Here is a 54,921-nt window from a genome sequence, read left to right as displayed (position 1 = left end):
AAACAAATAGGACCCTAGAGCTACGATCGGTGCGACAACAAAAGCCCCTGGTGTGACATAGCTCTTCCATCCATAATCTCCTTTCAGATTTTTCCTCTTCTTATAAATCACATAAATATATCCAGCTACCAAAACCGCTGTGATGATCAGCATGAAAAATTCCAGCATATAATCCCCCGTCATTCATGTTTTTTCAAGTATGGTTGTAGATATTCATGGTATTCCTTTGTTAAGCCTACGGGCATCTGGTTCATGGGAAAGAAGGTGGCTTCCCGTGATTCTTCTCCATCCACCTCTATCACCCCTTCATATTCATCCGTTTTGTAGACAGCAGTCACAGAGTACAGTTCATCCCCATTGGAAACCTTAAAGAAATAGTCCTTACCTGAGAAGATATCCAAAAGTTCAAGCTCACCGATTTTGAGGCCTGTTTCCTCTTTCACTTCCCTGCGTGCGGTTTCCTCCAAGCTTTCTCCAAGCTCCATTAAACCACCCGGAAGCCCCCACCCACCGTCCTTGCGGTGTTGCAGAAGAATTTCCTGTCGATCATTCTCGATGATGACGACAGCCCCAGGTAGAATCAACGGCCTTGTTCCGACTTCTTTTCGAAGCTCTTTGACGTAATCCATCTACAAATCCTCTCCTTAAGGAATAGATACAAACCCTTTACTCTATTAAAAAAGTCTTGATATCGATCTATGTAAGGTGATGCCCTTTCCTATGTAACCTGGGTGAATGTTGTTCCCCCATCATTCAAGTGTCGAAGTGTAGAGATATTCCTGAACTTCACTGGACCACTTTGAATATCCCCATGATCCCCTCTCCCTTTTCATTCATGGGATCAATAATGCCCCGAGCACGAAGACACCGGCAATGTAAAAGCCGATCAGAGACCCCCATGACAGTGGTTTTCTCATGAACACGACGACTTTCCGCAGCCAGCGGAACAAAGCATACATCACTAGAAACAGGATGCTGTAACCAATGAAGCTCCATCCCTCACCAACGAGGATGACCATCGTGTTATGAAAAAGAGTGAACAACAGCATAAACAAAAGAAACCATAGTTCTTTGAACTTTGCAAAATCACTTTTTCTCTGTTGTTTTTCCTGATGCATTCGTAATCTCCTTCCTTGTTAAAACGCTATCATCAAAAGTAACTTTACCACTCCCCAATCAAACTAGTCAAAGTGGGCACGGATGACTTGGTTAAACTTCTGCTCCTCTTCCAGGTGTGGGTAGTGATTGCTTTGATGGAACCGGAGATGAATAGCACCTGGTACACTCTCCACGATTTCCTCAGAATAAGAGGGCGGGCATTGAACATCGTGCTTTCCGGATATGACCAGCGTTTTTACAGTGATGAGACCTAACTTCCTTGTCACATCAAACGTATGAAGCTCCCGGGCAAAGAAGTTCATTCGGACCGCTGACATCTTCTTTAAAATCGGTCGGTTAAAATAGTGCTCATAATGTTGTGGTTTCCACAAAGAAAGTTTTGTCCGTTCGACCGTTAGTTCTCTTCTTCTTTCCTCAGAGAGATCCTGATTTTTCAACTGCTCGATCAGCGATTGCATATGATCAAATTCCGGGTGAGCTTCATTGTAGATACAATCCTCTGAAAAAGTCATATACTCTCGCGCGGCGGCATTGGCAATAACTAGAGTTTCCAGGCTTTCTGAAAAATAGATCCCGTAAACGACCGCTAACATCCCGCCAGTAGAATGACCCGCAAAACTCCAACACTCAAAACCCAATGCTTTTCGGATCGCTTCAAGATCTAAGACACTCTCAAGCATCGTCAATTCATGAGGCGATGATGCCTTGTCTGTCCGACCACACTCTTTCAAGTTGATTAAATAGACCGTCTGACTCTCCACAAAAGCTTCTGCAAAATAGTCCCCGGTTTCGTTGAACTCTGAATACAAATGGGTGACAGCAAGCGGAGATCCTTGTCCTTTTTCAAAAACTTCAAAGGTTCCACGGGCTGTTTCCACCATTGTCTGTTTCCACGACATCTTTCTATCCCTCCCCGATCTTACAAGTACCTTTACGATCGCACACTTGAGAGCGTTTCATTTTTTCACCGTTTTTTGGTACCTGGTACCGACTTCCGAGCGACCATAAATGGTATCTCAACATAAGGAGTGTGTACCTGGAACAAAGCCGAATCGTTCGGGTGCCCGGTTTGCCGCTCAGTCATGAACAAGAACAGGGAAGGCATAACGTTTGATAGAAAAGACGTGCTCTGAAATAATAAGAAGAAAATAAAAACGGGGGTTTACTTATGGAACGATTTATCCGCTCTGATCAATATCATTTTATAAAGAATCAGGCGCACAGCCTGTTGAATGGTCATATGACAACAAATGACGCCTCTGTCACCCAGGCCCTGCAATCGATCACGAACGAAAAAGTGTTGGATTTGTTTACAGAGCTTTCACCAGAGCAGGAACAACTGATTGCCCAAGCGAGTGATGTCAAAGATGAAACCGATGCGATCCTTTACTTCTCCCGCTTAAAGCAGTATGTTGTGCCTTTTCCAAAGCTCTCTGAATCCGATATCAAAACGTTGTTCCCTAAAGTGAAAAAACTGAGAGTGCCTACAATCCCTGACGAAGAATGGGCAGAGCTCTCCTATATTGGATGGAACGGTGCGTCAGCAAACAGAAAATACATCATTACGACAGTGGATGGTGAGTTAACAGGGGTGTACGGCCACTACAAACCGTTTCAACAAAAGAGTATTTGTTCAATTTGCCACGAGCATGAAAAGGTGGGCATGTTCACGGCTACCTTTAAAGGGAAAAATGATGAAGAAACGATCAGCCGCGGCAATTATATCTGTCATAACAGTAAAAAATGCAATGAAAACATCCAGTCTCGTGAGCCGCTCGAATCCTTTATCAAACGCATGAAAGCATAAAAAAGCAGGACCTTTTCCAGCGGAAAGGTCCTGCTTCTCTATGATTGCTGTTCTGGTGAATAATCCGGAGCCACGGCTTTTCTAATGAACAAAGCAACGACGAATGTGAGAATCGCAAGACCTAAAGCAAACCAATAGGCGTGATGAACTCCAACAGTCATGGCACGATCCATGACTTCGCCTGTCACGTCACCTGAGACATTATTCAAATAGCTTCTCTCGCCCTGACTCATAATGCTTACGAAAATGGAAACGCCAAGCGCTCCTCCAATCGGCTGCAGCGTATTGGCAATCGCCGTCCCGTGTGGATACAAATGCTTAGGCAGCTCATTCAACGCATTGGTCTGTGACGGCATAAGAACCGCTGACACCGCAAGCATCAGTAACACATAAGCAAGAATAAAGGACCAAACCGGAATGGAAGGATTGATATTGCTGAAGAAAATCATAACACCGACAAGGACCAATGTACCTGGAATGATCAACTTCCTTGGACCGAACTTATCAAAAAGTGTACCCATGACCGGCGACATCAAGCCATTGAGTAAAGCACCAGGAAGCAGCAATAACCCCGCGGTCTTGGCTGAGAATCCTAGTGGCCCCTGCAAATACATCGGCATGACGATTTCCGACGCGAACATCGCCATGATGACGATGACGAAAATCGTAATTCCTCTCGCATAGCTTGTATACGTAAACACTCGAACGTCCAATAACGGTTCTTCTAATTTCAATTGTCTAAGGACAAATAAAATTAAACTGAGAAAAGCGATGCTTAAAATGATGATGATATTGATCGAAGAGAATCCTTCTCCACTTTCCCCAGCGCTGCTGAACCCGTAGACGATCCCGCCGATTCCAACGGATGATAGTACGATTGAAATGATGTCCGCTTTCGGACGAGTCACTTCTCCTACATTCTCCAAAAACTTAACAGCAAATAATATGGAAAACACAGCAAACGGAATGACGGTGATGAACAACCATCTCCAGCCCAGGAAGTCTACGATGACACCGGAAAGCGTAGGGCCGATGGCTGGGGCGAACATGATGACAAGACCAAACGTCCCCATGACCCGGCCACGGACTGCCGGTTCATAAAGCAGTAATAATGCGTTCATAATGACTGGAATCAATAAACCGGTTCCCACCGCTTGAATCATCCGTCCTGTCAAAAGCATCGGGAAATTCATAGCCGATGCTGCGATGATCGTTCCTGCTAAGAACACCGTCATGACCCCGATGAACATTTGTCTCGTCGTGAACCATTGAATCAGTAACGCAGAAACCGGCATCAACACCCCCATCACCAGCATGAACCCGGTCGCCATCCATTGGACCGTAGGCGCATCCAGCCCGAACACTTCCATCAGTTCTGTGAGTGCAATATTAAGCAGCGTCTCATTCAGAACGGCAAAAAATGCGCCGATCATGAATGTAACGAGTATGATTTTTCTATTGTAGTGCTTTTCCATCTCTATCCCTCTACTTCTCTTTATTTAAAATCCGAATATTCTACTTCTGCCATTCATCCGCTAAGATTCCGTAAATCGTGTGATCGACATAATGGTCATACAACCATTCTGCACACCTGATTCTTCCTTCCTCCTTGAACCCAAGACGCTTAGGAATGGCCGCGCTCTTTTCATTGCCTTCGGCCACACCGATCTCCACTCGGTTCATGTTCATTTCCAATAAGGCATAATCCGTCAAAGCTTTCGCCACCCGGGTCATGATTCCTTTCCCCTGGAATTCCTGCCCGAGCCAGTAACCGATTTTGACGATTTTATTGGTGTGGTCGATTTCATTAAACCCTGCGGTACCAACAATGACGCTATTATAGATTACCATAGTCGTCATGCTTTTGTTTTCTGAAAATCCTCGCCTCCCAGATTGAATGAATGATTTCGTATCTTCCACTGTTTTCGTAGAATCAAGCCATGGAAGCCACTCACGCAAATATATTCGTGAACCGTCTGTCAGTTGAAATAGTGCTTCCGCATCCTCTGGACCTGCAAGTTTAAGTGATAGCTCATGATCAATCTTATGTACAAACATACTTTCTCCCCCTTTTTTCATCATTTTACCATGAACCTTTGACAACGGAACAAAGATAAGGTAAATTACAAATGTACGAACAATAAAATTAACTAACCTTAAAATATTCGGTTTTTAGGAGTGAAATCCATGGAAAACGTATTTGATTATGAAGATATTCAACTGATTCCCGCAAAATGTGTCGTAAACAGCCGTTCGGCCTGTGATCCGTCCGTAAAGCTCGGCAACCATACATTCAAACTTCCTGTCGTCCCTGCCAACATGCAGACGATCATCGATGAAACGATCGCAACTCAATTAGCACAAGAAGGTTATTTCTATGTCATGCACCGCTTTGAGCCGGAAACTCGTTTGTCTTTTGTCGAAAAGATGCACGCACAAGGATTGATCGCTTCCATCAGTGTTGGTGTGAAGCCGGAGGAATATGAGTTTGTTCAGATGTTAGCGACGAAGGAACTGGTCCCTGAATACATCACGATCGATATCGCCCACGGCCATTCCACAGCTGTCATTGAAATGATTCAACACATCAAACAACATTTGCCGGAAACGTTTGTGATCGCTGGAAATGTCGGAACACCTGAAGCCGTCCGTGAACTGGAAAACGCAGGAGCGGACGCAACCAAGGTAGGAATCGGACCAGGAAAAGTGTGCATCACGAAAATCAAAACCGGATTCGGTACAGGAGGCTGGCAGTTGGCCGCACTGCGCTGGTGTGCGAAAGCGGCAAGCAAACCTGTCATCGCTGATGGCGGTATCCGCACTCATGGCGACATCGCCAAATCCATCCGTTTTGGCGCGACGATGGTCATGATTGGCTCTCTTTTCGCCGGTCACGAAGAGTCTCCTGGTGACACAGTTGAAAGAGACGGCAAGCTTTACAAGGAATACTTCGGCTCTGCTTCTGAGTTCCAAAAAGGAGAAAAGAAGAACGTAGAAGGCAAGAAAATGTTTGTCGAACATAAAGGTGCCCTTCAAGATACACTGACAGAAATGGAACAGGACCTGCAGTCCGCAATCAGTTACGCTGGTGGCACAGACCTTGACAGTATCCGGCACGTCGACTATGTCATCGTTAAAAATTCCATCTTCAATGGAGATAAAGTCTATTAAAAAAGAGCCCCGAGCGGGCTCTTTTTATTTTACGCTTGTATAGGAATGTAAATATCAAAATGAGGATCATCAAAATCCCGGTCGACGGGATACTTTTCGAATTTTAATGGCAGCCCATCATAATAGTTCGTTGCCGGCTCAAGGTAGGGCTTCGCATTTCCATCTCTGAACCATTGGTAGATCGATGCATAGGTTTCACCAATATCTCTGCCTTTCGGATGATGAACGTTCATATATGTATGGAACTGTACGTTCATTTCCTCATAATCTTCTTGAGTGTTCGCATCTTCCACCTCGAAGCCGCTGAAATGGACAAAGCCATTTTCAATCGTATGAACCGATAACCCCCATTGATAATCCGGGTCCATAGGATTTATTTCTTCTTTTTCATTTTCCACCTTTTTAATCACTTCTTTTAATCCAGGGACTTGTTGATAAGTTCCTTCCCATTTTCGCCCTCTTACCTTGAAAGCGGGTAAAGTAACAATATTCACTTCCATGACATGACCTCCTTTCGTGTATAGATTCTCCATACCAGAAGTCATTTCCTCTAGGAACCTGTGCACTTATTCTAGATTTGAAGATTCCAAGAGAAACTAATATTCCTGCGATAGACCTTTTCTATTCATATTCCCCCACGAGCTTTTCCTTTTTGTGAGAAACAGGAACAACCCTTCACATCTCCACCAAACCAAAAGAGGCCGGTACCAGAAACTTTCCGAGAGAGCCCATAGATACAAGAGAATGACGCTCTTAGGATCAGGGTTTTTATGATAGGTCCACTCTTCTAATAAGACGGCGAGAGAGGAAATCATCGAACCATAAAAGACCGTCAACAAACCGACGACAATGGTGATTTCGATCGATACAAAAGAAAAGAAAACACCTGAAATGATGATGAAGTATCCGATCACTTCAAAAATCGCACTCAGTAATTCAACAAATAGATAATAAGGAAGTGAAAACATGCCGATCCCCTTGTACCGGGGGTTAAAGATCATTTCTTTGTGTTTCCACAGAGTTTCCGCAAGTCCTTTCTGCCATCTCTTCCTCTGCGCTCTCAGAGAAGAAAAGGTCGAAGGAGCTTCTGTCCAACAGACCGGATCCTGGATATACTCGATCCTCTGGCGTGACTTTTCATCTTTGAGCGACCGGTGGATCCGCACAATGAGCTCCATATCCTCACCGACCGTATTCGGATCATAGCCTCCCGCTTTAATGACGCGATTTTTCTCAAAAACACCGAAGGCTCCTGAGATGATTAAAAGAATGTTCAATTTGGAAAGACCCAGTCTTCCAATTAAGAAAGCTCGGAAATATTCTACGATTTGCATGAGAAGCATCGGCTGCTTCGGTAAACCGATTCGCTTGACGACCCCTTTAATGATTTTGGAACCATTTGCGATTCTCACCGTCCCGCCAGTCGCTGTAACGGTCCCATTGGAATCGATGATCGGTTTCATCGTCTTCAACAGTGCATCACGGTCCAGAATGGAATCGCCATCGATCGCTGCGAAATAAGGATACTTGGAAAAATTGATTCCTGCATTGAGAGCATCCGCTTTTCCTCCATTCTCTTTTCTCAGTAGATAGAGGTTCGGGTGGGTCGTCGACTGATACCCTTCTAGAATGTCCTGGGTTTTGAAGTGACGACGGACGGCGAGTTCCATTGGTTCCATGGCGAACGTATCGATCATGCGCGCAGCCGTTTCATCCTTCGAACCATCGTCAATGACGATGACCTCGGACTGAGGGTAATTCAAGGCCAGCATCGACCGGGCTGTGCTCACGACACCGACCTCTTCATTATAGGCGGGGACGAGGACGGAAACTGGAAATGTATCTGTATTGACAGCCGTATCTTCAATAAGTTCTTCTCTATGAAGGCCCTTCTCTTTCCGGATATGGGGACTTGCGATTAAAAATAACGTAAGATAGACAACGGCTACGACAATCATGTAAATAATGACGAGATACCCCATCATTTCTAACGTGTTATACAAAAAATCCACACTCATATGGCTTCACCCACTTTCACTGTCAAATGCTGCCTTGCCATCGATCGGGCAAATTTATCCTCATGATGGTTGTATGTATATTCAAGCAAACGATGCCCATCAGGCAGGTTCTTCATCGCTTCACAAGCCGCATACCTTACCCACCAGTGAGAGTCTCCAGCAAGTTTGAGCAGAGGATCCTGGGCAGATTCCCACTTCAGACGACCCGCTATTTTTGCCACATACATCCGCTCTTCCCAAATATCTGACAGGTAGAACCTAGTCAGCTTTTCCGGATCGGTACAGGCTTTCAATTCCATTAAGCTCCGAAGGGCTTTAAGACGGATTTCTTTGGATGGAAATTGGAGCATACGCTCAATGAAAGGTAGGTCATCCAACGACCCTCTTTCCCCACAGTAAGCAACAACAGCCAGATGCACCTGACTGGGAACTCGCCCTGGTTCATCCTCGATCACCATCACCATCTGTTGGAAAAGGTCGTCTTGGAACCGGCGCAGGACTTGTTTGACAAGACGCTGCGGAATCATTTCCGAATTCAGCAGCAAACGAATGACTCGTTCGTCCTGAAAGGAAGCAAGCACCCTCACCGCCTGTCTGTATTCTTCGTCCAGTACAGAGAGCCGGCTGAAATACTGCCAAACCTCTTGTTTTAAATCAACCATATCAAAATCCTCTATATAATAGAGGGTGTTCACCCGCTGGGCCCAACTCCCATTTTTCAAAAAAAGACGGTATGAACGAGAGAGGTATGTATGGGCCGTTTCTTGAAGTCTCGTATATTCGATCTCCACTCTAGTCTGATCCACGAAACGATTCAACAACTGCTCAACAATCAGCACACGATCACGGATGTCGCGGGGGAGATCCGGACATTCTTCTGTCTCCCTTTCCAAATAATGAAAAAACGGCTCTTCGTATTCTTCCACGTATCTCGAAATGAGCTTTTCTTCTTTCAAACTTTGTATCTTTGAAACGACCAGCGCACCTACAAGACATAATTGCACGATGAATAAAAAAATCACCGTCCAGATGACAATTGATACCAATACCAATCCCTCCTCCAACGTTCACGGGCGATTATAATGAACACTTTGCCCGTAAATCCCCTGAAAATATTCGTTATCCTTAGTATGACAGGGGCGCACATTTTTTTCTATCTATAAACGTGGAGAATTACAAGGAGTTGCACAATACAGGCGGTTGGATGTGAAACGGGACGTAAAAACAGATCAGCAAATTTGGACCTTAAAAGTCTCTGCGTGAACAGGAAACAGCCACACTACCCATTCCACGCCGTGAGGAAAAAGCAGACCGCTGCAATGAAAGATAAAGGTGTCATGACAAACGTTTCCTTCCTACTTTTAGAAAAAGCATTCAGGACTGTATTCAGAAATAAATAGAGCGCGAAGAAATAACACACTTCTTTTGCCATGGGGGCTAGGAAAACGATGGATAAGACATTTCCCATTTGCAAAAGAAACAGGATGGCAGCCAATTGAATCAATAGGGATAGCACACAGGCGAGGCGCATCTTTTTCGGTAAGGTTTGATATTTTCCACCCATAGCAAACTCTCCATAGGGCGAACCTAAAGCTAACAACCCGTATAAAATGGCCACGCCCAATAACGTGATACTTCCTATCCATGCTGTGACCATGTAAGCACCCCCGTAACTAACATCTTATCCCTTTTATGAACACGACCTTTTCAAAATCAAATAATAACGATCCTTTTATTCATCAAGATTCGTTAAGCTCATCCCGTTTCCTCCCCATAATCATGAGTGCATTTATAAAAAAAAGACCAAATTCTCTACAATTTGGTCTCCAGGTCATGTGTGAACACATAGGTGACTCGCTCGACTACAACACCATGCCCTGCAACGTGCTTATGATTCCTCAGCAGCCATTGCATCTGCTTTCGTTTTGTGAACGGTTCCGAAAGGGTGCTCTGGCGGTGCATAGATGGAATACAGTTTTAAAGGCTGCTGACCTGTATTAGTCAGGTTGTGCCATTTCCCTGCAGGCACCATGATGGCAAAGTCATCCGATACTTGCTGCTGGAAGGTCAACTGATCTTTCGTATCCCCCATTTGGACGAGGCCCTGCCCTTGCTCAATTCTTAAAAACTGATCCACATCAGGGTGGACTTCCAAACCGATATCATCCCCTACCGCTATACTCATCAAAGTCACTTGGAGATGGTCTCCCGTCCATAAAGCTGTCCGGAAGGTACGGTTTTGCGTCGTCGCTTCTTCAATATTGAGAACGAACGGCTGCCCGCCATAATCTTTGATGACAATCCGGCCTTCCCCCCGGGAGAAAGCGACGATTCGGTTGGTCGTGACAGCCTTATCGTGACAGGCTCTGTAGAATACGTCCCCCAGCTGATTTCCCTGGTTTTTTAAGTACGCTTTTTGGTACATTTCAAATTCTTCCACGCCATGATCATAGCCCGCTCTTAATCCTTCTTCAAACGTCCGGAAGTCCGTGTCTTCTTTTTCATATTCAGGCTGCTCACCTGTCCATGATGTATATAAATTCTTGAAATGATTCAAATGCCTCTGCTCATTCTCTAATGCTTGTTGGATTTCGATCTGATAGGACTCATCTGGAGCAACTTCAGCCAACTGACGAAAAATTTGAACGGCCACATCCTTCTTTTTGATTCCTTCCAAAATGTCCTCGGTGTTTTGCTCAGCACTTCTAATCGCCCTTGCTTGCGGGTATCCATAGCCATATGGAATCTGACTCATACACCTCATCCCCTTCTCCAAACTATAACCATTTCTATGCAGGATCAGAGAAAATCATACGTGTCCACATTTCCATATAGTGGAGGAGACAAAACAAAACCCGTCGTTCGACGGGTACGTTTATACGTTCGTATGCGTGGCTTCTTTTTCAACACGATCCAGGAATTCTTCGACGACACGCTCATTTCCTTTTTTGTTGGCCAGTTTCATCATAGCCTTACCGACGAAGTTCACCCCTTTGTTCTGTCCAGAATACGTAAGCCTTGTGTGTTCGTCATCCACTTTCTCCAATAAAAAGGAAGCCGTCACTTCAAACGCTTTCCCTATGACGAAAGCGATTTTTTTATGCTTGCGTTCCGGTGTTTCTTCATAAACGAGCGTCTCCACCGTGTAAGTTTCCAGACGCTTCCCTTCCCGGTACGTTTGGCGGTGTTTGGCCCCTACTTCCTTTTCCGTTTTCTCAATCAGTTCATGCTCTTCGACTTTAGGCATGATCCGCTTAATGTTGTAATCTCTGAAAAGCTCCCAGACTTCGTCAATTGGTGCGGCAATCACTCTGTCATTTTCCCATTGGATCATTGGTCTTCCTCCCTGCCAGATTCTAAAAATGCATCAATGTCCGCCAGCCTTTCTTGCAGCACCTGCATTTCATCATGAATCTTTTTCCGTTTTTCAAGTAGCAATGCTTCCAGTTGTAAGAAGGATTCATCCTTCATCACTTTTTTCATTTCCTGAATGGTGAAACCAAGCCCCCGTAGTTTGCCCAGCAGGAGCGCCAAAAAATAACTGCCATCATCATAATACCTGTAGTGGTTATCCGGATGGATGTAGGCAGGCTCAAGCAGGCCGACTTCTGCATAGTACCGGAGTGTTTCTTTACTGAGCCCGGTCAGTTGTGAAAATTCGCTGATTTTATACATGATGTTTCCTCCCACTTCTTACAGTAAACCGTGGGGTGCACCACAGAGTCAAGTCCGTACCGTTTCCTAACGTTCCAAAGGAAGTTGAACCTGACCCTTCCACAAATGGTAGGCTTCCTGAAATGTCACGACTCCAAGTCCCTTCCATAGGTAAACATCTTCTAAGAAGCCTTTGACATAAACCGGAGAAATGATACCTTTTCATGTTATGGTAGAAATATAAAGTTATAGGAGGGAACGATTTGAAAAGTCCCATTGTGAACCGCCTTCATACGACTTTCATTCCTGTCACTGATCTCAAACGCTCCGCTCGATGGTACAGTGAGCTGATTGGGGAACCTTTTTCTGAAGAAAATGTCCAACCTCCTGTTTACAATCTGCCAATGACGACTCCTACGGGCGTCACTCTTGATGCTGGCTTGGAACACGTTGCACCATCGTCTCATCCCTTATTCAATTTTCATACGGAGGATATCGATGCCTCCTACCGCTTCGTGGAGCAGCTTGGATACACCATCAAGAGTGATATTCAGAGATTTGACGATGTTTCTTTTTTTAATATCCAGGACCCTGACGGAAATATCGTGATGATTTGCACAGGGTGAAACGCCCGTGCCCAAATGAAAGCAAACCGGGAAACAAGAGTCAGAACGTAGCCAAGGGAAAAACGAGATCCGTTCTCCCATTGGCACTCCTGATACAGCTTATGACAGGTGTACGGAGAAGCAGTCAGATGACCATGAGCACCAGCTGCACCTGCCTTAACCTTCCGTGAAGGCCTTTTTGAAAACATAACTGACCCGCTCATAATCCATTTTATCTTCATAAAAACGGTGGGCCATCAGACGACTGATTCCAGAAGAGAGAGCGACACTTCCCAGCCCGCGTTCTTGTGCCCAATCTTCAACAAAAGACAGCAGCTCCTCGCCATACCCTTGCGAGCGATGACGAGAAGATGTCACCAAATCACAAACCCAGACGAAACGGCCATAATACAGGGTCGTCATTTCTTTGAACCCTGTAACGGCAACCATCTCTTCACCCGCATATAGAGCAAAAAGATGATAGCGGTCCACATCCATGGCCTCTTCGACCAATTCCACAAACTGTTCTTCACTTAAATGAGACCTCAATTCCTTCATAACAGGATACGCTGCGTGAATTTCCTCTGTGGTCTGCAATTCAATCATTCGGTTACTTGTCATGCCTTTTCCCTCCTCAATAATCGACGACGGCGATTACCCATGGAGATGCTAAAAGCACCGCCGCCCCCGCCAAAATGACTCTAGTCACCCTTCCGGAAAGTTTCTTTTTTCTTTTTCCCTTGTACCAGCCGGAAAACTGCCAGCGATTTCTATACATGACGAATAGGAATCCAAACACGCCGATTGCGCCGAGCCATTGGTACCCTCCAGATGAAGGATGAACGTTGTAGATCGGACCAAGGATCACCCAGACCAGCGCACCTCCGAAGATGAATAGGAATACGATCCGTAACAATTCTAATAAGATTCTCATTAGTAAAAACCTTTCTATTAACCTTAAAGACTCATGCCGATATAAATGACCGTGGCCGCTACGAAGAAGCTCGCCAGGAATAAACCTTTTTGAATGCGCGTCCAACTTTTCATCCATCCCCAACGCTTACGATCATAATCGAACCAAAAATAATCCAGCAGAACGGCGATAGCGATCACGATTACGATGGCTGCTGTTTCCACATGGCCCCCTCCTTTATTCCTTCACTTCTACAAGGATCGTCCCAAACGGTTCCCCATTCATACTCGTTTGCAACTTCCAGTCCCCACTCTTAGGTAAAGACATATTTGATGGAAGAGACGCATCTGCGCCATTCACCGGGCCAGCAATCTCTGCGGCCTCAAAAACGGTTACTGTTTCACCCGTGTTAATATGAGTACCTGTGACTTTGAACGGTCCTGTCAGTTCATCTTCGCTTCCCCAAAAATGCCACATGAACTTCTGCACCGCCCCTTCCATCCATGGGGCATCGATAAACGCAACTTTGTCAGGGATTCCTCTCATTGTGTAGGAACCAACTTCAAACTCCTCGGTTTTCGTAGGGACAGCGGGCTCCTCATTTTCTGTCGCCTGACACCCTGCACAAATGATGAAGAAAACAATCCAAACCACTTTTTTCATAACATCCTCCTATCCAGCTTTCCTAAGTATGCAAACGAATAACCTTTAAAATTCCTTCCATCCCTATCCTTAATAACCCATTTGGAGCATCTCATCTCCCGAAGACGGATCGTACACAAAGCGACCACCTCCATGTTCAATCTGCAGTTTTTCTTTCATAAACACGAAGAGATCTTCCATCGTTTCTTGATCATCCGCCTTCGCCCCTCGTTCCAAATCTATAATGATATTGGGAACAAGATTCAAGTCATTGAGTTCCGGCAGCACATCCGTCCCCTGATACTTTCCCGGAACATCTGAGATATGAACCATATGAGAAACCACACCTTCTATATTCTTGACAAATGGCTCTAGACCACCCTCTATTTGACTTTCATAATAACTGCTCGCATACGTATCTTTCAAAACACGGGAATCCGCCGTTTCATAGATTAAAAAATCTACCCCGGATAACTTGTGCGTTACTTTTGCAGCGTAATCGAACTCAAAGTTCCCCATATTGTCATAGAGCACATCATAAACTTCCGCCTGCCCATCAAAATGTTTTTGTATGTAATCCTCCCCTATGTCTTTCGCCTTCGTTTCCATACTTGCATTTGGAGTCATTTCATAAATGAAAAGTAAAATCATGGCTACAACGATTGTCCCTATACTTCCAATGATCCAAAGAACTGCTTTCACCTTGTCACCACCTCCCACTACATTATACCAAAATATGGGTATTCATTCTCTAAATAACCTATACAGCTCTAGGCCTTACCCCTGAAGACGGATCAACCCCTCTACCTAACCCATTCGATCCCACACGTGTGAATCCTCAAATGAAATGTTCCTCATCGGATCAACACATCCAGATTAGTGGATGGTTGAAAAAATCATTACTTTTGCCTAGAAAAGGGTATGGGAATGTATGGACGATAAAAAAAAAGAAAAGGGAGTGTCATTTTATGAGCTTTAAATTAAATCAACATGCGCCTGACTTTAAACTGTCTTCTGTACAGGGAGAAGAGTTTCATTTTTCCGAAGACCTCAAAGGAAATAACCACTGGTACTTATTCGTGTACTTCCGCGGTTCGTGGTGCCCTGTCTGCATGAGTGAGCTGGATGAATTCCAAAACACGTTGAGTTACTTTGAGGAACACGACATCAAATTCGCCGCGATTACTCACGAAAGCAAGGACAGTTTAGAAAAAATGGTGAGTGAGCATGACTTCACTTTCCCGGTCTTGATGGATGAGAACCTGGAGTTCCTTTCCAACTACCATGTTCATTATCATGATGAGCATGCTCCTTATGAGGACCACGGAACGCACGGGGAACCTGCTTACTTTTTGACCGACGAACAAGGGCGCGTCCTTTATCAGCAGCGACAAACAAGTCCATTCGGCCGACCACACCCTGATGAAATCAGAAAAATCATTAAGTATATCAGAGAGAATATAAAATAATGGAAAGCGAGCTTCTATCTTGGAAGCTCGTTTTTTATGCGAAAAGAGCTTCTTCTGAATGAAGCAGCCGCTTCATATAAAAAAAGTAGGATGAATGAAAAGAAGGTGAATCATTGTGAACGAAAGGGTTAATGAAGCCATAGCCCAACTGACAGCTGAGATTCACGCACACCAGACTGTTGACGGGCGTTTTCATTTTTGTTTTGAAAACAGTTTGATCACCGATACTAGGATGATTCTTTTGCTTCAAGCTTTTACAAAGGAAAAAGAGCTGACCAACCAGTTGTGTGAGCGGCTCTCTTCTCTTCAAAACGAACAGGGGTACTGGAAACTCTACGCCGACGATGAAGGAGACCTTTCTGCAACGATCGAAGCGGTGTTTGCCCTTCTTTATGCTGGATACTATTCAAATGACGACCTCCCGATCCAGAAAGCCAAAACATTCATAAGAAAGCACGGCGGGCTGAATCGTGCACATTCTCTAACCAAGATCACATTGGCTATCCACGGACAGTATCCATGGCCGAATCTTTTCCACTTGCCTGTTCACGTCATATTGCTGCCCCCTTCCTCTCCCATATCTTTTTTTGATTTCAGTAGTTACGCCCGTGTGCACATGGCACCGCTCCTTCTCTTATCCGATCAACCTTTCGTAATGAAAAACAAAAGCATTTCCGATATGAGTGACTGTTTCATTCGAGAAGATCAAGAGCTGATCCCTGAGGAAAGCCGGTCCTTATTGACAAGTGTCCAGGAAGCGGTCAAATCCCTGACCGGCCTCCCTCACAAACTCTATCTGCTCTCAAGGCAGCGTCTGCTTACCTACATGCTGCAGCGGATCGAGAAGGATGGAACCTTATACAGCTATTTCACTTCCACTTTTTATATGATTTATGCCCTAGTGAGCTGTGGGTATCAAAAACACGATCCCATCATCAAAAAAGCCATCCAGGGGCTGATCCGGCATGCCTGTTCTACAGGACGTGGCCTCCATATCCAAAACTCACCTTCCGATCTATGGGATACGGCACTGTTGAGTCATGCCCTTCAAGTGCGTCCCGCATCGGATGTCCCTCTACATGAAGCCGAACAATTTCTCTTGAAACACCAACAGACCAAATTCGGAGACTGGATGGTAACGACCAGCCATACAGAACCAGGGGGATGGGGATTTTCCAAAAGCAACAGTATTCACCCCGACGTCGATGATACGACCGCTGCTTTACGGGCCCTGCGAAAAGACCCCTCTCTCCAAAGCCATTACACAAGGGGCTTGAAGTGGGTGCTCGCGATGCAGAATGTAGACGGAGGGTGGCCTGCCTTCGAGAGAGGGAAAACGAACCCTCTCATGACGTTTGTTCCCATGGATGGGGCGGAATCGGCAAGCATCGACCCTTCCACAGCGGACTTGACGGGCCGGACCCTCGAATTCCTCGGTACCGATGCACGTTTCCCTTTGACGGATCCTCGTATTCAAAAAGCTTTGAGCTGGCTGCGCTCTCATCAGAAAACCGATGGATCCTGGTATGGACGCTGGGGCATCACCTACATTTACGGAACCTGGGCCGCCCTCACGGGTATGCGGGCCGTAGGAGTAAGCAAGGATGACCGTTTCATCAAAAAAGGCGTCCGATTTATTGAGAGCATTCAGAATGAAGACGGTGGATGGGGAGAATCGTGTAAAAGTGATCAAGAGAAGACCTACATTCCTTTAGGAGAGAGCACCCTTTCGCAAACCTCCTGGGCGCTGGATGCCTTGATGATGGTGCATGAAAAACGGACGCCGAGCATTGAAAAAGGCATCGCCTGTTTGCTTCGAAAACTGGAGACGAAAGATTGGACAAACGAATACCCGACAGGTGCAGGGCTTCCAGGAAACTTTTACATCTACTATCACAGCTACAACTACATTTGGCCTCTCCTTGTGCTGAAGAAATACTTATCGCTGAGCTCATAGAAGATCATCACCATATCGCCCAGTTGCTAATATAATCAGTGAAGTCGCTAATAAAAGTGGGAAAGCTGCTAATAAAAATCAAGAACCTGCTAATAAAACCTGGAAACTCGCTAATATATCAAAAGCCAAAGGGTGAAAACACAAACCTCCGCCTCTTTTTTCCAGCCCAGGATGCCTAAAAAGGAGGTTTGTACATATACATCATTAAGTGAGACTACCTGTGAAGGGAGCAGAACGAATGAATTCTCAAAACGTGTCCATGAATTCCGCTATCGATCCCTATGTGTACCAGACGCTTTTGTCCATTCAAGGCGCACCTGTCGTCGTCCAGACGACACAAGGGTCTGTACGCGGCGGGTTGAAGACAGTCATGCCGGATCATATCGTCGTCGAGGTGAGTGGGACGCCATTTTTCGTACGGACCCAGCAGATCGTCTGGGTGTTTCCTGATCAACGATACAAGTAAAAGGAGGATGTCATGTTTAAGCGACTCGACCGGATGCAGATTGCTCTGACGATTCCTGAACACGGCGACGCGAATGCCGCTGCTGCCGTTCAAGAACTTTTAGGTGGAAAGTTCGGAGAAATGTCTACGTTGAATAATTACATGTTTCAGTCCTTCGCTTTTCGCCAAAAGAAAAAACACCGTCCATTCTACGATCTAGTAGCAAGTATTACAGCAGAAGAGTTCGGGCATGTCGAACTCGTAAACAATTCGATCAACCTTCTCACCCGCGGAGTGACTTTTACCGGGGATCCCAATATCGCCCCCCTCCAAAATGGGTTGAACAAAAGGAATTCCTATCAATTCATCGCCACAGCCCAAACGGCGCTACCCGGCGATTCCATGGGACGTGCCTGGACGGGCGACAACGTTTTTTCCAGTGGCAACCTGGTGCTGGACCTTTTACACAACTTCTTTCTCGAACTCGGTGCACGAACACATAAGATGCGGGTCTATGAAATGACCGATCACCCCACGGCACGTGAAATGATCGGCTACTTACTTGTTCGAGGGGGCACGCATGCCCTTGCTTATGCGAAAGCATTGGAGATCGCTACAGGGGTTGATGTGAAAAAAATGCTTCCTGTTCCTGACCTCGACAACTCTAAGTTCGATTATGCCCGCCCTTATCTCGACCAGGGGTTGGATAACATTCTCTACACATGGAGCGATTATGACTACCAGGAAATCAAGAAGATCTGGAAAGGGACGAACCCCGAAAACGGCCAGCCGCTGCAAGTCATCCAAGGAACACCAAAAGGAGCCCCGATTCCTGACCTCGATGACCTGCCGGAAGAATTCGCACCTGGCATCGACCGGGATGATTATGAACGAATTGCCAAGAAACTGATGGAGAATATGTAACTAAAAAAAGAGCGTGATCCTCTAAGTGAGGTCACGCTCTCAATCGTTCCACTTCCTCTTGTTCTTCTTCCACAGGCGGTTTTTCCAATTTGTACACAAGCACCCCACCGATTAACAGAGCAATGCCCACGAGCTTCGTCACAGAAAGAGGGGAGGCATCGAAGCCGAACCATCCTCCCGTATTGATCACAAAAGCGATGACAATTTGTGATATAAGCGCGATGGAAATCGCATAGGCGGGCCCGATCAGGGTAACCCCGCGCATGAGACAGAATACGATCCCTACTCCGAAAACACCACTGAACAAAAAGATTTTGTTTACGTCTCCGAATTCAAACAAGCTTCTCTGTTCCATAGCATAAAAGACGGGCAGTGAACAGACAAGCCCTAAGCCGAGCACGAGTGATGTCGTCGCCCATGCTCCTGTTTTTTCACTGACACGTGCATTGAAGACATTTTGCATACTGATCAAAATGCCGGCCACGACTGAAAATAATACGCCTAGCATTGTATCCCTCCTTATTCATAGATGTTTCCGTTCGCAAGGTCCCGGAGTTTCTCCAAATCTTTAATCTTAATCGACCCATTCGCCCGTTCGATAATCTCATCAGATACCATTTTTTTCAGCACTCTGTTTAGATGGCGGTAACTCGTCCCCACCCATTCCGCAAGCTCTGTGAGATTCGCCGTTCGCATCTCCTGATGAAAAAGGGTCCCTTCCCCATCGGAGGAGATCGATAAGAAATAACTGGCCAGCCGCACTTCGACAGGATAGAGCATATGCAGGCTCGACGCCTGGGATTCAGAATAAAACTTGTGCGCCACCGTCTCCAGTAAAAAACGAATGAATGGCGGATGATTCCTTTCAAGAACCTTCAAGTCTTCAAAGGATGCAACTAGCATCACGCCATCAGATACAGCCTCGACAGAATTGATGACCGAATTCCCTTTGACATATTCCACATCCCCGACCACTCCGAGCGGCCGTTTGAAACGGTTGATGAGAGACTTCCCTTCCGGTGTCAGGGTGAAAATTTTAATCTTCCCCTCAACGAGCAAATACATATCGTATAACGTTTCACCTGGAGCAAATAAAACGTCACCTTTCGTGAACGTGTACACGGTGACCTTTGGAATGAATTCTTCGGGAAAGATCCGCTCAAGATCGTACCTCTCGATATAAGGGTGTGGATTGATTTTTTTGTTTTCTTTCATAAAAACGAACTCCTTTTTACAACTGGAAAAGGATGACACCCACGAGCATCATAGCGATTCCGATTCCCTGCCTTTTCGTCACAGGAACTTTGTTCTCCCCGAACCAGCCTTTCGATTCGATGACAAAAGCCGTACCGATTTGTGCGACGAGTAATATCGCGATGGCACTGGCCGGCCCAATCATTTTGATGGCCGTCAATTCTGCAAATACGACGACCACTCCGAACGTCCCTCCGATCAAATAAAGGAAGGGTACTCTTTTAAAGCTTTTCCCTTTTCCGTCTCTGACATAAAAATAAACGAGAATGGATATCGTGAAGGCGACCAGATGGACCATCGAAGTGGTATGCCAGCCGCCTATGGAATCACTCATCCTCGCGTTGAAGATGCCCTGCATCGTGATGCACAAGCCTCCGAGTAGTGAAAATAAAGCACCTTTCATCGTTCATCCTCCTATTCTGAATTCCATTTAAAAGGATGACGCCAATTCCGGAAAGGACATATGTCCTAAAGCCTTAAATTTATAACATTTTCATTAATTTGGCAGGGTTGTGTAAGACCTGATGTTGAGATTTCCGGGGTTCGTTTTCTGTAGCGTATGAGGAAAACGAACCCCTTTCCTGTGGGAGGGTGTTTTCCGCATGCAGATTAGTATTCTAAAGAGTACATCCCAAAAAATTCTCTGTACATACAAGCAGCTTATTTCGGAAGTGGTTTCGAGAAACGTATATGGCAGAGGGGCGGAGGGGAATGGCGAGACTCCTGCGGGAAAAAAGTGCAGGGTGAGACCCCACAGGACGCAGTCCGAGGAGGCTCACCGCGCTCCCGCGGAAAGCGAGCTATTCCCCGCAGTCCCCATTCACTAAACAAAAGTCTCGAAACGGAGCCTCCTACAAAAGGGGGCTAATAAAAATATGTATCCATAAGAAAAAGACGCTTTAGGAGGAAGCGTCTTTTTCTTTCATGAGCTGTTCACTTTTCTGCACGCGCTGCTCTAACGTTTTCTTCAGCTGCTCCTTGTACTTATCTTCCACAAGAATGTACAGGAAGTCTCCAGCTTTGATTTCCGTCTCCCCATATGGCGTAATGACTTCGTTGTTCCGGATGATGGCACTAATGTTCGCGCGATTTGGGAAGCTGACTTCATGGAGCTTTTTACCGACAACGGCTGATTCAGCATTGGTTTGGTATTGGATCATTTCCGCTTTGGCTTTCCCCATAGAGATCAATTCGATGCTGTGGTGCGGAATGTCTTTTTTCGGTCCAACAAGGTTCATTTTTTTTGCGACCAACGAAATCGTCGATCCCTGCACCAGCGCTGAGGTCAGCACGACAAAGAAAACGAGATTAAACAAGGCCTGGCTGTTTTGAAGTCCCTCTACAATCGGAAAGGTTGCGAGTACGATCGGTACAGCCCCACGCAGGCCGGCCCATGAGATGAACAGCTTTTCTTTCGTTGAATAGTTCATTGTGATCATTGATAAGAAAACTGCAATCGGCCTTGCAATCAAAATAAGCACAATCGACAACAAGATACCGTTAACCATGATGGCTGCGGTAAACAACTCACTCGGGAAAACATAAAGACCCAGGATCACGAACATAAGAATCTGCGCCATCCAGGCGAATCCTTCATTGAACTGGAAGATTGAATAGCGATACGTCAGTTCACTATTCCCGATGACAAGTGCCGCTACATACACGCCTAAAAATCCACTTCCTCCACTAAATGCGGTTATGCTGTAGGTAGCTAAAGCAAAGGCTACGGAAAAAATCGGATAAAGGGCGCTGGAGTCCAGTTTGATGCGATTAATAGACAGGGAGGCTAATTTACCTAACGCAAGACCTATGATAAGACCAAGCCCCATCTGCAGGAAGAACGTTGGGATGAGCATCCAGAATGATGGTTGCTCGGCGGTGATCAATTCAATAAGAGATAAGGTCAAAAAGACGGCCATCGGGTCGTTCGTTCCAGACTCCGCTTCTAAGGTCGCCCCCATTTTCGCCTTGATGTTTCTTTCTTTCAATGCTGCAAATACGGCTGCTGCATCGGTTGATCCAACAATCGCACCGAATAGGAACGATTCCAACCAACTGAGTTCAAACAATAGATAAGCGGCAAGTCCCACGATAAGTGAGGTAATCAGCACCCCTAAAGTTGCGAGCGATAACGATGGTACAGCAACGGCGCGCACCGTTCCCCATTTCGTATGTAGACCACCTTCAAACAAAATGATGACGAGAGCAAATACACCGATGACCTGGGCGGTTCCGGCATCACTGAAATAGACGATTCCGAGACCTTCGCTGCCAAAGGCCATGCCGACCATGATGAACAAGATCAATGCAGGGATGCCCCAACGGCTGGAAAACTTGGCTACAAGCACACCGCTGAACAATAATAATGCAGTAAGTAATAAAAATGAATCCGTCCCAAAAGCGTCAAAAAACATGTAGGTTTCGATTCTCCTTATGCACTCAATTTGTTTTGAATGTTTTGGATTGATGTCTTGGAAATACAGTAGATGGAGCGTGGATCAATGGCTCAGAAGTAGAATGTTTAGGATTTGAAGCGTCCATGATATATCCATCATTATCCTATATCCATGGCCTGAAATCAAAGATATCACCTTGCGCCTTTCAGCCATTTGTGTATCCAGACCGCCGCCTGTGCCCCATCTCCCATAGCTGTTGTGACGAATTGAGTGTGATCCACCACATCACCTGCGGCCCATACTCCGCAAATGTTGGTCATTTTCGTCCTGGGATGCACAAGGAGGTGTCCTTTATCGTTTGCTTCAGCTCCAATCTTGATCGCTACATCCGATTGAATCCTATTCCCCCCGAAAGCAAGAAAAGCCTTACCTACCTCCAACCGGTGGCCGTCCTCTGTATGAATCGCTTCCAATACACCTCTTTGGTGCTCGAACTTAGCGACTTCCGCCTGCTGTACAAGGATCCTGTGTTCCCGAAGCTTCCCCTGCGTCTCAAGGGATAGAGATGCCCCTCCATGATTGAAGAAGATGATCTCCTCGCTCCAGTCTTTCAAAGTGAGCGCCATGTGCGCACCCGCTTCACCTTTTCCTACGACAGCCGTCTTTTTACCGATGATTTCAAATCCATCACAATCGGGACAAACATATACAGATAAACCGAGGCATTCTTTGATCCCGGGGATAGGCGGGAATTTTTCTTCAATCCCTGTAGCAAATAAAATAGTCCGAGTTTGAAAGGCTTTCCCCTCATCCGTTTCAACAACGAAATTAGAATGGACATTAACAACTTTACCTTCTAGCCTCTCGACCCCTGAGGATTGTGCTTGTTTGATCCCGTCCTGGCGAAGCTTGCGGCCGCTGACTCCATCTGGAAACCCGATAATATTGTTATACCTATGGCAAAGACTGGAACGCCCCCGGCCACTATCGATCATTAACACTCGGTGCCGGTACCTTCCGAGCATGATTCCTGCCTGCAAACCGGAGATGCCTCCACCGATGATGACACAATCATAAGACAAGCCCATCCACTCCTTTCCTCAACTCTTCCTACTTTTCCCCTATCGTTTCCCCTCATTCCCCTTTATAATATAGAAGGACGAATCTAACGATAGAAAAGGTGTTAACGACATGAGCTTACTCACAGTGAAAAACTTGAGCCACGGCTTTGGGGATCGTGCGATCTTTGATGACGTGTCTTTTCGTTTGTTAAAAGGAGAACACATCGGCTTGATCGGAGCGAATGGTGAAGGCAAGTCGACTTTCATGAATATCATTACAGGAAAACTTGAACCGGATGCCGGGAAGATCACTTGGTCGAAGCGGATCCGTATCGGTTACCTTGACCAGCATGCTGATTTAAAACAAGGCATGACGATCCGCGATGTTTTGCGGACAGCTTTCCAATACTTGTTTGATATGGAACAGGAGATGAACGACCTTTTTGCCAAAATGGGCGAAGTCGATCCGGATGAGCTTCAGGATCTATTGGAAGAGACCGGCGTCCTTCAGGATATGCTGACGAATAACGACTTCTATACGATTGATGCCAAAGTGGAAGAAGTCGCGAACGGACTCGGTCTGAATGAAATCGGGCTTGACCGTGATGTGCATGACCTGAGTGGCGGACAGCGAACGAAAGTCCTGCTTGCGAAACTGTTACTGGAAAAGCCGGAAATTCTACTTCTCGATGAGCCGACCAACTACCTCGATGTCGAACACATCGAATGGCTGAGAACGTATCTGCAGGAATATGAGAATGCCTTCATCCTCATTTCCCACGACATCCCGTTCCTAAACAGTGTCGTCAACTTGATCTATCATATGGAAAACCAGGAGCTGAGCCGCTACCCTGGCGATTATGATGAATTCCTTCGCGTTTATGATATGAAAAAACAGCAGTTGGAAGCCGCTTATAAAAAGCAGCAGAAAGAAATCGCCAATTTGAAGGACTTCGTTGCTCGAAACAAAGCGAATGCGGCGACAAGTAAAATGGCGATGAGCCGTCAGAAGAAGCTGGATAAAATGGACGTCATCGAACTCGATGCCGAAAAGCCGAAACCGCAATTCAATTTCAAGCAAGCCCGGACTCCGGGAAAATATTTGTTTGAAACAAAAGACCTTGTCATCGGTTATGATGAGCCTCTCTCCCGCCCCCTCAACCTATCGATGGAACGCGGGCAGAAGATCGCCTTGTCCGGAGCGAACGGGATTGGGAAAACGACCTTGCTGAAAAGTATCCTTGGTGAGATCCAGCCGGTGTCAGGTTCCGTGGAGCTTGGCGAGCATTTGCACATCGGTTACTTCGAACAAGAGTTGAAAGAGATCGGAGACAACACGTGTATCGAGGAAGTTTGGGAAGAGTTCCGTCACTTCACCCAATACGAAGTTCGTGCGGCACTTGCGAAATGCGGACTGACTCGCAAACATATCGAGAGTAAGGTCCAAGTATTGAGCGGTGGCGAAAAAGCGAAGGTGCGCCTCTGCAAATTGATCAACAAAGAAACGAACCTGCTCGTACTCGATGAGCCGACGAACCACCTGGATGTGGATGCCAAGGCTGAATTGAAGCGTGCGTTGAAAGAGTACAAAGGGAGTGTCCTACTCATCTCGCACGAACCTGAATTCTATGAAGATGTCGTCACAGACGTATGGAACTGCGAAGATTGGACGACGAAAGTCTTTTAAAAGTCGAAATTCCTCCATGCCGGGAATCGACTTTCTTTCCAAAATTTTTTATTTGACCTATAAAATAATCGCTAATAAAATGTGGTCACGATTTAGAGAAATTCTCTACTCGTGACCACTTTTTTTATGGAAAGGAGGCATTTGTCATGCTTTATCGTGCCACGGTTTACCTTGTCGGCATGTTCATCAATTTCTTTGGTGTCGCCCTTCTCATCAACGCGACGCTCGGCGCCGGCTTCTGGACCTCGTTCTTCATCGGAGTATCCGATCACTTCGGTTATACTGTCGGTTTTTGGTACGGGGCTTTTCAACTGATCATCATTTTCATCAATGCCAAATTGATGAACTCTCTGCCTGAATCGAGGGCGGTCGTGCCTGTGTTTATGGAAAGTTTGATTTTGGACTTTTGGTTGGAATTTGTGTTTGCTCCGGTCAACTTGTCCACAGCCCCATTCGTGTTGCAAGTACTGACGCTGCTTGCGGGAGTGGGATTCATCGGATTAGGAGTTGCGATCTATATCCTGCCTCAATTCCCGAGAGCTCCCGTCGATCAGCTGTTCCTTGCGGTAAGTTCTCGTTTTCAGTTGAGTCTTCAGACTGGTCAAACTTTGGTGGCGGTGATCATGACAAGCCTTGCCTTAGCCATTGGTGGACCGGTGGGACTTGGCACGCTTGCACCGATGCTCTTTCTTGGGCCCGTGATTCAATATTTCTACACGAGGGCGTACCCATTGTATTACAGAATGCATCCCACTGGAGAAAAAGCTTATCAACAAGCCTGAAACAAAAAAAGGAGGACTGTATCAAACAGTCCTCCTTTTTTTGTTTTATTCCTGAGCATCCGCTTCACGTGAAAATCCTTCATTGTGGTATATTACTTTTGTAAACGAAACGAGGAGGGAAAGACAGATGAGTGACAAAGAAACGAAAAAGCAGGAAATTCTAGACGCGGCCAAGTTCAGGCATGCAACCAAGCAATTCGACCCCAATCAGACCATTCCAGAAGATGATTTCAATTTCATCCTTGAAGTCGGCCGATTATCTCCGAGCTCGTTCGGTTTTGAACCGTGGCGGTTTGTCGTCGTTCAGAATCCTGAACTGAGACAAAAAATCAAAGACACGGCCTGGGGAGCGTATGGGAAACTTCCAGATGCCAGTCACTTCGTCATTTTCCTCGCAAGAACGAGGAAAATGACGAAGTATGATTCCGAATACTTGCAAGATCACTTTAAAAACGTCAAACAGCTGCCCGATGACTTTATGGAAAAATACTTGAGCCGGATCGAAGAGTTTCAGAAAGAAGATTTCGACCTTCTTGAAGGGGATCGCCCTCTTTATGACTGGGCTGGAAAACAAACGTATTTTGCTCTATCCAACATGATGACAGCTGCAGCCGAAATCGGCATCGACTCCTGCCCGATTGAAGGTTTCAATATGGACAAAATGAATGAACTCCTGGAAAACGAAGGCCTTCTTGAGGACGGAAGCTTCCGTATTTCCGTTATGTGTGCGTTCGGCTACCGTGCCCAGGAGCAGCCTGAAAAATCACGCCGTTCTTTCGACAATGTCGTGAAGTGGGTGGAATAAATAGAAAAGGAACTTCCTTCAAGGAAGTTCCTTTTTATGTGCTGAATATCAAAAATCCACTAAAAATGGCTGACGGCTTTCATCTAAACAGAGCTCAATTCTCTCCCAGAAGTTGCCCCATGTCACCATTTCACGTGCTTTCTCCAATGGAAAGAAACCGACTTCCAACGCTTCATCTGTCGTCCTGAGTGTTCCGCCTACCACTTTCCCTAAGAATAACGTGTTGCAAATGGAACGATCGACGTTTTGGAACACGCCACAAAACCTTGTGACTTCAACTTCCAATCCGCACTCTTCTTTCGTTTCTCTGATCGCGGCCGCTTTTAAAGATTCGCCTTCCTCCACTTGACCTCCAGGCATCTCCCAGCCCCGCTTCGGTCCTTTGATTAGAAGCACTTCATTTTCTTGATTCGTTATAATGGTCGCTGCTGATACGATATGTTTCGGTGGGGTCATGATGGGTCCTCCTATTTTTTTGAAAAAGCTTCAGAATCACTTCCTTACGCGGGAAGTCGATTCGATTTAAGCGTTCTAAATATGTAGCCATGGGATAAGGCACTTGACGCTTGATGAATCGGACATTTCCATCCTCTACTTCAATGATTCCATAGCGTGCATAAGGTACGTTGTTACAACCCAAAGCCCCTGGATTGAAAAATACTCGATCGTTCATGGAAAAATGGTGGACATCATGGTCATGACCAAAGCATAGCACCGTCCCCGCTTCTAACTCTTCCAACTGCGAAAAGTTTTCTCCATTGGGTGGCACCAGTTGGTCAAACGGATCTTCACTGATGGGAAGCAGACTTGACTTTGCGTCCATCGGATAATGGGTAAATTGAAACGACCGTCCTTCAATCTCTTTCACCATCTGTCTCGGCAGGTTTTCAATCCACTTCGCATATCGTTTATACAAATGATCGGCCACCCACTGATGATGCTCTTGCACATCAATCCTACTTTCAGGATAAGGGTCACCCTTCATCAAAGCAAGCACAGCTTCGTCATGATTCCCTCTGACAATATTCATGTCCTTCAAAGAATACAGCCTTTCACACACTTGATTGGAAAAAGGACCGATCCCGATCAGGTCACCCGTGCAAAATGTAGTATCTATACGCTGTTTTTTTAAATCGCGAAGGACGGCCTGCAAGGCATACATGTTTCCATGCACATCCGTCATCACAGCCAGCCGTTTCATCCCGAGAACCTCCTTCCTTATTTAACAGAGAAGTGTACACACCCGTCCAAGATATGAACGATGAATTTTCATAGAATATCCTTCTTTGATGGAAGGAGGTGATTGATATGTTTCGACCGGAGACGGCATAGAAGTGTCAGCAGGAAGATTTATTGGCACAGGCGTTTTTGTCTAGTTCACTTCAGACAATGCAGCACTCAACTTGGACAATGATTTCCTTTTTATGGATCGATGATAAAGACCAGTCCACCCACATGATGGATATTCGTACGATGAACATTAGAAGAATCGTATAATCACCATTTGAAATTGAAACTTGACTGGTCGGTTTTTCTTCATTCTATGCCACAAAAGCCACTAGGATTCGCAATTGGAAAGGAACACTTCCAACGTCTTATTGTATAAATCAGGTTGTTCTGTATGGACCAAGTGAGAAGCAAAAGGTAGAACGGCTGTATGAACAGAATCCGATTGTTCTTTGTAATCCAACAAGCCGTGAATCTCATGCTCTAGCCCTTCTCCGATTACATACAGGATGGGCATGGTCAGTGTCTGTATGGAACGGATGGCTTCAAATGGGTACCAATCATCGTCCTCCCCCATATAAATAAACCGTTGCCATCCTTCTCCGTGGAGAGAATCGAAATAGGCACATGTTTCTTCGTCATTTAATAGGTTTGTGCGGAACTTTGACTCTTCTTCATTCATAGATTTCCAATTTTCCGGCTTAACTGGTGTCACTCCAGAAATCGCCAAAGTCCGCACAAATTCAGGGTGTCTTTTTGCTAGAAAGATGGCTACGAGTGCTCCGAATGAACACCCAGCGATATGAGCTCTTTGGATTTCCAAGGAACTCAGCGTTTCTGCCAAATCATCGGCCGCCTGAATGAAATAGTCATCCAAATCATCAGACGGAGATTCCCCATGCCCCCGTAAATCAGGCGAAATCACCTGGTATTTCGAGGAGAAATACTCCCGCTGCTTATCAAAGTCCGTTTTACCCGTTTGTAAGCCGGTGTGCAGAAAGACGAGTGGTTCCCCGTCTCCGACCACATCTGTATGTAAAATCATCGTTCTCCTCCTAGCATTTACGAATCATCAGTAGATTGCCATCTGGGTCCTTGAAATTGAAAAAATGGCCGAATTGAATGTCAGAAACAACATCGATTCCTTTTTCTTTCATATACGTGTAAGCAGCCTCGATGTCTGCTGTGTTGAAATGAAAGGCCGTGGCTTTAAACACCGCTTCTTCTGAATAAATCTTGCTATCCAGCACGACCCTTGCATGTTTCATAGGTAAAACGTAAAGATGACCGCCTGGAAAGTCCTCTTCCGTTGGAACACTAAGCAAATCGCAGTACCAGTCACGTGCTTTTTCAATGTCCTTGACTGGGACAAAAATGGCTCCTACTTCGTTTTGAATCGGACTTTTCATCGGATCGTCCTCCTTTATTCTTATCGACCTAAAAATCCACCGTCCGAATGGATAACCTGCCCTGTGACCCACGAAGCATCCGGGCTCACAAGGAATCGAATCAGCTTGGCCGCATCATCCGCGGTTCCGAGGCGCCCTTTAGGGAATAAGGGCAGAAGACCTTCTTTCGTTTCCTGATCCATCCAGCCCGTATTCGTCGGGCCAGGATCGACGGCATTCACATTGATTCCGTTGGGCGCAAGTCCTGTGGCTAGAGGCGGGGTAATCGCCTTTAAAGCACCTTTCGTAGCTATATAAGCAAGATGATCCGGGTCCGGGCCTCCGGATACCAAAAAGACGATGCTTCCTTCTTCTTCATCAGACTGGAACGTTTTCTCATATAACTTGGCGAAGGCCTGTGTCAGCAGGATCGGTCCTTTATTATTGATTTCATAGTGATGATCGAGCAGGTCTGAAGTCAAATCCTTGTAGTTCGAGTTCACACTGTATGTAGCATTATGGACGAGAATCGAGGGCACGCCGACTTCTTTTACGACCTTTTCTAATAACTTCTGCGGCAGGTCTTCATCCCTCAAATCCGCTTCCATGTGAGCGACTCGAACCCCTTTTTCATCCAGCTGTTTCGCAAGCGTTTCCGGCCAATGTTCTTCTACTCCTTCTCCATCGGTTTCATCATAGGGTCGATAATGAGTAAAAAAGATATCCGCTCCTGCCTCAGCGAGTCTATAGCACGTACTTGTTCCAATTCCATTCTCACGACTCACGCCTGTGACAATGGCAACTTTCCCTTTTAAATTTTTCATGAAATGTTTCAACTCCATTGATTTCTTATGTATTGAACGACCAGTCGGGGACGATCCCAGTGAAGCATGTGAGAAGCTTCCGGCACCTCCACGACCTCGGCCCCTGTTTCTTTTTCAAAAATAGAAGCGGTTTTCTTCCTTTGCGTCTCCATACTCTCCGGTTGAGTGGCTCGTAATAAAAGCAAATCCGAAGGCAGTCGGTGATAAAGGTCTGCGGTTTCATCTTTGTACATCGCTCGTACCATCGACGCCGCGGTTCGGCCTCTGGCATGCCAATAAAACCTGCCACCTTTTTTCAAAGCGAGGTCTTCTGCAGCAAGCTTCAATGAATCTGACCGTCGGGCACCCGGTGCAAAGACGGCGTGATCTAAAAACGTTTCCCAACTATCCACCGATTCCTCGAAGTCTCCTTCATAAAATGCCACTTCCTCTTGGACGGTTTGATTTCCCAAACGCTTCGTCTGATATCCACCGTCCAGAAGGATGCTCCCCAACACATCGTTTGGATAAGCATCAACATAAAATAAAGCGAGGAAACTTCCCCATGAATGAGAGAGAAAATAGAATCTTTCAAGGTTCAACTCGTGATGTACTTCCTTCAACCAGCGGACCATTGCTTTCATTTCATACTCTTCCCCTGTGTCAAAAGGGTCTGTCCGCCCATGTCCAGGGACGTCTATAGAGATGACATGGTATTCGTTTTGCAAGGCTTCCGCGATTTCGATAAAGCTGAGACTCGTCGATCCTAGTCCATGTAAACAGAAAATAACCGGATGACTCTTTTCTCCCCATTCGGTAACACGGACTTTTTTGTCTCTGACTTTTATAAAATAACGTTCCATACGGTCCTCCTAAATGTTTAGCTCATTGGTTCCATGCTTTTGTTCTTCCAATGAAACCTTGCTGTAATTCGATTTCCTAAAAGCCAATGGACCGATTCATTGTCTATGCCACTTTTTCAAAACGGCTGCTTCTTGTTCCCTTGTCAATCCTGCCCCTGTCACACCCTCCACTCTTTGCTTGTCCCAGCGGTACGTGTCCAAGATGGTTTCTTTTAACGGACGGAATTCCAACCCACACTGAATCGCTTTCGACACATCCTGACTGAAATCTTTTTCTGTCGGAATCCAGACGGGAAGGTCTTTCCACGGCTGTAGGCCTTCATCTGTCAAAAACGGTGCGGGTACCCATGTCAAAGACACCTCTTCATTAAGCATCGAGGCACACGTTTCTAGTAAATGTTGCATCGTCAGCTTGGATTCAGGACCGTTGGCATTGAAGACACCTGTGTGTACAGAAGCAGACAGATGGACAATCCAATCCGCTAAATCTCTTACATCAATGAACTGAATCTGTTGGTCCTTTCTGCCGGGAGCGAGCACTTCCCCTCCTTCCTCAATCCTTGAAGGCCAGTATGTAAAACGATCAGTCGGATCATGAGGACCGACAATCAATCCCGGGCGGATGATGACCCCTTTATCTTTGATCCGGTTTTGCACTTCCTGCTCACAATGCGCTTTCAATGGTCCATATAAGGCTGGTTCAAACGCTTCTGTTTGTTCCGCTCGTTCCAGTTCTTCCTGTGTCAAAGTCATCGATTCTACTGTTTCTTCCAAATTATGAACAGCCGTCAAATCCGGATAGACAGATATGGTGGAGATGAACATGTACTTCTTCGTGCAGGCGGCAAGGACATCCAGACTCTTCGATACAGTGGAAGGTTTATATCCACACGTATCTATGACCGCATCCCATTTCTGCTCGCCCAGCTTTTTCAGGTCCTCCCGTTTTTCCCTGTCTCCGAAAATGTTGGTCACCTCTTCAAATAAACCCGGGTTGGTCTTGCCTCTATGAAATAACGTCACCTCATGACCCTCGTCCAAAGCTGATTCAACGATATGCCTTCCAAGAAATTTCGTCCCGCCAATGACAAGCATCTTCATGTTCCATCCACTCCTTCCTTCTGTTTTTGCAGCATCTGATTTAAAAGGGGCTGGTCTTCAGGAAAAGATAGATGCAATTCGGTCAACGCTTCTTCTGAAACCCAACGAATCTCATGGATCAAGTGATCTGGGCCCTGGATCTGCATCGTTCCGCCAGTAACCCTGCAGGAAAAGTATTCGAAATAGATATCCGTCTTCCCGATCCTTCCTCTCTTCGTTTGCAGCTTTCACCCACACGGATGAGATACCCTGTTTCTTCCAACGTCTCTCTCGCAGCACTGTTCCAAACTTTCCCCTTCTAACACCCCTCCGGAAGGGATGTCCATGGTTTTATTTCTTACGGATTTCCCTGAAGAACCATCAAAAGTTCGTTTTTCTCATTGATACAGACAGCCGCTGCTCCTTGCCACTTATCCATCGTTCAACACACTATAGAGCAGGGAATCGCGACGCCCCTCTTTCATTTTCAAGTGACCACGCAAACGCCCTTCCATCTCCATGCCGCACTTCTCCAACACCCTGATCGAACCTTTGTTTTCAGGATGACAAGTCGCCTGGATTCGCTGTAGCTGGAAAGTTCGGAATCCGTCGCCAATCAATCTTATCGCCACTTCTGTCCCCATGCCCCGATCCCATTCGTCGGGATGTAGGATGTAAGCTATTTCGCCCACTTGATGATAGGTATCCAAAATCGCCAATTCCGCAACACCTACGAGCTCTTCATCCACCTCACGTAAAATGGCCCACGCATGTTTTTGGGGTTCGGGCTGCCTGATTTCATGGACCAAGTGCTGGACATAGTCCTGTGTATCCTTTTCAGAATTCGGGCCCCACGACTGATATTGGGAGACCTCCGGTTTTGATGCATAGGTATGGATCTTTTTCCAGTCTTCTTGTTTCAACTCACGGAACAAAAACATGCTCTCTCTCCTCCCCTTTGACGTATTCAACGATTTTTCCATGATCTACTGTAAAATGGTGATGAACTTCTTGATTCTCATTCAATACTGTATGTAAATAATAAGGGATCATCGGACTAACCCCATGATTGTCTCCTGAAAGGATCCAGGACACTTTTTTCCAACTTAAAATGCCTTCATCGATTTCGACAGGCACAGGATAGAGGTCATCATCATGGATCGTCACGAGAAACGTCTCCATCCCGCCTGATCTCCCCCCATCTATTGCCCAGGAAATGGTCCCTTTATATTCGAATAGATGTTCTTCAAGGAACAGATTTGTTTCTTCTGCCACTTCACGCTGCACACAGGAAAGGGGTGTCTCTCCATCCTCTATTTTTCCTCCTACACCGTTCCACATCCCCTGAACGGGAGGCGAGTTTCGATTCAACAGCAGCAATTCATCTTCACGCTTGATGAAACATATGGTATAACCGACTTCCAAACCTTCCCCTCCTCAACGATACGGCTTGAACCGGTCTTCCTCATAAAGCCCCGGTAAATAAGCTTCTAATAGATTTCCATCCAAATCTCTGAATTTGAAATGGCCTTTACTGCCACCCTCTAAGACGACCACGCCACGATCCAACAGGGCTGTTTTGCAATCTTCTATGTTGCCTGGAGAAATGCTGAATACAGGATGTGTTCCTTTCAGGTTGTCAGGAAGTTCTATGTGTGGAGGCTTTTCAATCAGGCAGACATGTATCCCTCCATCATGCTCCAGAACAACGGTCTTTCCGTAATCTTTCAAAACACGTAAACCAAGGATGTCCTCGTACCATTCCACAGCCTTTTAGATTTCTTTTACTCTCACATTGATTTGATAGACTCCTGTAAAAAAGCTCACGGTCTGCCCTTCCTCTCCACAATGACCCTTTTTAGGTTTCCACGATCCCGTTCCTTCAACCTGTAAAGGATATGGGTATTCTTTCGGTTCATGATGAACCCTGACTCCAACCATAAAAAATAAGACTCTTTCCCTAATGTAAAAGAAAACTCAGGATGCGGAAGGTCAACAGCCCCGGTTTCCTTGCCTGTACCCCAGATTCCCGCTTGAAATTTTCGAATATCTACTTTATCAGAGATGACGAATGCTTCGCCTTGTTTCTCTTCTTCAAAACTTTCCATTTCATGAATGGTCACTTCCCCAGGCATGCGTGCAGATAGTGGGGAACATGAGGCTAGGAAAACAGCGAGAAACAGAAAAAATGACCTCACGACTTCCCTCCATTTGATTAGGATTGATACTTTTTACCTTCTACATTTTGGCAATAAAATCCTTTATTCTAAAAGAAAAAGCACAATCCGACAATGGACTGTGCTTTTCCTGCTTATTTGACTGGAATCCATATTTCCGAGTAATAATCTTCACTGTTCGGGTTCCCATCGTGATAGACTTCGAGTTCTGGACCACCGGCATTTTCATAGCCGCTCGATGGAAACCATTCCGAATAGATCTTCTTCCACGTTTCCTGCATAGCATGCGGCATGGCACCACGAACACCGAAAACCGCCCACTTTGCTTTTGGAACGTCTAAAGATTCCAAGCCCTCGACTTCTCCACCTTCATGAGCGACTGCAATCCAATAATCGATATGGTTCGGTTTATCCTCATTCTTATCTTCACAGACACCAAGCAGACCTTTAACCGATCCATTGTTATGCTTCAACAACTTCAGGTCGGTGCCATCCCCATTCACTCGATCCCACATCTCAGGAATCCCTTTCACATTCTCCTCTTCTCCAACACAACAAAACTGCTCCTTCACACCGACAATTTGAAACGCATCTTTTTCCACCACTTCATACTCCATCGGATCAGCTCCTTTTAAATTCACCTGTATGACCAGGCGGTTGTATGCGGTCATCTTCCCTCGGTAACTTCGCGCTTCTCGTGGTGAGATGCCATGCTGTTTCCGGAACGCTCGGGAAAAAGACTCGGGAGTTTCATAGCCATATGTGTAGGCCACATCAATGATTTTCCTCTCCCCTTTTCTCAATTCCTGTGCGGCCAACGTCAACCTCCGCCTTCGCATATATTCCGCAACCGTTGTGTCTGTAAGCAGGCTGAAGATGCGCTGGAAATGGAATGGTGAGGTATGAGCAACCTGTGCGATTTCTTCCATGGAGATGTCTTCCAGTAAGTGCTGTTCCATGAAGTCAATCGCTTTCTGCATTGACTGGATCCAAGTCATGGCATCCCCTCCCTCCGTTTCATTCTAACCATACCTTACCACGAAAACTTGACAGCGAGTGCTTCCTGTTGTCAGGTTTTCACCTGAAAAGTATTGGAACGCAAACGAAGGTTGGGTTCTTCTTCTTAATCCAGTTTAGTTGGGTCCAGTGCGTTTTAAAAAGTATTTTATAGTAGAATAAAAAAACAGTTCATTATAGAGGCGGTGTATTTTTTTTGAATGAGATTCCCATAGTGAAACCATATTCTAACGAGCATCAAGATCAAGTCGTTGATTTAATTCTTCAAATACAACAGCGAGAATACAACATCCCGATCACAAAAGAAGAGCAGCCGGATTTGTTTACCATAAAAGATTTTTACCAAAAAGGCCACGGGAATTTTTGGGTGGCTGTTTTTAAAGATCAGGTTGTTGGTACCATTAGTCTATTAGATATAGGAAATAACCAAGTCGCATTAAGGAAAATGTTTGTAGATAAAAACTTCAGAGGAAAAAGATATAAAACGGCACATCTATTATTGGACCGTGCAATCACATGGATGAAGGAGAACTCCATAAAATCAGTGTTTCTTGGAACGACTCCACAATTTCTAGCGGCCCATCGATTCTACAAAAAGCATGGCTTTACGAGTATAGGGATTGAAGAATTACCTAAGAATTTCCCCCTATTACAAGTCGACAAAAAGTTTTATCAGTATTCATTAACTTAAGCAAAAAATACAGGGGCTCAAAAATCAAAATAAGGATGCTTTTACTCTCCTAACAGGGAACGCTCCCTCGATCATAAGCCATCCATGAAGCATCACCATGTTCCTGGGATTGGTGTAAAAATGTGGTTATCAAAGATGAAAATAAGGGTACTACACCTTATGTAATTCTACTTTAGGAGGGTGAAAGATGACTGCAAAGAAAGTGTTGATCGTCACCGGAGATGCTGTCGAGGCTTTAGAAGTTTACTATCCTTATTTCCGCTGCTTGGAAGAAGGTTTTGATGTCGATATTGCCGCACCTCACAAGAAGAAACTAAATACGGTTATCCACGATTTTGAAGACTGGGAAACGTACACCGAGAAAAAAGGATACATGATTGACTCAAACATGACTTTCGAACAAGTCGACCCGAATGATTATGATGCGCTGATCATTCCAGGTGGCCGTGCCCCGGAACATATTCGCATGCACGATGATCTCCCGGGAATCGTCAGCCATTTCTTCATCGCCGAAAAACCGATTGGCGTCATGTGCCATGGCAGCCTTGTTTTGACGACAATCGCTGATGTTGTAGAAGGACGTAAGATGACCGCCTATCATGCATGTCGACCTGAAGTAGAGAGTATCGGTGCCGAATATATGGATGAAATGAATTATGTCGATGACAATCTTATCTCCGGACACGCATGGCCAGACTTGCCTTCCATTATGAAAGAGTTTGTGAAGCAGGTAAAAGGAACAACCGTCAACTCCTAAAACACAAAGACCGTGTCTTCTCTACCTGAGGAGGACACGGTCTTATTTTTTCCACTGTTGGATCATAGTCTTGATATTCGGGTCATCACGCTGGTCGATCCGGTAAGCAGCGTAAAGAGCATTTTCTACCGATACTTCAGGAAAGAGAATTTGTACCTTCCCTTCTTTTACTGCTTCTTCAATCAAATACAACGGCAGCACACTCACCCCCATTCCTTTTTCAATCGCCTTTAGGATCGACTGCAGGTTGGGGATGATATGTTTCGCTTTAATATCCGGCCTTTTGTTGAAATGTTCGCGCCAATACCGCCGAATGATTGGAAGATCGAGTCCGTAACTCAGCCAGGACTGCTCGTGCAGCCAGGATTCGATGTCACTCCATTCTTCCTCCACCTTTATATTTTTTGGTGCCACGACAACGAATGTCTCCACTTCCAATGAGGTGTATTCAATTCCGGTAACGGTCTGTTTCTGCGGTGTCATGATTACATCGACTTCTTCGTTGATCAGTTGATTCAGAAGTGTAGGCGCCGTACCAAAATGGATAAGGTACCGGATATCCAAAGACCTGACCTTATCCAGGACTCTCCCTGTAAAAAACTCTACCGGTGACCCCAGCTTGAGGAGAGGCATCTCGGACGGATGGTTGGAGGTCTGTTTAATCTCCTGTGTCGTACTTTCCAGGTTCTCAATGAGTGGCACAAGTTTCGTGTACAATTCCTTCCCTCGATCTGTCGGAACCATTTTTCTTGGTGCCCTAGTAAAAAGCGGTTCTCCGACTTCTGACTCCAGTGCAGCTAAATGCTGACTCATCGCCGGTTGGGTCATGAACCGCGCTTTGGCAGCCGCGGATACAGAACCGTGCTTGTAAATACTGATGAAACTGCGATACCATTCAAAATCAATCATGGATTCAGATCCCTCTTACACTTTTTGAAGTTTATGAACAGTCCGTGAATCGGTCAAGTCAGCTGTCGCCTTTCGATAGGCTTGATAATGGTCCGATTCGATGTGTGCCTTTAAAGCTGTTTCATCTTTCCACGTTTCATAAAAAACAAAAGTGCCTTCATCGTCCAACGAACGATGAAGAGTATATTCCATACAGCCCTCTTCTGATTGTGATGGTTCAACAGCTTTTTTCATTTCCTCAAAAAGCGCTTGTTCCTGACCTTGTTTTGCTTTAATTATTGCATTAATTGTAATCATTACTCGTCTCCTTTAGCACGAAAGAACCTGCAAGTCAAACTCACAGGCTCCCCGTATTCCTTTATTTTTCGAGCTTGTTGATGACTGCTTTTGCAACGCTGATGGTTGACTGAGGGTTCTGGCCTGTAATCAGGTGGCCGGTTCCTTGCACGTGGTCCGCCCAATTTTCTTCACCGACGAAGTCTGCACCAAGCTCACGCAGACGCGTTTCCAACAAGAAAGGCATGTACTCATCCAATGTCGTAGCACGCTCCTCTTCATCCGTGAACGCCGTAACCGTTTGGCCTTTTACAATCGGAGAACCATCGGATAGCGTCACACCGACAAGACCAGCCGGACCATGACAAACCGCTGCCACTACTTTGTCCGCTTCATAAAGGTCACGGATGGTTTCTTGCAGTTTCTTGTTATCTGGAAGATCGAACATCGTTCCATGACCACCAGGCAAGAAGATCGCATCAAACTTGGAAACGTCTTTGACGTCATCGATTTTCACGGTATCTTCCAAATACTTCGCGGTATCGAGAATTTCCTGGGACGTTTCGCCACCTTCCAGACTACGATCATCCACCGGCGCTTTCCCACCTTTCGGGCTTGCGACAGTAATATCATACCCTTTATTCGCAAATTCTACGTAAGCTTCCCCAAATTCAGAAAGCCAAAGACCCGTGTCCAACTCATCATTCATTTTATCCGCCGTCGTAACGACCATCAGTATATGTCTACTCATTTTGTTCATTCCTCCTGAGATAGTGAATTTGTTTACGAGTCTAATTGTAGAACGGCATCAGGTATAATACAAATTAGTAAATGTGCGGTTATATATAAATATATTTATACTTCAACTTTCAAAAAAAGAAGGCTGCCATTGTCAGCCCTCTCTATCCTTTATACCAATTGACGCTCATAAACGAGCTCTTCTGTCTTCAAATCCATTGCATCCACTTTCATATTCAACACTTCTTCGGTTTCATTGTTTTTCGAACCCCAGAGGCGGATAAAGTTATTAGAGTTCGTATCCACGAAATTGACCTGGACCGTTCTGACTTCCCCTTCTTCCACCTGCTGATCCTGAATCCAGCATTCTTCAAACTCCATCGTGGCCTGACTTAGTATGTAGTCTTCCATCATTTTTTTGAGTTCAGGAAAGGCTAGTCCATCATTTTCTACGCAGACACGGTTGAAGTCATTGTAATCCGTGATGTGAAAGGTTTGCTTTGTTTCGTTAGGCATTGTGATTCCTCCTGAGTAAGTTTTATAAAAACCATTTTCCCTAATAGGAAAAGGCGGAAACCTACGATACAACTTCCCGTATCACTCAAGTGAAGAACAAATCTCCTGAGAAAGAATAGGAAGGCATTCTTTGTAAGACACCCTGGTTAGGAGATCACGAATACAGTTCTCATTCGGTGGAACCGAAACTTTAACGAATAATCAAGTCCTTAATCGTTAAATCCAACAGGTCAATAGCACCCTTAACTCCACGAGAATATTCCTCCCATGTTTCAGGTGGAAACCCACTTTCAAAGTTCCCCTCTAATACAGAGACGGCAACATATATATTTTCTAATTCTCTGTTCAAGTCCATGAGTTTTACGATGGTTTCTGGAAGGAGCTTACTAGAATCTATTTCTTCCAGAAAGTTAAGTTTTTCTGCCAACCTGTTCATTCTCCATTTGAACATATCACGCTCGATTTTATTCCATTCGCGTACCTTTTCGATCATTTGATGATGGTTTTCCAAAGAAAATCGAATGTCCTTTAAATTTGATCTGATCAAAAGAAATTTCGGATAGAGCATGAGAAGCGTTTTGTGTTCATTCACTTCATCTTCCTGTTGCTTATTATGTCTTTGGTAATTGAATGTGAGCAGAACACCTGCGAGCGTCATTAATCCTCCAATGATTCCACCAATGTAACTCCCATAGAAAGCGATCCAGGTTTCTTCATCACCGACAACTTTGAACCAACGGAACGTCATAAGTTGGTTGATTAAAATAGGGAGAACCAAAATAATAACTCCAACTATTATCCATAAAAATAGTCTTGCTTTGTTAGCATTCTTAAAAGTTATCACTTCCTTGTACCATATTCCAAGAAGTAATGAAGATCATAGGGTAAAACGGTCTACCTTAGAAAAATAGAAAAAAAACCTGACCCACAAACTTAGTCAGAAAAAGATACTTCATCTCCACTAATTAGCGTATGTATCTAAATCATCCGCAGACCTCCCCCCTGCCCAAAGGTCTGGAGAAAATTTAAATACAAGTTACACAATTATTTGGAACCATCATGTCGAAAGGCTTGCAAAAAAAAAACCGCTATTCTATCTGAGACAAACGATAGAATAGCGGCTTGGCTTCATTTATGATGTTTTACGTTCTTTTTCCTCAACAGATACAGGTACACTTCTTTCCGTAATCAGTCCTTGTTCCTTCGCCATCTGCTTCGCGACTTTCGGTGCCAGCCAGACAGGTGGAAGCAATAGAAGGGAAACTGGAACAGCGGTAACAACGATAAAGTTTTGCAGTGTTTGGATACTGCTTTCACCAATACCGAGTAGAGCTGCTGCGATTCCTCCAAACAACAGGGCCCAGAAGACGCGAAGGACACGTGGCGGATGGGTATCTCCTGTAATTGTAACAGCGACGGAATACGACATTGAATCGGCTGTGGTTGCGACGAAGATGATCGTAACAATTAAGAATCCAGCAGCCATGACCATGCCGAACGGTACTTGTTCCATAATCGCCATGACAGCGGCAGGCATGCCTGTTTCATTCAAGGCTGTAGAAACAGCACCCGGTGATTCCAGCTCGTAAAACAATCCAGATCCTCCGACAACGGCAAACCAGAAGTTACTTACGATCGGAGCGAGGATCGCTACGGCAAGAATCAGCTCTCGAATTGTACGACCTCTGGAAATACGGCTGATGAACATCGCCATCGCTGGGCCGAAACCGAGGAACCAGCCCCAGAAGAAGACGGTCCAATAACCGAGCCAGCCACTATCGCCTCTGTAAAGACTCATACGCAGAAAGTTCTGAAGTTGAAAAGCTTCTGCGGCGATGAACGAATCGATGATAAACATAGTGGGTCCTAGAATGAGCATGCCGATCATCAGAACAACAGCAAATCCTACGTTCAGACGACTGAGCAGTTGAATCCCTTTATCCACACCTGAAGCTGCAGAAATGGCAGCGATGGTCACAAGGAAAATGATCACGAGTGACTGAGTGAACAGGGTATCCGGGATATTGAATAAATAATTGAGAGCATAACCGACTTGTAAACCTAAGAAGCCGATCGGCCCAATGGTTCCAGCGGCTACGGCAATGACAGAAACAATATCCGCTGTAGCTCCGATGACACTTTTCTTGTTAAAAATTCTCTCTCCTACCATCGGATACAAAATCGCCCGTGGTTTTAACGGATATCCTTTATGATAGTGCGCATACATCAGTACAATTGTAGCTACCGTACCTAAACAAGCCCATGCGGTAAAACCCCAGTGGAAAAAGCTTTGCGCTAAACCAGGGACCACGGCCTGCGCACTTGTCATCCCCTCATCCGCAAAAAGCGGTGGTGTCGTTAAGAAATGATAGATTGGTTCTCCGGCTGCCCAGAAAACGCCCCCACTTGCTAGTAATGTACAAAGGATCATGGAAACCCAGCGGAACCAGCCGTTTTCCGGTGAATCTTTTTTTCCTAATTTCACTTTTCCATATTTCGAAAGGGCAAGCGCGACGCCAACTACGAATGTAGCAAGCAGCAGCAGTTGCCAAAAGGCACCAAAGAATGTAACAGAAAAGTCGAACGAGCTTGAGATCCATTCTCCCATCAGATCTTTGTTTAATAGAGACAATAGTAAAAATAAGACGAGAAAGCCTCCGCTGATGCTGAATGTGATCCAGTCAATTCTCGTTCTCCTATTCGTTTTTTCGTTCATTATTTTCCTCCTAGGTTTTCTAACCTGTGATAGTTAATTTATTTTTAAATATTTAAGAAATACTATGGCTTTGTTCTTTAGACGTTCAGAAAACGAATACTCCTCTTGTTTTGAGACCTTTTTAACACATAGGGACTAATTATAGAGATGTTCGTACAACTCGTCAAATCGAAGGAGGGCAAGGATGGATAGGATTCGTAAGCATTTGAAAGCTTTGGGACTCTAGTTAACTGTGAGCATTAAATATATGAGCTGGCAGCCTTTTGTTCATAGTAAAAGAATGAAAAATAAAAAAAACAGTCCATGTCTTAACATGAACTGTTTAAAAGTATGTACTCCAACTAAAAAGGGAGGTAAAGATTGTTGGACTTCCATAAAAGCCCTATTTACTCTGAGCCTTCGACCGTATGACATTCAAATGAATAATTCATACCCATAAAATCACTTTCAACTTCTGGAGTCCCGCCGATTTCATAACATTGATCACTGGCATTATTGATTTCTTTGATATTGAAATAAGACTCCGTCCCTACTAAAAAAATACCGATAATAATCGTTAACGTACATAATGTTAATACCATCCATTTTATTCGATCGTTCAAAGACCCCACTCCTCTCGATCATTAGCCATAGACCCAACATATCAACCTCTTTTACCATTGTATCATTCACAGGAATATTTTGGTTGTCACACAAAAAAGATGACCCCGGATCCCGGGTCACCTTTTTATCCGTCTCATTTAACAAGTTCATGTCTCACCTTCGTCTTCTTCGTTCCTTTTTTATATTTCACCCAACCGTCAATGATATTCCACACAGCGAAAATGATAAAGATCGCAGCGATCCTCCAAGCGAGGCCGCTTTCGACTTGCGCTGCATTCACCCCGAAAAAGTCTGCGATATAGCTGATGAACGCTGGTTGAAACAGTCTTTCGTCAGTAATGATCCAAAAGAAAATCCCTATGAATAGGAGTTCCTGCACGGTATTGAACCATACGACGCCTTTGGTCCATTCTTTTTTCAACAATTTCAAAAGGGCCAAAGCGATTTCCAAGCCAATGACCAGGACGACTCCAGGCCAATAGCTGAGCAGGGCATCTTGATTCAGAGCCGGGGTGATGAAGGTGAGTCCTGCGCCTTGGTTTTCATAGATCCCCAGCAATTGGTCGGCGTGAAAGTAAACGGTACCCCAGATCGCTGTCCATAGAAAAGCACCATACACTTCCCATTGGGAGATTGCACGTTTCTTAGGGACATGAGCAACTTTTTTCAAATTTTCTGGCGTCCATTTTTTCCGTTGAGGCCCTAAACCTTCGTCTTCTTTGCCGAGGTCCACCCGCTCGATGAGGGCGAAAATAATCGTAATCCAGAAAAAGACTTGCATACCGACGGAAATTACCCGCCAGACACCTTCACCGACAATCGTGAGGATCACTAATATCAAGCTGCCTTCATCAACAGATCCCATAATATTCTCAGCGACGAGGGTAATCAAAGAAATCGTGATCGCAATCGGCAGGATCATTTTAATGAGGGAAATATAGGTATCATAATAACAGGGGCCGATCAGATGCATCGGTTTTTCACTATATCCTTGCGCAAGCTTTACAGGATCGCCCAATTCGTGAAGGACACCTTTGACCTCCTCCTCTGTAGGGTCCTCCGGGAGCATATCCTCGATGGTAGACCGGATTTCAAGTAGGATGTCTTCCCGGTTCTTTTCCGGAAGCCGGCGTTCGACCTCTTGTAAGTAGACATCAATCCATTTCATTGTTCTCCTCCTCCAATAAACGGAACAATTCATTCGTGGCTTTTTTCCATTCTTCCTTCAATGTTTGAAAAACACCTTCCCCATAATCACTCAAAACATAATACTTCCGAGGACGAGACTCTGAAGTATCCCAGCTGCTCGTGACCAGATCCTTTTTTTCCAACCTGCGGAGCAAAGGATACAGTGTACTTTGTTCAATGGTGATGCCCGAATCTTCTAATCGTTTTACGAGGGAATACCCATACTGTGGGGTACGCAGCTGACTTAAAACCGCTAACGTTAAATTCCCCCTCCGCTGTTCGGTCAGCAGTGAGTTCAGTAGTTGACTCAAAATATTCACTCCTCCATATACTGTACGACAAACACTATCTATACTTAGTGTATGTCATACAGTATTGTATGTGCAACTGTATTTATAAAATGCTGAATAAAATGGCTCACAAAAAAACACCTCTTTTGGAAGAGGTGTTTTGACTTATTTCTATTAGTCGAACAATACACTCACAGAATCTTCGCGTTGAACGCGCAGCAGGGCATCTGATAATAAAGGAGCGACAGAAAGAATCGTCATTTTATCAATCTGTTTTTCTTCTGGCTGGAAGATGGAATTGGTAATGACCAATTCTTTGATTGGTGATTGCTCAATTTTGATGACGGCTGGATCGGATAAGACCGCATGTGTACCGCAGGCATAAATGTCATTGACTCCATTTTCATGGAGAATATCGGCTGCCACGGTTACGGTGTCTGCTGTATCCATCATATCGTCAACGATAAGGACATTTTTGCCTTCGACATCTCCGACGACATCACGGATTTCTGGTTCCCCGGGCTCCGCTTTCCGCTTATCGATGAACGCGAGCGGGGCATCAAGGATGTTGGCCATTTTCCTTACCCGGTTCAAGCCACTTGTATTAGGTGCGACGACGACAAGGTCTTCAATGTTTTTCGTATTGAAGTATTCCCCAAGAATCGGAATTCCCTGGAGCTGATCGACCGGAATATTAAAGAAGCCTTGAATCTGCGGTGCGTGTAAGTCAAGCGAGATGACTCTGTCCGCGCCTGCCTTTTCCAAAAGATTGGCAATCAGCTTGGCTGTGATCGGCTCACGTGAACGTGCTTTCCGATCCTGACGGGCATATCCGTAATAAGGAATGACGACATTGATGGTTTTGGCAGAAGCCCTCTTCAAGGCATCGACCATGATCAACATTTCCATCACATGTTCATTGACAGGCTGGGATGTGGATTGGATCAAGTAGATATCGTCCCCACGGACACTTTCCTCGATGTTGATTTGGACTTCTCCATCGCTGAAACGGACGACCTTGCTTTTCCCAATAGGAACCTCCAGGATCTCTGAAATTTCCTGAGCTAATGGTTCATTGGAGTTTAATGTAAAAAGCTTCATCTGTGATTGTGTATCCATATGTATCGCTCCTGTTTTGTAAAGGTTTTGTTAAGAAAAACTTATCACTACAAGGGCTTCGTTGCAAGTTCAAAACCTCGTTTGGTAAGAGTTACCCATTTTCATAATTCGGGTCCAACTGGTCGGTAATCAGCATATGACCTGGTGCATGGGTAATCATAATGGATGGTTTCGCTTGGAGTGCAGCATTTTGTGGTGTAACTCCACATGCCCAAAACACGGGAGTGGCTTCTGCAGGGTCAAAATCGACCGCTTCCCCATAATCCGGGTTGTGCAGATCGGTGATGCCGATCTCTTCAGGTGACCCGATATGGACAGGGCTTCCGTGAGACTGTTCAAACCGGTCGGAAATAGTGAGCGCTTGATCAATTAGATGATTCGGGATCGCTCGCATACTGACGACCATATTCCCTTGGAAGATACCGGCCGGATCTAAAGGAATGGTGGTATCGAACATCGGGACGACTTTTTCCTGTTCTTGATGAAATAAAGGAATGCCGCCATCAAGGAGCGCCTTTTCAAAAGTGAAACTGCACCCGATCAGAAATGTGACAAAATCCTCCCTCCACACGTCTGAGATATTCAAGACCTCTTCAGAAAATTTTCCATCCCGGTAAATCCGATAACGCGGCAAGTCTGTCCGGATATCTGCATCCGCCACTTGGGGTGCTGTCTGCCCTGCTTCCATCACTTCCACCAGGGGACACGGTTTCGGGTTCCTCATGCAGAACAATAGGAAGTCGAAGACATATTCTTTCGGAAGAGTCACCATATTGGTTTGAATATATCCTTCACAGAAGCCGGATGTTGTACCATTTTTTTCTTCATTTCGCATCGCCGTTCTTACTTTATAAGGCTCCATTATGATCTTGTCTCCTTTTCGATCAAACTTTCTTGGACGTATAGCAACTTAAGTTCTATTATACATGACCCTGCCTTTTAGAGTTCCCTAGGGATCATCACCAAAAGGTTAACAACAAAAATCATAAGGGTGCAGAGGGATACAAGCTTTATACAACCAAGCTGGCTCAAGAACAGGATCCTGCCAATGCCAGGCCGCAAGTGCGGCAGCGCAGGCATCGATGGTGTGGGATTCCTCGGCCATTTCTTCCGGAATACCAATGAATTGTTGTGTTTCGAACCAACTCCATATCCTTTTCCGGGTAGGGCGGTCCTGCTTGTAGTGAAGAACATCATCGATCCTCTCCATGCGTGCGCCAAGGGCAGCTCCCGGATGAACTTCCACGATATGAACCTCGTATTTGGTTGCAAGGCGTTCGATTTCCCTTGTCAAACGGATCCCTCTCAATGATAAGTACACCATGCGCATCATCGTTGGCGGCATGATGGATGCTCCCTTCATGCCGAGCTTCGTTACGAAAGCTCTCAAGGATCGATCGCTTTCCCGGTCCCCTCCCCCGTCTTCATAGGATAAAGGAGCGTCCACGCCGATGGTGACAGAGTCTGTATTCGCTAGAGATTCAATGTATGTCATTAATGCATGGTCATTCATCGGGGTTTCATGTTTTATGTAAAATAGCTTGTCCTTCTCCTTTGTAAAATGAACGAGTACGGTGTCCTTGGTGTTGCTGGGACCGGATAAATCAATTCCTATATATTGCATCTGCTTGCCTCCTTGAACGGTCGCTGATCGTTCAGCCTTTCCGTTATCATCAGAATGAATGCCAGCGTTTAAGAGAATCTACCATTATTGGAGTGGTGATTTATCAGTATTTCGACAATGATATCAGCATTTCCATGGTTATATCAGCATTCCTAGCTATATATCAGCATTTAAGCCATTATATCAGTATTTAAGAAAGCAATCCGCTTCAACGAAAACTCATTCATAAAAAAACAGGCATCTAAATTAAAATAGATACCTGTTTAACCTGCAGGATTCACATCATCTTCATGGACAGCATAAACGACCAACCGTTCATCATGTGTTCCCGCTTTTTTATTGAATTCCCCTGTGCAAGTGATGAGGTTCAGCTGTCTTCGGTAAGAAAACCCAAAAATCTTGTTCAGTGGAGCGTTTTTCCGATCATAGGCCTCTGATGTTTGTACGATAAAAGTTTGTTCTGTTCCTTCTTCATCGGTAACGATGATTTCATCGCCTTCTTGCAAATCTTCCAGATTGTAAAATACCGCTGGACCCGTGCGGCTATCTACGTGGCCGGCAAGGACGGCACTTCCTTTCGCTCCTGGCTGATAGCCATCTTTGTACCAGCCCACACCATCTACACTATCCGGCTCTCCCATCTGGCCATTTGCGTAACGGCCAACGTTTTCGATATTCGCTTCAACATTAATGGCAGGTATGGTCACCGTCTTCGGTGTAATGGCTGTCTTATCGGTTGTTTCAGCTGTTGTAGATGCATTTATTTTCTGCGAGTCATACGTTTCTCTTAAACTTTCCTTTTCTTTTGTCTGCTCTGAAGCATCCGCTGCCTTTTGTTCAGCGTCTATACTCGCTTCAGGCTCTTGAGCACTGGAACATGCAAACAAGAAGCAGAGCAACAAGAGTGGAATCCATTTGTACATGTCCATTCACCTTTCCTCTATCATGAGCTACCCCTGGAAATATCTGTATGACCAGGGGTAGAAATTTATGGTAATTATCTTTTAGGCATTGTTTTTGCTTTTGCGTACGCCGATGGCTGTGGCGAATAGGACGGCTGCCATACTTGCGAAGGCGATCATCCATGCATTCATTCCGTCATCAGCTGTTCCACCAAGACCGGTTTTAGGCATTTCAGAAGGCATGTTGGAAGCGAACATTTCAGGGTTTTGCGCTACGATGGCACCTGATAGTCCTTCACCTACTCCATACATATGAGCATAGGCTTCACGAAGCTGGTCGTAGGCTGCATCAAAATCACCTTCTACATAGCTGTCGAAAGACCCAGTCAATTGGTTCACGTGCATTTGGAGTCCTTCGGCTGTTGCTTCTGCTTCTAAGCCACCTTCTGTCGCTGTATCAAGAAACTCGGAGAAGTCTGCTCGGTAACCGTCCAAAGCAGTCAGGGCCTGTTCTTTTGCTTCTTCATCTCCTGCACCTGTCGCTTCTACATAATCGACGAAGTACCCGATGTGTTCAGACCACATTTCCTCAAACTGCTGTCCCGCTTCTTCTCCATAGACAGAGGTGATGGCTGCAGAAAGATCTTCGGTGTTATTGCTGAGCGCAGCTGCGGCATTTTCAAAGTCTTCCGCACCATCTCCGCCTTTCTGCATGGCAAGAACGGCAAGAGCTGCGTGTTCAGATAGCAAATGGTTCAAGTCTGCACGAAGGTCAGCGGCTGGTGTCGCTGGATTCGTGTTTTCAAATTGATCTGGAAATTGGTCGGTAATCGCTGTTGATAGACCTTTTCCTACTCCATACATGTGGTCGATACTCATGCGGAGTTTTTGATAAGCTTCATCGAAGTCGCCTTCTTCATAATTGTCAAAAGCACCGACGAGCTGATTCACGTGCATTTGAAGGCCTTCAGCCAGTGCGGAAGCTTCTAAACGTTCATCCGTTGCTGTTTCTAAAAACATAGAGAAATCTTCACGATAGTTGTCCAAATTGCTTAACGCTTCTTCACGTCCCGCTTCATCTTCTTCAGCTGTCGCTTTTACATAATCAACAAAGTATCCGATATGTTCCGACCACATCGATTCAAATTGCTGTCCTGCTTCATCTCCGTAAACAGAAGCAATCGCTGCGGTCAAATCTTGTGTATTTCCTTCAAGGGCAGCCGCTGCTGCATCAAAGTCCTCAGCTCCCTCAATTCCTTTCTGCATCGTTACAACAGCAAGATAGGCGTGCTCGGAAAGGGACTGATCAAGGGTTGCGCGTAAATCAGCAGCCGGTGTTGATACCGTTACATCTGACATTTTTTTATTGTGATCCCCGTGATCATCTGCAAACGTAACCGTGGCTGTCGGCAACATAAGCGCTGCGGACATCGGCAAAGCGATCAAAGACTTTTTCCAATTGATTTGTTTTTTCATTTCCAACCACTCCTCTTAATTTTGATTTCACTAAGCTAACGAGAGGAGATGCATTTTGGATCACAAAAATACAAAAAAAGTTTTAAAAATACCTAAAACCCTTGGTATATCAACAAGTATTTCTTGGATTCTTTTCCTAATGACTCTATTTAAGTTCGTTTGTAATTATCGAATTTCTCATATATATCTTTGAAACTATAAGTATAGTCATTCGTATGAAAAGGGAAAGGTTTTAAATTGGGAGGTCACTATGATTTTTATTTTCACTATACTGTTTGGACTATGCCTTTTATTTTTTCCCTTACAAGGAATCAAAGATTTTAAAAATGAAAAACTCAGTTACAAAGTCATTCGACTTATTTTCTTTGGATTAGCCCTTGTTCTCATCACGGCAGGTGTGATTGACGTCATAGGTTGGATCAACAATCCAGGGGATTATTTTGAGTAAGGATATCATGGGAAATTTGGAGCGGATTCTTCCCATAAAAGAAACCACACTGGCCCATTGAACCAGGTGGTTTCGTCTCACCTTCCGTCAGATGGTGAATTCAAACAGAATGTATGGAGCTTTTGATTTAACTCTTTGATCGTACGAACCTTCAACACCTTATTTTGAACTTCCTTATACTTCTGAAAAAAGTGCGGTTTCCCGTTCTCTTCAAAATACTTGTTCCACTTGAACATCTTAAGGAAGATTCGGAAGGTAGGAGTATAATGAGCGTTCTCCAACCGTAACTTTTGTAAAATGAACCGCTTGATAATCCGGTAAGTCCGGACAGAGTAGTTGGTGTCGAGGAAGATGATGACATCCGCATGCCGGAAACTTTCTTCCACCCACCACTCATTGTGGACCCCTTCCATGATCCATCCTTCCATCCCGACAATACCCTTCAAGTATTCGGCCCTCTCCTCTTCTGTTCTTCGAATATCACCCGACTGGTGCCTTTCCCAAACCACATTATCCAGCTCATAATAAGGGAGATGCAATTCTCCAGATAGCTTTCTTGCCAATGTCGTCTTCCCACTCGCAACCGAACCGATAATATGTATTTTCTTTATGTCTCCCACTAAACTCCCCCTTATCCCATTACACGATGAACTTTGTGAACCAGGCAATGTATTTTGCACCTGGGATGAAAACAAGTTGAGCCAACAGCGTTCCGAACAGTCTGGATGTAATCATCATAAGGGATACATTTTTCAGTTTGCTATAATTTCCCTTTTTATTAATGACATCATCGGCCATGACGGAGATTTTAGGATCAACGAAAATGACTAATAGGATCGTAGCGATTCCGTTAATTAAACCAGAGGCCATGATGGCTGTAGAAGCTCTTTCTGGCACCAACAGGGCTGTGTACAATGCAGATCAAACACCCACGGTATAAATCGATGTCACTCACCTAGGAAAAGGACACTCTTCTCCTGCACATCCTGGTGCTCTGCTTTTAATGCTCGTCACCCAGATATTTAACAGGTATCCATACTTCCTCCACAGCTTCAGGGTCAGCTGGACGATAATCTTCCGTAAATCGTTCAAAGTGCTCCCGATCATCCAAGACGTACGATGAAGAGGGCAGCCACTCTTTGAATATGTATTGCAGCGTTTGGTTGAATTCACTGGCGGGCCCCTCATTCAGAAAGACCGCATAAAGGCCACCACTCAAAAGGTGGGTTTCCATCGCCGGCAGTTCTTCAGGGTCTATTCGATCAACCTCCACAGCTGCCCATTTAACAAAAGTTGTGGAAGAACGAAAACTTTCAGGACCAAACCCCTGATCGAAAACCTTAAGATTGTAGAGCATTTCATCAGTTCGATGGGAAATCGACTGACGATGTGGCATAAAACTTTTCCAAAGTTCTTGAGTGGAGTCTTCTTCTAACGACATCCGCTTCGATTTTCCGATTAACTTCTTTTCCTCTAGTGCTATAATTTTCGGATCCATTTTTTCACCTCCAACAGTGACATCCATGATTAACTCAATGAAAGATATAGACATTGATCCTTAAGGGATCTTTCCTCCTAAACTTTTTCTCCACACATCCTTCTATTCCTTCCGGTTGAGACCAAACCTTCAATAAGACTCTAAATGATAAAAAAACTTTAGAATTCATGACTTCATTGACTTAAGTCAATGTGATGTTTCTTCGGAGAAGGTAAAATACAATCAAACGAACAAGGAGGATCCTGATCCTGATGAAAAAACTGAATAAAAGTGATGATTTTCAAAGAAAACCAGCCATCATCGCTGGAGTGAGTTTGATTTTGATGACCCTTGCCGCTTTCTTCTCCTATGGTTACGTCCACAGCTCATTGGTGTTCCACGAGGATGCTAATCGAACGTATGATCTTTTACAGTCTTCTCTTTCCTTACTTCATTTAGGAATGACAGGCTGGGTAGTGGTTATCTTCACAGACCTAATTGTAACCTGGGCTTTTTACAAAGTTTTAAAACCGATCCATTCCTTTTATGCCTTATTGGCAGGAGTTCTCCGTCTCTTCTATACCATCATTCTTGCCACAGCTGTTTTCCACTTATGGATGGTCAGCCAGGTCATTCAAAGTGATTCAGGGTCAGCCACACAGGTGATGGAAAACATCCTTCGTTTTGAAAAAATATGGTCCCTCGGGTTAATCGTATTCGGGATCCATTTAATCATGGTGGGGATGGCAGCCTCAAAAGCTGGTTTCATTCCGAAAGTACTGAGTGGCTTATTAATCTTAGCTGGTATGAGCTACCTATTTATCCATTCCATGTACCAAGCATTTCCTCAGTATGAAACTTCAACAGCCACCATCGAGACCATCCTTAGCCTTCCGATGATGATCGGCGAATTAGGATTCGGGATGTGGCTGTTAGTCAAAGGGAACAAAGTCAAATCCAGCACTCGGCAATCATATTTGGGAGCTTCCTAATCGCTTTTTGATTCGGCTCAAGGATTCAGGGGTCATCCCTAGGTAGCTGGCCAGCTGGTGCTGAGGCACCCTTTTTAATAATTCCGGCCTTCTTTCAAGAAGGGATTGGTACCGTTCTTCGGGAGTGGAAGATATGAACGCAGCATAATCATCATGCATGGCCCCCATATCGCCTTCGATCATTTTAAGGATCATGGTTTCCAGGCCAGGGGTTTTGTCGTACATCGTTTGTTGCATTGATAAGTCACCAACGACCAAGACACAATCCTCTACACACCCCAATGAATACTTGGAGACCTGATCCGCGGCATGCTGGTTGAAGATGGTCACACTCTGTTCCTCTGTATAAAAATTGACGGTCGTTTCTTTTCCTGATTCGCTCACGGTGTACTTCCGGATACAGCCTTTTAAAATAAAGTAACATTGAGAAGGGATTTCTCCTTGCTGTAATAATACAGTCCCTTTCTGGTAAGGAACGATGGTGACATCAGAAGCCATTTTATTTAATTCTGCTTCACTCAGATCAGAATACTTTTTCATATAGTTGATGAGGATCTGTTTCATAAAACCTTTCCTCTCCGTCATTTTTTCTTCCATATTAAGAATATAGCAAGTTCAGACTCTTATAGGAAGATGCTCCATCTGCTTTGGCTCTGAAATGCAGGCTGTGTTAAGGTGGATCCTTAGTAGAAAACAACGTTAGGAAGGAATTGTGTAGGTTCTATCCCTCCTTCTTCTTCAAGTGGACGGTGACTTTTGACGCTTACAGTTCCCCATCCAACTTACGGAAAGGTTTCGTTTAATACCATGAGTATGATACAACGACTCTTACGTATATTTTATTAAGCGAAGATACAAGCTCGATGCTGTGAAATTTTTTATATAGGAGGAGATAAGTTTGGACCTGTTTCTATTTATTTCAGTTATTGTTGGAATGACATTTATTTTTTTATATTTTGTCATCCGTTACGATTTGAAAAAGAAGACGTTGGAGTTTGAAGAAAAAAAGCTGGAACTGGAAGAGAAAAAGTTAGAATTACAGAAACAGCAACAAGAACAAGAAGAAAAGCAGTGAATCCCATTCGATAATCCCAATCTATTCTATGTTTTTCTAGCCACTGGTTCTCCCACTTTAACGAAACCCTGTCTTTTCAAATCTGGGTGAAGGTTTACTTTCCCATTTTCGAACAAGAGCACCACGGTTGACCCGAAGCTGAAAAAGCCGACTTCTTCTCCTTTACTGAGGCGGGAGCGGGGGTGAGTCAATTCAATCGTATTGATCCACATCGCCCCTACTTTCACAAGAGCGAGGAACGTCCCATCCTCCTGTTTTAATTCGGTGACCATTCGATAATTAGTCGTTAGCGGAGATTTCCCTAGAGTCAACCCCCACTTGTTTACAGGAGTAGAGGTTCCTCCAAGTTCAAACTGTTTTTCTACAACAGCATGGGCGGGAGAGTGAATCCGGTGATAATCTTTCGGGCTGAGGTACAAAACAAGGAACGAACCTTTCTGATAGCGCATGATCATCTCCTGATCTCGGAGCAGGTCATCGATGGAATAAGTGATCCCTTTCACTTCAATCAACGTATCTTTAACACCACCAAATTGTTCTACCTTCGCGTCTACAGGACTTATTATTTCATCCTCATCACCTAGAACTGGTCGTGCCTCCGCCCTTAGTCTTCTGACAAAAAACTCTTGCAATGAATTGTACTCTCTCAATTGTTTTTCCAGTTCATCCGTTTTGATTCCAAACACTTTTACATAAAGAGGCACAAACCACCTCGTAACCGAAGCCCGACTGGCTCCCTCAATAAGCTTGCCCACCCTTCTTGAATTAAGCAACCTTATGATCCCTCGATACAAATGTTTTCTCACTAAACTCCCTCCACACAACTCAACGGTCTTCAGTTCATACCATCTATCATTCCCATTTTCATAGATCTAAAAAACGCCCACTTAATCGCACGCTATTATACACCACATAACAGAAATTACCCTTTATATGATGAGCTCGAAAACATGAACAATAATCAGTACCCCAACTTTTAAAAGGTTGTCTACATCGGAACCAGCTTGAGGAACATCCTTAACCATGAATGGAGGAAATTCCACCTGAATACTATAGTTCATGGAGGTGACATCTTATGGAACAAAATGAGAAGGAGAAGATGGGGGCAGCATTCACCCCTTTACGCAAGCATGCTACGAGAAAGACCCAGAAAATCAATGAATTAATAAAAAAGAGCATCCCTTGGGAAAAACTGAAGATTGAACAAGAGTGGGCGGTACGAAATGCATTGAAGAGCGTCTCCCTCCCCGTTATCAAACCAGATGACTCGCTCCTTCCTGTCTGGGATTTAAAACGCTATGAATTCCTTCTGAAAGACAAACTCCCTCCATCCGTAAACCCGAAACTATGGTATCAGGGAAAACTGAATTTAAATGCCGGCCTATTTCAAGTGACAGAAAACATTTATCAGGTGAGAGGATACGATCTCGCTAATTTGAGTATCATCCGCGGAAAGACTGGCTGGATTGTCATTGACTGTCTCACAAGCAAAGAAACAGCAGAAGCCGCTTTTGAATTGATCGACAGTTATTTTGGTGAATTCCCGGTTAGTGCCATCATCTTTTCTCATTCACACGTCGATCATTATGGCGGTGTGGATGGAGTCCTTAATAGCGGCACCACGGATGATGTGAAAATTTATGCACCAAGCGGATTTTTAAGTGCAGCCCTGGAAGAGAATGTAACCGCAGGTGTTGCCATGTCGAGGCGAGGATTTTACATGTATGGTGAGGTGCTGCCTCGGGGGGAAAAAGGTCAAGTCGACAGTGGGATTGGGAAGTATGTATCCACAGGTGTTGTGACTTTGGTTAATTCTGCTGAAGAAATTTCGCCTCTTAAGAATGAACCCTATGTCGAGAA

71 protein-coding genes and 1 pseudogene (2 of these 72 running past the window's edge) are annotated in these 54,921 nt (G+C 45.0%); 17 read left to right on the top strand and 55 right to left on the bottom strand.

What is annotated here, in order from left to right; translation table 11 throughout:
- From HFA01_RS02765 to HFA01_RS02750, 4 genes are all read right to left on the bottom strand, one after another.
- A protein-coding gene (locus HFA01_RS02765) for a hypothetical protein (protein ID WP_146813047.1) crosses the window boundary here: on the bottom strand, nt 1-168 show its 5' portion. It extends 96 nt beyond the left edge of the window; 168 of the gene's 264 nt are visible here — the first part of the coding sequence; its start codon is at nt 166-168; the stop codon falls past the left edge of the window.
- An 11-nt stretch (nt 169-179) separates the two neighbouring features.
- Nucleotides 180-629, bottom strand: a complete 450-nt coding sequence (locus HFA01_RS02760) for an NUDIX hydrolase (RefSeq protein ID WP_146813046.1) — start codon at nt 627-629, stop codon at nt 180-182.
- 204 nt (nt 630-833) lie between these two features.
- Nucleotides 834-1,118, bottom strand: a complete 285-nt coding sequence (locus HFA01_RS02755) for a hypothetical protein (RefSeq protein WP_146813045.1) — start codon at nt 1,116-1,118, stop codon at nt 834-836.
- 63 nt (nt 1,119-1,181) lie between these two features.
- On the bottom strand, nt 1,182-2,018 hold the full coding sequence (locus tag HFA01_RS02750; RefSeq protein WP_146813044.1) for an alpha/beta fold hydrolase: 837 nt from the start codon (nt 2,016-2,018) through the stop codon (nt 1,182-1,184).
- Nucleotides 2,019-2,287: 269 nt separating this feature from the next.
- Between HFA01_RS02750 and HFA01_RS02745 the strand changes: the two genes are divergently transcribed.
- Complete coding sequence (locus HFA01_RS02745) at nt 2,288-2,926, top strand: FusB/FusC family EF-G-binding protein (protein ID WP_146813043.1); 639 nt, start codon at nt 2,288-2,290, stop codon at nt 2,924-2,926.
- Between the two features lie 38 nt (nt 2,927-2,964).
- On the opposite strand, the gene HFA01_RS02740 is transcribed toward HFA01_RS02745, so the two are convergent.
- Both HFA01_RS02740 and HFA01_RS02735 read right to left on the bottom strand, forming a co-directional pair.
- Nucleotides 2,965-4,401 carry an MDR family MFS transporter gene (locus HFA01_RS02740; protein ID WP_146813042.1) on the bottom strand — a complete coding sequence of 479 codons (1,437 nt, stop codon included), beginning with the start codon at nt 4,399-4,401 and terminating at the stop codon, nt 2,965-2,967.
- A 40-nt stretch (nt 4,402-4,441) separates the two neighbouring features.
- Nucleotides 4,442-4,984 (bottom strand): GNAT family N-acetyltransferase, encoded by a 543-nt coding sequence (locus HFA01_RS02735; RefSeq protein WP_146813041.1) that lies wholly within the window; start codon nt 4,982-4,984, stop codon nt 4,442-4,444.
- Nucleotides 4,985-5,113: 129 nt separating this feature from the next.
- Here HFA01_RS02735 and guaC point away from each other — a divergent pair, with 129 nt between their 5' ends.
- The gene (gene guaC / locus HFA01_RS02730) at nt 5,114-6,097 is read left to right on the top strand and encodes a GMP reductase (RefSeq protein ID WP_146813040.1); all 984 of its coding nucleotides are present in this window, start codon (nt 5,114-5,116) and stop codon (nt 6,095-6,097) included.
- Nucleotides 6,098-6,126: 29 nt separating this feature from the next.
- Here the strand turns inward: guaC and HFA01_RS02725 are convergent, their stop codons facing one another.
- The 7 genes from HFA01_RS02725 to HFA01_RS02695 all read right to left on the bottom strand — a co-directional run bounded on the left by HFA01_RS02725 (nt 6,127) and on the right by HFA01_RS02695 (nt 11,790).
- Entirely contained in the window at nt 6,127-6,597 is a 471-nt protein-coding gene (locus tag HFA01_RS02725) for a GyrI-like domain-containing protein (protein ID WP_167506138.1), read from the bottom strand.
- A 96-nt stretch (nt 6,598-6,693) separates the two neighbouring features.
- Nucleotides 6,694-8,115, bottom strand: a complete 1,422-nt coding sequence (locus HFA01_RS02720) for a glycosyltransferase family 2 protein (protein ID WP_174787799.1) — start codon at nt 8,113-8,115, stop codon at nt 6,694-6,696.
- On the bottom strand, nt 8,112-9,161 hold the full coding sequence (locus HFA01_RS02715; protein WP_146813038.1) for a HEAT repeat domain-containing protein: 1,050 nt from the start codon (nt 9,159-9,161) through the stop codon (nt 8,112-8,114). The genes HFA01_RS02720 and HFA01_RS02715 overlap by 4 nt, the downstream gene beginning before the upstream one ends.
- A 233-nt stretch (nt 9,162-9,394) precedes the next feature.
- Nucleotides 9,395-9,772: a hypothetical protein gene (locus HFA01_RS02710; RefSeq protein WP_146813037.1), complete on the bottom strand. Its 378-nt coding sequence runs from the start codon at nt 9,770-9,772 to the stop codon at nt 9,395-9,397.
- Nucleotides 9,773-10,003: 231 nt separating this feature from the next.
- A complete protein-coding gene (locus HFA01_RS02705; RefSeq protein WP_146813036.1) occupies nt 10,004-10,870 on the bottom strand; it encodes a cupin domain-containing protein in 867 nt (288 codons plus the stop codon).
- A 120-nt stretch (nt 10,871-10,990) separates the two neighbouring features.
- Complete coding sequence (locus HFA01_RS02700) at nt 10,991-11,449, bottom strand: SRPBCC family protein (RefSeq protein WP_146813035.1); 459 nt, start codon at nt 11,447-11,449, stop codon at nt 10,991-10,993.
- Nucleotides 11,446-11,790 (bottom strand): MerR family transcriptional regulator, encoded by a 345-nt coding sequence (locus tag HFA01_RS02695; protein ID WP_146813034.1) that lies wholly within the window; start codon nt 11,788-11,790, stop codon nt 11,446-11,448. Before HFA01_RS02695 ends, HFA01_RS02700 begins: the two co-directional genes overlap by 4 nt.
- Nucleotides 11,791-12,032: 242 nt before the next feature.
- On the opposite strand from HFA01_RS02695, the gene HFA01_RS02690 reads away from it, so the two are divergent.
- Complete coding sequence (locus HFA01_RS02690; RefSeq protein WP_146813033.1) at nt 12,033-12,395, top strand: VOC family protein; 363 nt, start codon at nt 12,033-12,035, stop codon at nt 12,393-12,395.
- Nucleotides 12,396-12,551: 156 nt separating this feature from the next.
- On the opposite strand, the gene HFA01_RS02685 is transcribed toward HFA01_RS02690, so the two are convergent.
- From HFA01_RS02685 to HFA01_RS02665, 5 genes are all read right to left on the bottom strand, one after another.
- Nucleotides 12,552-12,995: a GNAT family N-acetyltransferase gene (locus HFA01_RS02685; RefSeq protein WP_146813032.1), complete on the bottom strand. Its 444-nt coding sequence runs from the start codon at nt 12,993-12,995 to the stop codon at nt 12,552-12,554.
- A 13-nt stretch (nt 12,996-13,008) separates the two neighbouring features.
- Nucleotides 13,009-13,308 carry a hypothetical protein gene (locus HFA01_RS02680; protein WP_146813031.1) on the bottom strand — a complete coding sequence of 100 codons (300 nt, stop codon included), beginning with the start codon at nt 13,306-13,308 and terminating at the stop codon, nt 13,009-13,011.
- Nucleotides 13,309-13,331: 23 nt separating this feature from the next.
- A complete protein-coding gene (locus HFA01_RS02675) occupies nt 13,332-13,511 on the bottom strand; it encodes a hypothetical protein (RefSeq protein ID WP_146813030.1) in 180 nt (59 codons plus the stop codon).
- A 13-nt stretch (nt 13,512-13,524) separates the two neighbouring features.
- Nucleotides 13,525-13,950, bottom strand: coding sequence for a DUF4871 domain-containing protein (locus HFA01_RS02670; protein WP_146813029.1), 426 nt, complete (start codon nt 13,948-13,950; stop codon nt 13,525-13,527).
- Between the two features lie 69 nt (nt 13,951-14,019).
- Nucleotides 14,020-14,631 (bottom strand): hypothetical protein, encoded by a 612-nt coding sequence (locus tag HFA01_RS02665; protein ID WP_146813028.1) that lies wholly within the window; start codon nt 14,629-14,631, stop codon nt 14,020-14,022.
- A gap of 266 nt (nt 14,632-14,897) precedes the next feature.
- Here HFA01_RS02665 and HFA01_RS02660 point away from each other — a divergent pair, with 266 nt between their 5' ends.
- From HFA01_RS02660 to HFA01_RS02645, 4 genes are all read left to right on the top strand, one after another.
- Nucleotides 14,898-15,398 carry a peroxiredoxin family protein gene (locus HFA01_RS02660; protein WP_146813027.1) on the top strand — a complete coding sequence of 167 codons (501 nt, stop codon included), beginning with the start codon at nt 14,898-14,900 and terminating at the stop codon, nt 15,396-15,398.
- Nucleotides 15,399-15,513: 115 nt separating this feature from the next.
- On the top strand, nt 15,514-17,355 hold the full coding sequence (locus HFA01_RS02655; protein WP_146813026.1) for a terpene cyclase/mutase family protein: 1,842 nt from the start codon (nt 15,514-15,516) through the stop codon (nt 17,353-17,355).
- A gap of 238 nt (nt 17,356-17,593) precedes the next feature.
- Nucleotides 17,594-17,821, top strand: coding sequence for a YuzF family protein (locus HFA01_RS02650; protein WP_146813025.1), 228 nt, complete (start codon nt 17,594-17,596; stop codon nt 17,819-17,821).
- Between the two features lie 12 nt (nt 17,822-17,833).
- Nucleotides 17,834-18,724 carry a manganese catalase family protein gene (locus HFA01_RS02645; RefSeq protein ID WP_146813024.1) on the top strand — a complete coding sequence of 297 codons (891 nt, stop codon included), beginning with the start codon at nt 17,834-17,836 and terminating at the stop codon, nt 18,722-18,724.
- A 31-nt stretch (nt 18,725-18,755) separates the two neighbouring features.
- Here HFA01_RS02645 and HFA01_RS02640 read toward each other — a convergent pair whose 3' ends face one another.
- The 5 genes from HFA01_RS02640 to HFA01_RS02615 form a co-directional block, all read right to left on the bottom strand.
- A complete protein-coding gene (locus tag HFA01_RS02640; protein ID WP_146813023.1) occupies nt 18,756-19,232 on the bottom strand; it encodes a DMT family transporter in 477 nt (158 codons plus the stop codon).
- 11 nt (nt 19,233-19,243) lie between these two features.
- Nucleotides 19,244-19,939, bottom strand: coding sequence for a Crp/Fnr family transcriptional regulator (locus HFA01_RS02635; RefSeq protein ID WP_146813022.1), 696 nt, complete (start codon nt 19,937-19,939; stop codon nt 19,244-19,246).
- A gap of 16 nt (nt 19,940-19,955) precedes the next feature.
- A complete protein-coding gene (locus HFA01_RS02630) occupies nt 19,956-20,381 on the bottom strand; it encodes a DMT family transporter (RefSeq protein WP_146813021.1) in 426 nt (141 codons plus the stop codon).
- A 496-nt stretch (nt 20,382-20,877) separates the two neighbouring features.
- Nucleotides 20,878-22,392: a potassium/proton antiporter gene (locus HFA01_RS02620; protein WP_146813020.1), complete on the bottom strand. Its 1,515-nt coding sequence runs from the start codon at nt 22,390-22,392 to the stop codon at nt 20,878-20,880.
- Between the two features lie 173 nt (nt 22,393-22,565).
- Nucleotides 22,566-23,456: an NAD(P)/FAD-dependent oxidoreductase gene (locus HFA01_RS02615; RefSeq protein ID WP_246139250.1), complete on the bottom strand. Its 891-nt coding sequence runs from the start codon at nt 23,454-23,456 to the stop codon at nt 22,566-22,568.
- A gap of 109 nt (nt 23,457-23,565) precedes the next feature.
- Here HFA01_RS02615 and HFA01_RS02610 point away from each other — a divergent pair, with 109 nt between their 5' ends.
- The 3 genes from HFA01_RS02610 (at nt 23,566) to HFA01_RS02600 (ending at nt 26,709) form a co-directional block, all read left to right on the top strand.
- Nucleotides 23,566-25,122, top strand: a complete 1,557-nt coding sequence (locus tag HFA01_RS02610) for an ABC-F family ATP-binding cassette domain-containing protein (RefSeq protein ID WP_146813018.1) — start codon at nt 23,566-23,568, stop codon at nt 25,120-25,122.
- A 146-nt stretch (nt 25,123-25,268) separates the two neighbouring features.
- The gene (locus HFA01_RS02605; protein ID WP_146813017.1) at nt 25,269-25,904 is read left to right on the top strand and encodes a YczE/YyaS/YitT family protein; all 636 of its coding nucleotides are present in this window, start codon (nt 25,269-25,271) and stop codon (nt 25,902-25,904) included.
- A gap of 127 nt (nt 25,905-26,031) precedes the next feature.
- Nucleotides 26,032-26,709 (top strand): NAD(P)H-dependent oxidoreductase, encoded by a 678-nt coding sequence (locus tag HFA01_RS02600; protein ID WP_146813016.1) that lies wholly within the window; start codon nt 26,032-26,034, stop codon nt 26,707-26,709.
- A 48-nt stretch (nt 26,710-26,757) separates the two neighbouring features.
- Here HFA01_RS02600 and HFA01_RS02595 read toward each other — a convergent pair whose 3' ends face one another.
- Complete coding sequence (locus HFA01_RS02595; protein ID WP_146813015.1) at nt 26,758-27,165, bottom strand: NUDIX hydrolase; 408 nt, start codon at nt 27,163-27,165, stop codon at nt 26,758-26,760.
- A complete protein-coding gene (locus tag HFA01_RS02590) occupies nt 27,107-27,910 on the bottom strand; it encodes a metallophosphoesterase family protein (protein ID WP_146813014.1) in 804 nt (267 codons plus the stop codon). Before HFA01_RS02590 ends, HFA01_RS02595 begins: the two co-directional genes overlap by 59 nt.
- A 152-nt stretch (nt 27,911-28,062) precedes the next feature.
- On the opposite strand from HFA01_RS02590, the gene HFA01_RS18790 reads away from it, so the two are divergent.
- Nucleotides 28,063-28,206 carry a hypothetical protein gene (locus tag HFA01_RS18790; RefSeq protein WP_167506137.1) on the top strand — a complete coding sequence of 48 codons (144 nt, stop codon included), beginning with the start codon at nt 28,063-28,065 and terminating at the stop codon, nt 28,204-28,206.
- A gap of 61 nt (nt 28,207-28,267) precedes the next feature.
- Here HFA01_RS18790 and HFA01_RS02585 read toward each other — a convergent pair whose 3' ends face one another.
- From HFA01_RS02585 to HFA01_RS02530, 11 genes are all read right to left on the bottom strand, one after another.
- Nucleotides 28,268-28,981 carry an alpha/beta fold hydrolase gene (locus HFA01_RS02585; RefSeq protein WP_146813013.1) on the bottom strand — a complete coding sequence of 238 codons (714 nt, stop codon included), beginning with the start codon at nt 28,979-28,981 and terminating at the stop codon, nt 28,268-28,270.
- 10 nt (nt 28,982-28,991) lie between these two features.
- The gene (locus HFA01_RS02580; RefSeq protein ID WP_146813012.1) at nt 28,992-29,345 is read right to left on the bottom strand and encodes a VOC family protein; all 354 of its coding nucleotides are present in this window, start codon (nt 29,343-29,345) and stop codon (nt 28,992-28,994) included.
- Nucleotides 29,346-29,365: 20 nt separating this feature from the next.
- Complete coding sequence (locus HFA01_RS02575) at nt 29,366-30,148, bottom strand: SDR family oxidoreductase (RefSeq protein WP_146813011.1); 783 nt, start codon at nt 30,146-30,148, stop codon at nt 29,366-29,368.
- Nucleotides 30,149-30,156: 8 nt separating this feature from the next.
- Nucleotides 30,157-30,990: an alpha/beta fold hydrolase gene (locus HFA01_RS02570; protein ID WP_146813010.1), complete on the bottom strand. Its 834-nt coding sequence runs from the start codon at nt 30,988-30,990 to the stop codon at nt 30,157-30,159.
- Nucleotides 30,991-31,086: 96 nt separating this feature from the next.
- The gene (locus HFA01_RS02565) at nt 31,087-32,091 is read right to left on the bottom strand and encodes an SDR family oxidoreductase (protein ID WP_146813009.1); all 1,005 of its coding nucleotides are present in this window, start codon (nt 32,089-32,091) and stop codon (nt 31,087-31,089) included.
- On the bottom strand, nt 32,088-32,237 hold the full coding sequence (locus HFA01_RS02560) for a DNA mismatch repair protein MutT (protein WP_146813008.1): 150 nt from the start codon (nt 32,235-32,237) through the stop codon (nt 32,088-32,090). Before HFA01_RS02560 ends, HFA01_RS02565 begins: the two co-directional genes overlap by 4 nt.
- 264 nt (nt 32,238-32,501) lie before the next feature.
- Nucleotides 32,502-33,011: a GNAT family N-acetyltransferase gene (locus HFA01_RS02550; protein ID WP_167506136.1), complete on the bottom strand. Its 510-nt coding sequence runs from the start codon at nt 33,009-33,011 to the stop codon at nt 32,502-32,504.
- Nucleotides 32,995-33,495 (bottom strand): NUDIX hydrolase, encoded by a 501-nt coding sequence (locus HFA01_RS02545; RefSeq protein WP_146813006.1) that lies wholly within the window; start codon nt 33,493-33,495, stop codon nt 32,995-32,997. The genes HFA01_RS02550 and HFA01_RS02545 overlap by 17 nt, the downstream gene beginning before the upstream one ends.
- Before the next feature lie 12 nt (nt 33,496-33,507).
- Complete coding sequence (locus HFA01_RS02540) at nt 33,508-33,837, bottom strand: VOC family protein (protein WP_146813005.1); 330 nt, start codon at nt 33,835-33,837, stop codon at nt 33,508-33,510.
- 56 nt (nt 33,838-33,893) lie between these two features.
- Nucleotides 33,894-34,268, bottom strand: coding sequence for a YhfM domain-containing protein (locus tag HFA01_RS02535; protein ID WP_146813004.1), 375 nt, complete (start codon nt 34,266-34,268; stop codon nt 33,894-33,896).
- 113 nt (nt 34,269-34,381) lie between these two features.
- The gene (locus HFA01_RS02530) at nt 34,382-35,245 is read right to left on the bottom strand and encodes an AraC family transcriptional regulator (protein WP_146813003.1); all 864 of its coding nucleotides are present in this window, start codon (nt 35,243-35,245) and stop codon (nt 34,382-34,384) included.
- Between the two features lie 215 nt (nt 35,246-35,460).
- Between HFA01_RS02530 and HFA01_RS02525 the strand changes: the two genes are divergently transcribed.
- Both HFA01_RS02525 and HFA01_RS02520 read left to right on the top strand, forming a co-directional pair.
- Nucleotides 35,461-35,955 (top strand): GNAT family N-acetyltransferase, encoded by a 495-nt coding sequence (locus HFA01_RS02525; protein ID WP_146813002.1) that lies wholly within the window; start codon nt 35,461-35,463, stop codon nt 35,953-35,955.
- Nucleotides 35,956-36,142: 187 nt separating this feature from the next.
- Nucleotides 36,143-36,712: a DJ-1/PfpI family protein gene (locus tag HFA01_RS02520; protein WP_146813001.1), complete on the top strand. Its 570-nt coding sequence runs from the start codon at nt 36,143-36,145 to the stop codon at nt 36,710-36,712.
- Between the two features lie 42 nt (nt 36,713-36,754).
- On the opposite strand, the gene HFA01_RS02515 is transcribed toward HFA01_RS02520, so the two are convergent.
- The 14 genes from HFA01_RS02515 to HFA01_RS02450 form a co-directional block, all read right to left on the bottom strand.
- Nucleotides 36,755-37,621 (bottom strand): LysR family transcriptional regulator, encoded by an 867-nt coding sequence (locus HFA01_RS02515; RefSeq protein WP_146813000.1) that lies wholly within the window; start codon nt 37,619-37,621, stop codon nt 36,755-36,757.
- Nucleotides 37,622-37,636: 15 nt separating this feature from the next.
- Nucleotides 37,637-37,918: a putative quinol monooxygenase gene (locus tag HFA01_RS02510; RefSeq protein WP_146812999.1), complete on the bottom strand. Its 282-nt coding sequence runs from the start codon at nt 37,916-37,918 to the stop codon at nt 37,637-37,639.
- A gap of 61 nt (nt 37,919-37,979) precedes the next feature.
- A complete protein-coding gene (locus HFA01_RS02505; RefSeq protein WP_146812998.1) occupies nt 37,980-38,648 on the bottom strand; it encodes a type 1 glutamine amidotransferase domain-containing protein in 669 nt (222 codons plus the stop codon).
- 158 nt (nt 38,649-38,806) lie between these two features.
- Nucleotides 38,807-39,151 carry a hypothetical protein gene (locus tag HFA01_RS02500; protein ID WP_146812997.1) on the bottom strand — a complete coding sequence of 115 codons (345 nt, stop codon included), beginning with the start codon at nt 39,149-39,151 and terminating at the stop codon, nt 38,807-38,809.
- Between the two features lie 190 nt (nt 39,152-39,341).
- A complete protein-coding gene (locus HFA01_RS02495; RefSeq protein ID WP_146812996.1) occupies nt 39,342-39,929 on the bottom strand; it encodes a hypothetical protein in 588 nt (195 codons plus the stop codon).
- Nucleotides 39,930-40,283: 354 nt separating this feature from the next.
- A complete protein-coding gene (locus tag HFA01_RS02490) occupies nt 40,284-41,867 on the bottom strand; it encodes a BCCT family transporter (protein ID WP_146812995.1) in 1,584 nt (527 codons plus the stop codon).
- Nucleotides 41,868-42,253: 386 nt separating this feature from the next.
- Nucleotides 42,254-42,469 (bottom strand): hypothetical protein, encoded by a 216-nt coding sequence (locus HFA01_RS02485; protein ID WP_246139249.1) that lies wholly within the window; start codon nt 42,467-42,469, stop codon nt 42,254-42,256.
- A 134-nt stretch (nt 42,470-42,603) separates the two neighbouring features.
- Nucleotides 42,604-43,638, bottom strand: coding sequence for an HAAS signaling domain-containing protein (locus HFA01_RS02480; protein ID WP_146812994.1), 1,035 nt, complete (start codon nt 43,636-43,638; stop codon nt 42,604-42,606).
- On the bottom strand, nt 43,625-43,969 hold the full coding sequence (locus HFA01_RS02475) for a PadR family transcriptional regulator (protein WP_146812993.1): 345 nt from the start codon (nt 43,967-43,969) through the stop codon (nt 43,625-43,627). Before HFA01_RS02475 ends, HFA01_RS02480 begins: the two co-directional genes overlap by 14 nt.
- A 153-nt stretch (nt 43,970-44,122) precedes the next feature.
- Nucleotides 44,123-45,067, bottom strand: a complete 945-nt coding sequence (locus HFA01_RS02470) for a ribose-phosphate diphosphokinase (protein WP_146812992.1) — start codon at nt 45,065-45,067, stop codon at nt 44,123-44,125.
- Between the two features lie 91 nt (nt 45,068-45,158).
- The gene (locus HFA01_RS02465) at nt 45,159-45,929 is read right to left on the bottom strand and encodes a putative hydro-lyase (protein ID WP_146812991.1); all 771 of its coding nucleotides are present in this window, start codon (nt 45,927-45,929) and stop codon (nt 45,159-45,161) included.
- Nucleotides 45,930-46,037: 108 nt separating this feature from the next.
- The gene (locus tag HFA01_RS02460) at nt 46,038-46,691 is read right to left on the bottom strand and encodes a DUF429 domain-containing protein (RefSeq protein ID WP_146812990.1); all 654 of its coding nucleotides are present in this window, start codon (nt 46,689-46,691) and stop codon (nt 46,038-46,040) included.
- A 263-nt stretch (nt 46,692-46,954) separates the two neighbouring features.
- Nucleotides 46,955-47,614, bottom strand: a complete 660-nt coding sequence (locus HFA01_RS02455; RefSeq protein WP_167506135.1) for a class F sortase — start codon at nt 47,612-47,614, stop codon at nt 46,955-46,957.
- A gap of 81 nt (nt 47,615-47,695) precedes the next feature.
- Entirely contained in the window at nt 47,696-49,057 is a 1,362-nt protein-coding gene (locus tag HFA01_RS02450; RefSeq protein ID WP_146813191.1) for a copper amine oxidase, read from the bottom strand.
- A gap of 262 nt (nt 49,058-49,319) precedes the next feature.
- On the opposite strand from HFA01_RS02450, the gene HFA01_RS02445 reads away from it, so the two are divergent.
- Nucleotides 49,320-49,517: a hypothetical protein gene (locus HFA01_RS02445; protein WP_146812988.1), complete on the top strand. Its 198-nt coding sequence runs from the start codon at nt 49,320-49,322 to the stop codon at nt 49,515-49,517.
- 77 nt (nt 49,518-49,594) lie between these two features.
- On the opposite strand, the gene HFA01_RS02440 is transcribed toward HFA01_RS02445, so the two are convergent.
- From HFA01_RS02440 to HFA01_RS02430, 3 genes and pseudogenes are all read right to left on the bottom strand, one after another.
- Nucleotides 49,595-50,137, bottom strand: coding sequence for a P-loop NTPase family protein (locus HFA01_RS02440; protein ID WP_146812987.1), 543 nt, complete (start codon nt 50,135-50,137; stop codon nt 49,595-49,597).
- Nucleotides 50,138-50,156: 19 nt separating this feature from the next.
- A pseudogene (locus HFA01_RS02435) lies at nt 50,157-50,468 on the bottom strand (lipid II flippase family protein); the annotation flags it as partial.
- A gap of 49 nt (nt 50,469-50,517) precedes the next feature.
- Entirely contained in the window at nt 50,518-51,015 is a 498-nt protein-coding gene (locus HFA01_RS02430) for a GyrI-like domain-containing protein (protein WP_146812986.1), read from the bottom strand.
- A 251-nt stretch (nt 51,016-51,266) separates the two neighbouring features.
- Here HFA01_RS02430 and HFA01_RS02425 point away from each other — a divergent pair, with 251 nt between their 5' ends.
- Nucleotides 51,267-51,986: a DUF4386 domain-containing protein gene (locus tag HFA01_RS02425; protein WP_146812985.1), complete on the top strand. Its 720-nt coding sequence runs from the start codon at nt 51,267-51,269 to the stop codon at nt 51,984-51,986.
- Here HFA01_RS02425 and HFA01_RS02420 read toward each other — a convergent pair.
- Nucleotides 51,966-52,550, bottom strand: a complete 585-nt coding sequence (locus tag HFA01_RS02420) for a Crp/Fnr family transcriptional regulator (protein WP_146812984.1) — start codon at nt 52,548-52,550, stop codon at nt 51,966-51,968. The two genes, HFA01_RS02425 and HFA01_RS02420, sit on opposite strands and share 21 nt — an antisense overlap.
- Nucleotides 52,551-52,884: 334 nt before the next feature.
- On the opposite strand from HFA01_RS02420, the gene HFA01_RS18785 reads away from it, so the two are divergent.
- Nucleotides 52,885-53,061, top strand: a complete 177-nt coding sequence (locus HFA01_RS18785; protein WP_167506134.1) for a hypothetical protein — start codon at nt 52,885-52,887, stop codon at nt 53,059-53,061.
- Nucleotides 53,062-53,087: 26 nt separating this feature from the next.
- Here HFA01_RS18785 and asd read toward each other — a convergent pair whose 3' ends face one another.
- Nucleotides 53,088-53,867, bottom strand: a complete 780-nt coding sequence (asd, locus tag HFA01_RS02415; protein ID WP_167506133.1) for an archaetidylserine decarboxylase — start codon at nt 53,865-53,867, stop codon at nt 53,088-53,090.
- A gap of 269 nt (nt 53,868-54,136) precedes the next feature.
- Here asd and HFA01_RS02410 point away from each other — a divergent pair, with 269 nt between their 5' ends.
- Nucleotides 54,137-54,921 carry the 5' portion of an alkyl/aryl-sulfatase gene (locus HFA01_RS02410; RefSeq protein ID WP_246139248.1) on the top strand. Its footprint extends 1,174 nt past the window's final position, so only the first 785 of its 1,959 coding nucleotides appear in the window; the start codon lies at nt 54,137-54,139; its stop codon lies beyond the right edge, outside the window.

This window comes from Halobacillus faecis, assembly GCF_007991335.1.
Taxonomy (GTDB): Bacteria; Bacillota; Bacilli; order Bacillales; family Halobacillaceae; genus Halobacillus; species Halobacillus faecis.
This window is presented reverse-complemented; position numbering and strand designations above follow the sequence as displayed.

Excerpts from the sequence above, each read along its gene's own strand:
- HFA01_RS02565 (WP_146813009.1), bottom strand. The coding sequence starts at position 32,091 with ATGAAGATGCTTGTCATTGGCGGGACGAAATTTCTTGGAAGGCATATC.
- HFA01_RS02705 (WP_146813036.1), bottom strand. The coding sequence starts at position 10,870 with ATGAGTCAGATTCCATATGGCTATGGATACCCGCAAGCAAGGGCGATT.
- HFA01_RS02470 (WP_146812992.1), bottom strand. The coding sequence starts at position 45,067 with ATGGATACACAATCACAGATGAAGCTTTTTACATTAAACTCCAATGAA.
- HFA01_RS02600 (WP_146813016.1), top strand. The coding sequence starts at position 26,032 with ATGAGTGACAAAGAAACGAAAAAGCAGGAAATTCTAGACGCGGCCAAG.
- HFA01_RS02750 (WP_146813044.1), bottom strand. The coding sequence starts at position 2,018 with ATGTCGTGGAAACAGACAATGGTGGAAACAGCCCGTGGAACCTTTGAA.
- HFA01_RS02585 (WP_146813013.1), bottom strand. The coding sequence starts at position 28,981 with ATGATTTTACATACAGATGTGGTCGGAGACGGGGAACCACTCGTCTTT.
- HFA01_RS02560 (WP_146813008.1), bottom strand. The coding sequence starts at position 32,237 with ATGCAGATCCAGGGCCCAGATCACTTGATCCATGAGATTCGTTGGGTT.
- HFA01_RS02645 (WP_146813024.1), top strand. The coding sequence starts at position 17,834 with ATGTTTAAGCGACTCGACCGGATGCAGATTGCTCTGACGATTCCTGAA.
- HFA01_RS02550 (WP_167506136.1), bottom strand. The coding sequence starts at position 33,011 with ATGTTTTTGTTCCGTGAGTTGAAACAAGAAGACTGGAAAAAGATCCAT.
- HFA01_RS02575 (WP_146813011.1), bottom strand. The coding sequence starts at position 30,148 with ATGAAAAATTTAAAAGGGAAAGTTGCCATTGTCACAGGCGTGAGTCGT.
- HFA01_RS02695 (WP_146813034.1), bottom strand. The coding sequence starts at position 11,790 with ATGTATAAAATCAGCGAATTTTCACAACTGACCGGGCTCAGTAAAGAA.
- HFA01_RS02510 (WP_146812999.1), bottom strand. The coding sequence starts at position 37,918 with ATGATTACAATTAATGCAATAATTAAAGCAAAACAAGGTCAGGAACAA.
- HFA01_RS02595 (WP_146813015.1), bottom strand. The coding sequence starts at position 27,165 with ATGACCCCACCGAAACATATCGTATCAGCAGCGACCATTATAACGAAT.
- HFA01_RS02610 (WP_146813018.1), top strand. The coding sequence starts at position 23,566 with ATGAGCTTACTCACAGTGAAAAACTTGAGCCACGGCTTTGGGGATCGT.
- HFA01_RS02620 (WP_146813020.1), bottom strand. The coding sequence starts at position 22,392 with ATGTTTTTTGACGCTTTTGGGACGGATTCATTTTTATTACTTACTGCA.
- HFA01_RS02520 (WP_146813001.1), top strand. The coding sequence starts at position 36,143 with ATGACTGCAAAGAAAGTGTTGATCGTCACCGGAGATGCTGTCGAGGCT.
- HFA01_RS02465 (WP_146812991.1), bottom strand. The coding sequence starts at position 45,929 with ATGGAGCCTTATAAAGTAAGAACGGCGATGCGAAATGAAGAAAAAAAT.
- HFA01_RS02605 (WP_146813017.1), top strand. The coding sequence starts at position 25,269 with ATGCTTTATCGTGCCACGGTTTACCTTGTCGGCATGTTCATCAATTTC.
- HFA01_RS02640 (WP_146813023.1), bottom strand. The coding sequence starts at position 19,232 with ATGCTAGGCGTATTATTTTCAGTCGTGGCCGGCATTTTGATCAGTATG.
- HFA01_RS02420 (WP_146812984.1), bottom strand. The coding sequence starts at position 52,550 with ATGAAACAGATCCTCATCAACTATATGAAAAAGTATTCTGATCTGAGT.
- HFA01_RS02455 (WP_167506135.1), bottom strand. The coding sequence starts at position 47,614 with ATGTACAAATGGATTCCACTCTTGTTGCTCTGCTTCTTGTTTGCATGT.
- HFA01_RS02700 (WP_146813035.1), bottom strand. The coding sequence starts at position 11,449 with ATGATCCAATGGGAAAATGACAGAGTGATTGCCGCACCAATTGACGAA.
- HFA01_RS02505 (WP_146812998.1), bottom strand. The coding sequence starts at position 38,648 with ATGAGTAGACATATACTGATGGTCGTTACGACGGCGGATAAAATGAAT.
- HFA01_RS02460 (WP_146812990.1), bottom strand. The coding sequence starts at position 46,691 with ATGCAATATATAGGAATTGATTTATCCGGTCCCAGCAACACCAAGGAC.
- HFA01_RS02570 (WP_146813010.1), bottom strand. The coding sequence starts at position 30,990 with ATGGAACGTTATTTTATAAAAGTCAGAGACAAAAAAGTCCGTGTTACC.
- HFA01_RS02530 (WP_146813003.1), bottom strand. The coding sequence starts at position 35,245 with ATGACTTGGATCCAGTCAATGCAGAAAGCGATTGACTTCATGGAACAG.
- HFA01_RS02445 (WP_146812988.1), top strand. The coding sequence starts at position 49,320 with ATGATTTTTATTTTCACTATACTGTTTGGACTATGCCTTTTATTTTTT.
- HFA01_RS02740 (WP_146813042.1), bottom strand. The coding sequence starts at position 4,401 with ATGGAAAAGCACTACAATAGAAAAATCATACTCGTTACATTCATGATC.
- guaC (WP_146813040.1), top strand. The coding sequence starts at position 5,114 with ATGGAAAACGTATTTGATTATGAAGATATTCAACTGATTCCCGCAAAA.
- HFA01_RS02580 (WP_146813012.1), bottom strand. The coding sequence starts at position 29,345 with ATGAAAAGTCCGATTCAAAACGAAGTAGGAGCCATTTTTGTCCCAGTC.
- HFA01_RS02480 (WP_146812994.1), bottom strand. The coding sequence starts at position 43,638 with ATGAAATGGATTGATGTCTACTTACAAGAGGTCGAACGCCGGCTTCCG.
- HFA01_RS02590 (WP_146813014.1), bottom strand. The coding sequence starts at position 27,910 with ATGAAACGGCTGGCTGTGATGACGGATGTGCATGGAAACATGTATGCC.
- HFA01_RS02430 (WP_146812986.1), bottom strand. The coding sequence starts at position 51,015 with ATGGATCCGAAAATTATAGCACTAGAGGAAAAGAAGTTAATCGGAAAA.
- HFA01_RS02735 (WP_146813041.1), bottom strand. The coding sequence starts at position 4,984 with ATGTTTGTACATAAGATTGATCATGAGCTATCACTTAAACTTGCAGGT.
- HFA01_RS02670 (WP_146813029.1), bottom strand. The coding sequence starts at position 13,950 with ATGAAAAAAGTGGTTTGGATTGTTTTCTTCATCATTTGTGCAGGGTGT.
- HFA01_RS02685 (WP_146813032.1), bottom strand. The coding sequence starts at position 12,995 with ATGACAAGTAACCGAATGATTGAATTGCAGACCACAGAGGAAATTCAC.
- HFA01_RS02760 (WP_146813046.1), bottom strand. The coding sequence starts at position 629 with ATGGATTACGTCAAAGAGCTTCGAAAAGAAGTCGGAACAAGGCCGTTG.
- HFA01_RS02515 (WP_146813000.1), bottom strand. The coding sequence starts at position 37,621 with ATGATTGATTTTGAATGGTATCGCAGTTTCATCAGTATTTACAAGCAC.
- HFA01_RS02500 (WP_146812997.1), bottom strand. The coding sequence starts at position 39,151 with ATGCCTAACGAAACAAAGCAAACCTTTCACATCACGGATTACAATGAC.
- HFA01_RS02490 (WP_146812995.1), bottom strand. The coding sequence starts at position 41,867 with ATGAACGAAAAAACGAATAGGAGAACGAGAATTGACTGGATCACATTC.
- HFA01_RS02660 (WP_146813027.1), top strand. The coding sequence starts at position 14,898 with ATGAGCTTTAAATTAAATCAACATGCGCCTGACTTTAAACTGTCTTCT.
- HFA01_RS02745 (WP_146813043.1), top strand. The coding sequence starts at position 2,288 with ATGGAACGATTTATCCGCTCTGATCAATATCATTTTATAAAGAATCAG.
- HFA01_RS02720 (WP_174787799.1), bottom strand. The coding sequence starts at position 8,115 with ATGAGTGTGGATTTTTTGTATAACACGTTAGAAATGATGGGGTATCTC.
- HFA01_RS02425 (WP_146812985.1), top strand. The coding sequence starts at position 51,267 with ATGAAAAAACTGAATAAAAGTGATGATTTTCAAAGAAAACCAGCCATC.
- HFA01_RS02630 (WP_146813021.1), bottom strand. The coding sequence starts at position 20,381 with ATGAAAGGTGCTTTATTTTCACTACTCGGAGGCTTGTGCATCACGATG.
- HFA01_RS02755 (WP_146813045.1), bottom strand. The coding sequence starts at position 1,118 with ATGCATCAGGAAAAACAACAGAGAAAAAGTGATTTTGCAAAGTTCAAA.
- HFA01_RS02650 (WP_146813025.1), top strand. The coding sequence starts at position 17,594 with ATGAATTCTCAAAACGTGTCCATGAATTCCGCTATCGATCCCTATGTG.
- HFA01_RS02680 (WP_146813031.1), bottom strand. The coding sequence starts at position 13,308 with ATGAGAATCTTATTAGAATTGTTACGGATCGTATTCCTATTCATCTTC.
- HFA01_RS02635 (WP_146813022.1), bottom strand. The coding sequence starts at position 19,939 with ATGAAAGAAAACAAAAAAATCAATCCACACCCTTATATCGAGAGGTAC.
- HFA01_RS02710 (WP_146813037.1), bottom strand. The coding sequence starts at position 9,772 with ATGGTCACAGCATGGATAGGAAGTATCACGTTATTGGGCGTGGCCATT.
- HFA01_RS02725 (WP_167506138.1), bottom strand. The coding sequence starts at position 6,597 with ATGGAAGTGAATATTGTTACTTTACCCGCTTTCAAGGTAAGAGGGCGA.